The sequence below is a fragment of the Actinoplanes lutulentus genome, assembly GCF_003259845.1.
Taxonomy (GTDB): Bacteria; Actinomycetota; Actinomycetes; order Mycobacteriales; family Micromonosporaceae; genus Actinoplanes; species Actinoplanes lutulentus.
In genome coordinates this window covers 1-57,671 of sequence record NZ_QLMJ01000018.1, presented here as the reverse complement: position 1 = coordinate 57,671, position 57,671 = coordinate 1, and the positions used below count along the sequence as shown (strand labels likewise).

The 57,671-nt window shown below is 69.5% G+C and carries 53 protein-coding genes, 2 pseudogenes and 1 riboswitch (1 of these 56 running past the window's edge); of the genes and pseudogenes, 27 read left to right on the top strand and 28 right to left on the bottom strand.

The features are described 5' to 3' along the window. Positions 1–1,283 carry the 5' portion of a SpoIIE family protein phosphatase gene (locus B0I29_RS32555; protein ID WP_245972904.1) on the bottom strand. It extends 646 nt beyond the left edge of the window, so only the first 1,283 of its 1,929 coding nucleotides appear in the window; it begins with the start codon at positions 1,281–1,283; its stop codon lies beyond the left edge, outside the window. Between the two features lie 148 nt (positions 1,284–1,431). Next, positions 1,432–2,094 carry a GTP cyclohydrolase II gene (locus B0I29_RS32550; protein WP_111652963.1) on the bottom strand — a complete coding sequence of 221 codons (663 nt, stop codon included), beginning with the start codon at positions 2,092–2,094 and terminating at the stop codon, positions 1,432–1,434. 135 nt (positions 2,095–2,229) lie between these two features. Between B0I29_RS32550 and B0I29_RS32545 the strand changes: the two genes are divergently transcribed. Then, complete coding sequence (locus B0I29_RS32545) at positions 2,230–3,054, top strand: RibD family protein (RefSeq protein ID WP_245972943.1); 825 nt, start codon at positions 2,230–2,232, stop codon at positions 3,052–3,054. 1,067 nt (positions 3,055–4,121) lie between these two features. On the opposite strand, the pseudogene B0I29_RS47050 reads toward B0I29_RS32545, so the two are convergent. From B0I29_RS47050 to B0I29_RS32520, 5 genes and pseudogenes are all read right to left on the bottom strand, one after another. Then, positions 4,122–4,991 (bottom strand): annotated as a pseudogene (locus B0I29_RS47050) (lysylphosphatidylglycerol synthase transmembrane domain-containing protein); the annotation flags it as partial. A 119-nt stretch (positions 4,992–5,110) separates the two neighbouring features. Continuing rightward, the gene (locus B0I29_RS32535; protein ID WP_111652961.1) at positions 5,111–5,875 is read right to left on the bottom strand and encodes a class I SAM-dependent methyltransferase; all 765 of its coding nucleotides are present in this window, start codon (positions 5,873–5,875) and stop codon (positions 5,111–5,113) included. A gap of 267 nt (positions 5,876–6,142) precedes the next feature. Next, positions 6,143–7,207, bottom strand: coding sequence for a glycosyltransferase family 4 protein (locus B0I29_RS32530; RefSeq protein WP_245972942.1), 1,065 nt, complete (start codon positions 7,205–7,207; stop codon positions 6,143–6,145). A 479-nt stretch (positions 7,208–7,686) separates the two neighbouring features. Next, positions 7,687–8,085: a 6-pyruvoyl trahydropterin synthase family protein gene (locus B0I29_RS32525; protein WP_111652960.1), complete on the bottom strand. Its 399-nt coding sequence runs from the start codon at positions 8,083–8,085 to the stop codon at positions 7,687–7,689. Between the two features lie 58 nt (positions 8,086–8,143). Next, positions 8,144–9,127 carry a zinc-dependent alcohol dehydrogenase gene (locus B0I29_RS32520; protein WP_111652959.1) on the bottom strand — a complete coding sequence of 328 codons (984 nt, stop codon included), beginning with the start codon at positions 9,125–9,127 and terminating at the stop codon, positions 8,144–8,146. Positions 9,128–9,254: 127 nt separating this feature from the next. On the opposite strand from B0I29_RS32520, the gene B0I29_RS32515 reads away from it, so the two are divergent. Then, positions 9,255–10,007 (top strand): CDP-alcohol phosphatidyltransferase family protein, encoded by a 753-nt coding sequence (locus tag B0I29_RS32515; protein WP_111653118.1) that lies wholly within the window; start codon positions 9,255–9,257, stop codon positions 10,005–10,007. Between the two features lie 17 nt (positions 10,008–10,024). Here B0I29_RS32515 and B0I29_RS32510 read toward each other — a convergent pair whose 3' ends face one another. After that, positions 10,025–10,219: a hypothetical protein gene (locus tag B0I29_RS32510; protein WP_111652958.1), complete on the bottom strand. Its 195-nt coding sequence runs from the start codon at positions 10,217–10,219 to the stop codon at positions 10,025–10,027. Further along, the gene (locus B0I29_RS32505) at positions 10,209–11,093 is read right to left on the bottom strand and encodes an ABC transporter substrate-binding protein (RefSeq protein WP_111652957.1); all 885 of its coding nucleotides are present in this window, start codon (positions 11,091–11,093) and stop codon (positions 10,209–10,211) included. The genes B0I29_RS32510 and B0I29_RS32505 overlap by 11 nt, the downstream gene beginning before the upstream one ends. A 252-nt stretch (positions 11,094–11,345) precedes the next feature. Here B0I29_RS32505 and B0I29_RS32500 point away from each other — a divergent pair, with 252 nt between their 5' ends. After that, on the top strand, positions 11,346–12,254 hold the full coding sequence (locus B0I29_RS32500) for an endonuclease/exonuclease/phosphatase family protein (RefSeq protein ID WP_111652956.1): 909 nt from the start codon (positions 11,346–11,348) through the stop codon (positions 12,252–12,254). Here B0I29_RS32500 and B0I29_RS32495 read toward each other — a convergent pair. From B0I29_RS32495 to B0I29_RS32485, 3 genes are all read right to left on the bottom strand, one after another. Then, positions 12,242–12,835 carry an HAAS signaling domain-containing protein gene (locus tag B0I29_RS32495; protein WP_111652955.1) on the bottom strand — a complete coding sequence of 198 codons (594 nt, stop codon included), beginning with the start codon at positions 12,833–12,835 and terminating at the stop codon, positions 12,242–12,244. The genes B0I29_RS32500 and B0I29_RS32495 overlap by 13 nt on opposite strands. A 132-nt stretch (positions 12,836–12,967) precedes the next feature. Then, entirely contained in the window at positions 12,968–13,843 is an 876-nt protein-coding gene (locus B0I29_RS32490; protein ID WP_111652954.1) for an alpha/beta fold hydrolase, read from the bottom strand. A 143-nt stretch (positions 13,844–13,986) separates the two neighbouring features. Beyond that, on the bottom strand, positions 13,987–14,355 hold the full coding sequence (locus B0I29_RS32485; protein ID WP_111652953.1) for a hypothetical protein: 369 nt from the start codon (positions 14,353–14,355) through the stop codon (positions 13,987–13,989). A 185-nt stretch (positions 14,356–14,540) separates the two neighbouring features. Here B0I29_RS32485 and B0I29_RS32480 point away from each other — a divergent pair, with 185 nt between their 5' ends. The 3 genes from B0I29_RS32480 to htpG all read left to right on the top strand — a co-directional run bounded on the left by B0I29_RS32480 (position 14,541) and on the right by htpG (position 18,495). Beyond that, positions 14,541–14,810: a hypothetical protein gene (locus B0I29_RS32480; RefSeq protein ID WP_111652952.1), complete on the top strand. Its 270-nt coding sequence runs from the start codon at positions 14,541–14,543 to the stop codon at positions 14,808–14,810. 103 nt (positions 14,811–14,913) lie between these two features. Continuing rightward, positions 14,914–16,326 carry a nucleobase:cation symporter-2 family protein gene (locus B0I29_RS32475; RefSeq protein WP_111652951.1) on the top strand — a complete coding sequence of 471 codons (1,413 nt, stop codon included), beginning with the start codon at positions 14,914–14,916 and terminating at the stop codon, positions 16,324–16,326. A 246-nt stretch (positions 16,327–16,572) separates the two neighbouring features. Beyond that, complete coding sequence (gene htpG / locus B0I29_RS32470; protein WP_111652950.1) at positions 16,573–18,495, top strand: molecular chaperone HtpG; 1,923 nt, start codon at positions 16,573–16,575, stop codon at positions 18,493–18,495. Between the two features lie 10 nt (positions 18,496–18,505). Here the strand turns inward: htpG and B0I29_RS32465 are convergent, their stop codons facing one another. Genes B0I29_RS32465 through B0I29_RS32460 form a run of 3 tightly spaced genes read right to left on the bottom strand, consistent with a single transcriptional unit; the run spans position 18,506 to position 20,262 of the window. Then, the gene (locus B0I29_RS32465; protein ID WP_111652949.1) at positions 18,506–19,387 is read right to left on the bottom strand and encodes a PfkB family carbohydrate kinase; all 882 of its coding nucleotides are present in this window, start codon (positions 19,385–19,387) and stop codon (positions 18,506–18,508) included. Positions 19,388–19,405: 18 nt separating this feature from the next. Further along, positions 19,406–19,564 (bottom strand): hypothetical protein, encoded by a 159-nt coding sequence (locus B0I29_RS46020; protein WP_181558080.1) that lies wholly within the window; start codon positions 19,562–19,564, stop codon positions 19,406–19,408. Further along, on the bottom strand, positions 19,561–20,262 hold the full coding sequence (locus tag B0I29_RS32460) for a TetR/AcrR family transcriptional regulator (RefSeq protein ID WP_111652948.1): 702 nt from the start codon (positions 20,260–20,262) through the stop codon (positions 19,561–19,563). The genes B0I29_RS46020 and B0I29_RS32460 overlap by 4 nt, the downstream gene beginning before the upstream one ends. 72 nt (positions 20,263–20,334) lie before the next feature. Between B0I29_RS32460 and B0I29_RS32455 the strand changes: the two genes are divergently transcribed. Both B0I29_RS32455 and B0I29_RS32450 read left to right on the top strand, forming a co-directional pair. Next, positions 20,335–21,006, top strand: coding sequence for an SDR family oxidoreductase (locus B0I29_RS32455; RefSeq protein ID WP_111652947.1), 672 nt, complete (start codon positions 20,335–20,337; stop codon positions 21,004–21,006). A 59-nt stretch (positions 21,007–21,065) separates the two neighbouring features. Continuing rightward, complete coding sequence (locus B0I29_RS32450; protein ID WP_111652946.1) at positions 21,066–22,547, top strand: GntP family permease; 1,482 nt, start codon at positions 21,066–21,068, stop codon at positions 22,545–22,547. A 196-nt stretch (positions 22,548–22,743) separates the two neighbouring features. Here the strand turns inward: B0I29_RS32450 and B0I29_RS32445 are convergent, their stop codons facing one another. Together B0I29_RS32445 and B0I29_RS32440 are read right to left on the bottom strand one after the other, a co-directional pair. Next, positions 22,744–23,541, bottom strand: a complete 798-nt coding sequence (locus B0I29_RS32445) for an LLM class F420-dependent oxidoreductase (RefSeq protein WP_181558079.1) — start codon at positions 23,539–23,541, stop codon at positions 22,744–22,746. A gap of 9 nt (positions 23,542–23,550) precedes the next feature. Beyond that, positions 23,551–24,039: a hypothetical protein gene (locus B0I29_RS32440; RefSeq protein ID WP_245972902.1), complete on the bottom strand. Its 489-nt coding sequence runs from the start codon at positions 24,037–24,039 to the stop codon at positions 23,551–23,553. A gap of 134 nt (positions 24,040–24,173) precedes the next feature. Between B0I29_RS32440 and B0I29_RS32435 the strand changes: the two genes are divergently transcribed. Further along, positions 24,174–26,123, top strand: coding sequence for a LamG domain-containing protein (locus tag B0I29_RS32435; protein WP_245972901.1), 1,950 nt, complete (start codon positions 24,174–24,176; stop codon positions 26,121–26,123). 389 nt (positions 26,124–26,512) lie between these two features. On the opposite strand, the gene B0I29_RS32430 is transcribed toward B0I29_RS32435, so the two are convergent. Further along, a complete protein-coding gene (locus tag B0I29_RS32430) occupies positions 26,513–27,916 on the bottom strand; it encodes an MFS transporter (RefSeq protein ID WP_111652944.1) in 1,404 nt (467 codons plus the stop codon). Between the two features lie 101 nt (positions 27,917–28,017). Here B0I29_RS32430 and B0I29_RS32425 point away from each other — a divergent pair, with 101 nt between their 5' ends. Together B0I29_RS32425 and B0I29_RS47865 are read left to right on the top strand one after the other, a co-directional pair. Continuing rightward, positions 28,018–28,572, top strand: a complete 555-nt coding sequence (locus B0I29_RS32425; protein WP_111652943.1) for a TetR/AcrR family transcriptional regulator — start codon at positions 28,018–28,020, stop codon at positions 28,570–28,572. A 9-nt stretch (positions 28,573–28,581) separates the two neighbouring features. Then, entirely contained in the window at positions 28,582–28,761 is a 180-nt protein-coding gene (locus B0I29_RS47865) for a pentapeptide repeat-containing protein (protein ID WP_111653115.1), read from the top strand. On the opposite strand, the gene folP is transcribed toward B0I29_RS47865, so the two are convergent. After that, a complete protein-coding gene (gene folP, locus B0I29_RS32415) occupies positions 28,737–29,618 on the bottom strand; it encodes a dihydropteroate synthase (protein WP_111652942.1) in 882 nt (293 codons plus the stop codon). The genes B0I29_RS47865 and folP overlap by 25 nt on opposite strands. A gap of 466 nt (positions 29,619–30,084) precedes the next feature. Here folP and B0I29_RS32410 point away from each other — a divergent pair, with 466 nt between their 5' ends. Then, positions 30,085–31,032, top strand: coding sequence for a TIGR03557 family F420-dependent LLM class oxidoreductase (locus B0I29_RS32410; RefSeq protein WP_111652941.1), 948 nt, complete (start codon positions 30,085–30,087; stop codon positions 31,030–31,032). 16 nt (positions 31,033–31,048) lie between these two features. On the opposite strand, the gene B0I29_RS32405 is transcribed toward B0I29_RS32410, so the two are convergent. Further along, on the bottom strand, positions 31,049–32,335 hold the full coding sequence (locus B0I29_RS32405) for an HNH endonuclease signature motif containing protein (RefSeq protein WP_181558078.1): 1,287 nt from the start codon (positions 32,333–32,335) through the stop codon (positions 31,049–31,051). 417 nt (positions 32,336–32,752) lie between these two features. On the opposite strand from B0I29_RS32405, the gene B0I29_RS32400 reads away from it, so the two are divergent. Next, a complete protein-coding gene (locus tag B0I29_RS32400; RefSeq protein ID WP_245972899.1) occupies positions 32,753–33,292 on the top strand; it encodes a GNAT family N-acetyltransferase in 540 nt (179 codons plus the stop codon). On the opposite strand, the gene B0I29_RS32395 is transcribed toward B0I29_RS32400, so the two are convergent. Genes B0I29_RS32395 through B0I29_RS32380 form a run of 4 tightly spaced genes read right to left on the bottom strand, consistent with a single transcriptional unit; the run spans position 33,262 to position 40,148 of the window. Continuing rightward, entirely contained in the window at positions 33,262–33,840 is a 579-nt protein-coding gene (locus tag B0I29_RS32395; protein WP_111652938.1) for a TetR/AcrR family transcriptional regulator, read from the bottom strand. The genes B0I29_RS32400 and B0I29_RS32395 overlap by 31 nt on opposite strands. Positions 33,841–33,861: 21 nt before the next feature. Beyond that, on the bottom strand, positions 33,862–37,728 hold the full coding sequence (cydC, locus tag B0I29_RS32390) for a thiol reductant ABC exporter subunit CydC (RefSeq protein WP_375790605.1): 3,867 nt from the start codon (positions 37,726–37,728) through the stop codon (positions 33,862–33,864). After that, on the bottom strand, positions 37,725–38,705 hold the full coding sequence (cydB, locus tag B0I29_RS32385; protein WP_111652937.1) for a cytochrome d ubiquinol oxidase subunit II: 981 nt from the start codon (positions 38,703–38,705) through the stop codon (positions 37,725–37,727). Before cydB ends, cydC begins: the two co-directional genes overlap by 4 nt. Positions 38,706–38,717: 12 nt before the next feature. Next, the gene (locus tag B0I29_RS32380) at positions 38,718–40,148 is read right to left on the bottom strand and encodes a cytochrome ubiquinol oxidase subunit I (protein ID WP_111652936.1); all 1,431 of its coding nucleotides are present in this window, start codon (positions 40,146–40,148) and stop codon (positions 38,718–38,720) included. A gap of 91 nt (positions 40,149–40,239) precedes the next feature. Here B0I29_RS32380 and B0I29_RS32375 point away from each other — a divergent pair, with 91 nt between their 5' ends. The 6 genes from B0I29_RS32375 (at position 40,240) to B0I29_RS47045 (ending at position 46,846) form a co-directional block, all read left to right on the top strand. After that, positions 40,240–40,587, top strand: coding sequence for a BlaI/MecI/CopY family transcriptional regulator (locus B0I29_RS32375; RefSeq protein WP_111653113.1), 348 nt, complete (start codon positions 40,240–40,242; stop codon positions 40,585–40,587). Then, positions 40,584–41,474 carry a M56 family metallopeptidase gene (locus B0I29_RS32370; protein ID WP_111652935.1) on the top strand — a complete coding sequence of 297 codons (891 nt, stop codon included), beginning with the start codon at positions 40,584–40,586 and terminating at the stop codon, positions 41,472–41,474. Before B0I29_RS32375 ends, B0I29_RS32370 begins: the two co-directional genes overlap by 4 nt. 118 nt (positions 41,475–41,592) lie before the next feature. After that, a riboswitch (cyclic di-AMP (ydaO/yuaA leader) is annotated at positions 41,593–41,727 on the top strand. A 16-nt stretch (positions 41,728–41,743) separates the two neighbouring features. Continuing rightward, on the top strand, positions 41,744–42,718 hold the full coding sequence (locus B0I29_RS32365) for a C40 family peptidase (RefSeq protein WP_245972893.1): 975 nt from the start codon (positions 41,744–41,746) through the stop codon (positions 42,716–42,718). A gap of 186 nt (positions 42,719–42,904) precedes the next feature. Then, a complete protein-coding gene (locus B0I29_RS32360; RefSeq protein WP_111652934.1) occupies positions 42,905–44,203 on the top strand; it encodes an ATP-binding protein in 1,299 nt (432 codons plus the stop codon). Then, positions 44,200–45,327, top strand: coding sequence for a tetratricopeptide repeat protein (locus B0I29_RS32355; protein WP_111652933.1), 1,128 nt, complete (start codon positions 44,200–44,202; stop codon positions 45,325–45,327). The genes B0I29_RS32360 and B0I29_RS32355 overlap by 4 nt, the downstream gene beginning before the upstream one ends. A gap of 244 nt (positions 45,328–45,571) precedes the next feature. Further along, the gene (locus tag B0I29_RS47045; protein WP_245972892.1) at positions 45,572–46,846 is read left to right on the top strand and encodes a phosphatase PAP2 family protein; all 1,275 of its coding nucleotides are present in this window, start codon (positions 45,572–45,574) and stop codon (positions 46,844–46,846) included. Between the two features lie 660 nt (positions 46,847–47,506). Here B0I29_RS47045 and B0I29_RS32345 read toward each other — a convergent pair. After that, a pseudogene (locus tag B0I29_RS32345) lies at positions 47,507–47,898 on the bottom strand (SCO5389 family protein). Positions 47,899–48,001: 103 nt separating this feature from the next. Here B0I29_RS32345 and B0I29_RS32340 point away from each other — a divergent pair. Next, complete coding sequence (locus B0I29_RS32340; RefSeq protein WP_245972890.1) at positions 48,002–48,682, top strand: tyrosine-protein phosphatase; 681 nt, start codon at positions 48,002–48,004, stop codon at positions 48,680–48,682. A 33-nt stretch (positions 48,683–48,715) separates the two neighbouring features. Here B0I29_RS32340 and B0I29_RS32335 read toward each other — a convergent pair whose 3' ends face one another. Further along, positions 48,716–49,912: a LolA family protein gene (locus B0I29_RS32335; RefSeq protein WP_111653111.1), complete on the bottom strand. Its 1,197-nt coding sequence runs from the start codon at positions 49,910–49,912 to the stop codon at positions 48,716–48,718. Positions 49,913–50,056: 144 nt separating this feature from the next. Between B0I29_RS32335 and B0I29_RS32330 the strand changes: the two genes are divergently transcribed. The 4 genes from B0I29_RS32330 to B0I29_RS32315 all read left to right on the top strand — a co-directional run bounded on the left by B0I29_RS32330 (position 50,057) and on the right by B0I29_RS32315 (position 54,094). Further along, complete coding sequence (locus B0I29_RS32330) at positions 50,057–51,025, top strand: intradiol ring-cleavage dioxygenase (RefSeq protein WP_111652931.1); 969 nt, start codon at positions 50,057–50,059, stop codon at positions 51,023–51,025. Between the two features lie 178 nt (positions 51,026–51,203). Next, positions 51,204–51,950, top strand: a complete 747-nt coding sequence (locus B0I29_RS32325) for a response regulator transcription factor (RefSeq protein WP_375790604.1) — start codon at positions 51,204–51,206, stop codon at positions 51,948–51,950. Further along, positions 51,934–53,286: a sensor histidine kinase gene (locus B0I29_RS32320; RefSeq protein ID WP_111652930.1), complete on the top strand. Its 1,353-nt coding sequence runs from the start codon at positions 51,934–51,936 to the stop codon at positions 53,284–53,286. Before B0I29_RS32325 ends, B0I29_RS32320 begins: the two co-directional genes overlap by 17 nt. Before the next feature lie 82 nt (positions 53,287–53,368). After that, a complete protein-coding gene (locus tag B0I29_RS32315; RefSeq protein WP_111652929.1) occupies positions 53,369–54,094 on the top strand; it encodes a Pr6Pr family membrane protein in 726 nt (241 codons plus the stop codon). 237 nt (positions 54,095–54,331) lie between these two features. On the opposite strand, the gene B0I29_RS32310 is transcribed toward B0I29_RS32315, so the two are convergent. Beyond that, positions 54,332–54,730, bottom strand: coding sequence for an Imm10 family immunity protein (locus B0I29_RS32310; RefSeq protein ID WP_181558077.1), 399 nt, complete (start codon positions 54,728–54,730; stop codon positions 54,332–54,334). A 228-nt stretch (positions 54,731–54,958) separates the two neighbouring features. Here B0I29_RS32310 and B0I29_RS32305 point away from each other — a divergent pair, with 228 nt between their 5' ends. Beyond that, a complete protein-coding gene (locus tag B0I29_RS32305; protein WP_111652927.1) occupies positions 54,959–55,441 on the top strand; it encodes a hypothetical protein in 483 nt (160 codons plus the stop codon). Positions 55,442–55,539: 98 nt separating this feature from the next. Then, on the top strand, positions 55,540–56,079 hold the full coding sequence (locus B0I29_RS32300) for a hypothetical protein (RefSeq protein WP_111652926.1): 540 nt from the start codon (positions 55,540–55,542) through the stop codon (positions 56,077–56,079). A 116-nt stretch (positions 56,080–56,195) separates the two neighbouring features. Here the strand turns inward: B0I29_RS32300 and B0I29_RS32295 are convergent, their stop codons facing one another. Then, positions 56,196–56,777, bottom strand: a complete 582-nt coding sequence (locus tag B0I29_RS32295; protein WP_111652925.1) for a DUF4760 domain-containing protein — start codon at positions 56,775–56,777, stop codon at positions 56,196–56,198. A 224-nt stretch (positions 56,778–57,001) separates the two neighbouring features. Here B0I29_RS32295 and B0I29_RS32290 point away from each other — a divergent pair, with 224 nt between their 5' ends. Further along, on the top strand, positions 57,002–57,460 hold the full coding sequence (locus tag B0I29_RS32290) for a hypothetical protein (protein WP_146616953.1): 459 nt from the start codon (positions 57,002–57,004) through the stop codon (positions 57,458–57,460). Positions 57,461–57,671: the final 211 nt, after the last annotated feature.

Below are 57,671 nucleotides of genomic sequence, written 5' to 3'. Positions count from 1 at the left end.
GCCGCGCCCGCGGCAGCGAGCCACCCACCCAGCTGTGCGCGCGCTCCCCGCAACGCCGCCGGCTCGGCCGGCAGATCAACAACCAGATCGGGTACGGGTGGAACACGCTGCGCGGCGAGCAGAGTGATGTCGTCGGCGTGCCCGCCGGACCGGACCAGCAGCTCGACGGTCTGGGTGCAGACGCGTTCGGCGGCGGTCGCGTTCGGATCGTGCAGAGCTCGCCCGGCAGCCGTGTCCGAGGCGACCTGAGCGAGTTCCTCGGCGGCATCTCCCACGGTTCCCGGCCGTTCCAGTACCCCGTCGCTGTAGAGCAACAGCAGGTCACCGACGGCGAGCCGGGCGTTGCGGACCGGGAAGTTGCCGCCCTCGCGTGCTCCGACACCCAGCGGCATCCCACCGGTCCCGGGCAGGTAACGCGTCCCGCCGGTCGCCGAGATCAGCAGGGGCGGCGGGTGTCCTGCTGTGCAGTACGCCAGTTCGCCCGTACCCGGGTCGAGAAGAGCGAGACAGACGGTGGCCGCGTGAGCGGCCCGCACCCGCTGCGCGAGGCGGTCGGCCGCCGCGAGGGCCTCGACGATGCCGACGCCGGCATCGAGGCGTTCCTGCAGCACCGCGCGGAGCTGGCCCATCACCCCGGACGCGGTCACGCCGTGCCCGACCACGTCGCCGACGACCAGGGCGACCTGACCGTCCGGACGCGACACCGCGTCGAACCAGTCACCGCCGGCAGCGGTCTCGGCGTCCGCCAGCAGGTAACTCGCCGCCACCTGCAGGCCGGGCAGCACCGGCAGGCCGGACGGCAGCAGCTCCCGCTGCAACGCGGTGATCACGTCCCGGCTCTGCTCGAAGCGGCGGCGCAGCCGGTCCGCCTCGGCCTCGGCGGCCTGCCCGGACCGGGCCAGCTCGGTGACGTCGAACGCGGCCCCGATCACGCCCCGCAGGTCCCCGCCGGCGTCGAGCCACGGCACGATCGTGAACGTCGCGAACATCTCGTGCACGGAACCGTCCGGCTGCTTGATGTGCGCCCGCCACTGCCGGCCGGTGATCGGCACGCCGGTCCGGTAGACCTCGTAGTACGCGTCCACGAACTGCTGTCCCGAGAGATCGCTGATCACGTCGCGGATCGGCCGGCCCAGCACGTCACGTCCGGGCAGGACCGCGCGGGTCGCGGCGTTGCACGCGACCACCAGCAGCTCCGGTCCCTCGCACACGGCCACGATGAAGGGAAGCTGGTCGACGGCGCCGAGCATCGCGTCGAGATCGCCCGCACCCGGAAGGTTCACGCCCGTCACCCTCCCATCGTGACGGAGGACGCGCCAGAAGGCTCCGGGGGTCACTCGGCCCAGCTACCCCTTGTTGTCGCTCCGGTTCTGGCTGTCATTCCTGTTCTGGTCGTCACTCTTGTTCTGGTCGTCACTCTTGTTCTGGTCGTCACTCGGCCAGTGGGAGCTCGATCGTGTGGGCGGTGTGTGACGCCTTGACGCTGAGGTACCGCACGTTCGCGGCGGACAGGTGCACCCCGGTCGGGATCCGCTGCGTCACGTCGATACCCAGGCCTTCGAGCTGCGTCGCCTTGTCCGGGTTGTTGCTGAGCAGCCGGAGCCGGTCCACACCGAGCGCGAGCAGCATCTGCGCGGCGGCGGTGTAGTCCCGCTCGTCCTCACCGCGGCCCAGAGCCACGTTCGCCTGGTAGGTGTCGAGGCCGTCGTCCTGCAGTGCGTAGGCGTCCAGCTTCGCGTACAGCCCGATGCCACGGCCCTCCTGCCGCAGGTAGAGCAGGAACCCGCCCTGCTCGGCGATCCGCTCGACGGCCTCCCGCAGCTGCGGGCCGCAGTCGCAGCGCTGGCTGCCGAAGACGTCGCCGGTGAGGCACTCGCTGTGCGGGCGTACCAGCGGGGCCCGGCCGCCGGCCGCCGACTTGGTCAGGGCCCGTTGCCAGTCACCCAGGCCGAGCGCGAGATGCTCCTTCCCGTCGGCCAGCCCGTCGAAGGTCATCACCCGTGCGCTGGTGGCGTAGCCGTCGGGGAAGCGCAACGGCACGCTCACCTGCCGCCGGATGGTCGCCTTCGCCAGAGCTGCCGGGGCTTCGAACATCAGTCCTCCTCGTTGGTTCCCGCCGTGCCGTCCTGCTCAGTTCCATCGATGCCGGGGTCTCTACGTTGCCCGGAGATCGGCCACGTCATGCAGCGGATTATCGTGGGGAACATCTTCCGATCCGGGGTGGCAATGGTGGTAGAGCGTCCGTACATCCTGCTGAGCTGTGGCATGTCGATCGACGGCTATCTGGACGACGCCTCCGCCGAGCGGCTGATGCTGTCGAACGACGCCGACTTCGACCGGGTCGACGAGGTCCGCGCCGGCTGCGACGCGATCCTGGTCGGCGCCTCGACGATCCGCCAGGACAACCCGCGGCTGCTGGTGCGCTCGGCAGAACGCCGGGCCGCCCGGGTAGCCCGTGGCGAGCACCCGAACCCGGTCAAGGTCACCGTAACCAGCACCTGCCACCTCGACCCGCAGGCCTCGTTCTTCACCGCGGGCGACGCGGAAAAACTGGTCTACTGCGCGACCCCGGCGGTGAACGAGGCCCGCACCCTGCTGAACGCCACCGCCCCGGCCTCTCGTGCTGACGTGGTGTCCGGCGAGGCAAGGGCTGCAGGTGCTGCGGCCGCGGCTGGTGCCACTGCCACTGCCACTGCCACTGTCGGTGTTGACGCCACTGCCGGTGCTGGCGGGTCGCTGATCACCGTTGTGGACGGTGGCGACCCGGTGGACGTGCGCCGCGTCGCGGACGACCTCGGCGAGCGCGGGATCCGCCGGCTCATGGTCGAGGGCGGCGGCCGGATGCACACCCAGTTCCTCACCGCGGGCCTCGCCGACGAGCTCCAGCTGGTGATCGCCCCGTTCTTCGTCGGCGACGCACGAGCCCCGCGCTTCGTCCACGACGGCGCCTTCCCCTGGGGCCCCGCCAACCGAGCAGGCCTCGCCGAGGTCCGCCAGATCGGCGACGTGGTCCTGCTCCGCTACGCCCTCTCCGACCGCTTCGACAAACCCTGAAGCAAGGGGCCGCCGCCAAGTGACGGCCCCGGACGAGCCAGAGCCCACCCGAGCGGTCCCCGATGAGGCGGCCCAGCCGAGCCCAGCCCGACGTTGCGCCGACCCGGGCTGCGCTGACCCACGCTGCGCTGACTCGGATTGCGCTGGCCCGGATTGCGGTGACCCGGATTGCGCTGGCCCGGATTGCGCTGGCCCAGGCTGCACGGGTCCGGGCTGCGCTGACCCAGGCTGCGCTGACCCACGCTGCGCTGACCCACGCTGCGCGGGTCCGGGCTGCACGGACTCGCGCTGCGCGGGTCCTGACCGTGCGGGTCCCGGCACGGGGATCCCCGATCGCGCGTTCTCGGATCGCGCAAGCCGCGATCGCACGAACTCGGATCGATCAAACCGTGATCGCACGAAGCCCCATCGACCGCGCATCGGCGATCCGAATCCCGGCCGTGCAGGCTTTGACTGTGCGGGTTCCGGCCGTGCGGGTTCCGGCTGTGCGGGCAGCGGTGAAACGGACATTGACGGGTGGATCAAGCGGCGACACCGCCGGAGTATGCGGGCTGCCTAACCAGGGACCGGCGACGACCCTGCCGTGTATTCGCAGGCAGAGCCGCAGCAGCCGACAGGGCGCCAACGGGCACAAGATCGGCGGACCCAAGGTCAGCGGCGACGAGATCGGCGTGCCCAAGGTTGGCGGGGACGAGATCGGCGGGGACAAGATCCGCGGGCAGAAGAGCAGCCGGGCGGACGACCGCTGACAGGGAGCGAACCGGGATCGGCGCCGGGACGATGATCGGACGGGCGGCCATCACTGGTGCCGGCGAAACCGGCGCGATGAGGTGGGCCGAGGCGGTCTGCAGAGCCGGGGCGATGAGGTGGGCCGAAGCGATCTGCAGAGCCGAGGCGATGGAGCTGGCCGAAGCGGTCTGCAGAGCCGGGGCGGTCAGGCGTACCGAAGTCTGCGAAGTGGGTGCGGTGTGACGTGCCGAGACGGTTCGCGGAACCGGGACGGTGTGGCGTACCGAAGTGGTCTGCGGAGCAGTGACCACCGGCTGTGCCGTGCGGCGCGCCAGCAGCCGGACCACCACGATGGCCGCGCCGGGGGCCGCAGCCACGAAGGCCAGGATGCCGTAGGCGACCGCGATCGTCAGGCCCTGCGCCGCACTCAGGCCGGCCGCGCCGAACGCCCAGGCCATCACGCCCTCACGCGGCCCCCAACCGCCGACGTTGACCGGCAGCCCCATCGCGATCAGCGCGAGCAGCAGCAGCGGCGCGAGCTGCAGCAGCGAGGCCGCACTTCCGGCGGCGCGCGCCGCGATCACGAACGTCGCGAGGTGCCCGGCGAGCACCGCAGCCGACGCGAACAGCACGCCGGGACCGTTGCGACGAGAGAGCAGCCCCACCCGGATCTCGGAGATCCCGGTGCGGGCGGCCTTCGCCGCGCGGCCCTTCTTCGCCGAGTCGTGAGACTTCTTCGCCGACAGGCGCCGCAGCCCGAAGAGCGCAAGGCCGCCGGCCAGGAGAACCCCCGCGCTCACCGCGGCGGTCGCGGCAGCGTGCTCCTTCAGCAGAGTCAAAACCGGCGAGGGTACGAGGAGAAGCACGAGCGCTCCGACGAACAGCAGAACAAACTGTCCCGCCGTCCGCTCCAGCACCACGGCCCGGACACCCCGGCCCACGTCGCCCTCCTCACGACCGTGCTGGACGGCGCGCCCGACGTCGCCGAGCACACCACCCGGCAGCGCCGCGTTGAGGAAGAGCGCCTGGTAGTAGTCGGCAGTCGCGGCCCGCAGCGAGAGCTTCAAACCGAGACTCCGGGCGACCAGGCACCAGCGCCATGCGCTGAGCACCGTGGTCGCCGCGCCGATGCCGAGCGCCACGGCGAGGGCGCCTGCGTCGAGCACCCGCAGCCCGTCCAGGAACGCGCCGGTGCCCAGCCGCCACATCACCAGAGCCAGAATGCCGGCCCCACCCAACAGGCGGGCCCAGGCCCAGATCGATCGCGTCACGTTCTCGTCCCCTCGTTGCTCTCGAGGACTAGTACGCCCGATTCACAGGATCTGGTTCAGATGAAGATCGCTAAAACATCTTGATGCCCGACCGAGATGTTCGGAACGGCCGCGATTCGGCGATCCAGATAGGGGCTGACAGGCAGGGCGGAGTGCTGCTCGGCGGCCGCTGAGGTCCAGCCGCGCAGCCACTCGGCGGTCAGCGCGGACCGGGCCGCCCCGAGCCGCCAGGGACTCGCGCCGGTCACCACCTGGGCACCCGCTTTCTCAAAGGCGGCCGCCGCGAACGCAGGCGCATCGGGTCCGAGCAGCCGCCGGCCGCCGGTCTCCCGCCGCTGATGCTCGTTGAACGCCGCCTCCACCTCCCGGTCCAGTGGATCCTCGGGAGCCATCCGCACCTCGCCGGTCACCGAGAGAGTGAACAGCGCGCTCACCCGGGCCTCTGCCAAGGTCGCGACGAGGGTCTCGACCTCGGCGGCGGTGAGAACGTCGAGCAGCGCCGAACAGGTGACCAGGTCGACACCGTCCAGGTCGGCCGGCGTCAGCTCGGTGACGTCGCGCAGATGGGTGCTGACCGTGACCTGGGGTGGCATGCCGTCGGCGGCGAGCGTCAGCAGCGCCGGATCGCGGTCCGTCATGATCCAGTGCTGGGGCATCGGCAGGCGGGGGGCCAGCCAACGGCCCATCGAGCCGGTGCCGCAGCCGAGGTCACGGATCACCCTTATCCCGGCGGGTAGCTCGCGCAGCAGGCCGGCATCGCGGGCCTCGGCGTCGGCAGGCTCGCGCAGGGCGAGCCAGTCGGGGCTGAACTCTCCGGTCATGGGTTTCTCCGTCCGTCGTGGTGCCGTGCTGATGTCGCATGTCAGGTCTACCGGAGGCGGCCTAACCGGGGCGTGTCAGGTCTTGTTAGGCCGGTGTCATGCCGGGCTCGGTAGCTTTCTCGTTGTCAGGGCTCGCTTGCCGGGCCATTCGTCAGGGCTCGCTTGCCGGGTCACTCGTCAGGGCTCGCTTGCCGGGCCATTCCTCAGGGATCGCTCATCAGGCGTTCGTCAGGGATCGCTCGTCGGGCCTGCTTGTAAGGGGTGCTTTCAGGGCTGGTCGGCGTGCTGCACGGGCCGATCGGCTTCACCGGTGTCCGGCTCGCTGAGGATGGCGGCGAGACGCTGGGCGGTTTCGTCCCAGCCGGTGAGGGTGTCGCGGCGGGCGCGGGCGGCGGCGCGCCAGCGGTCGCGTAAGCCGGGGTCGGTCAGCCAGTCACGCAGGGCGCGGGCCAGGGCATCCGGGTCATCCGGCGGGATCAGGAGGCCAGGCACCAGATGGTCTGGTGCTGAGTGGCTGGGCACCGGATGGCCAGGTGCTGGGTGGCTGGGCATCAGGAGGCTTGGTCCTGGGTGGACAGGGCTCGGTTGGCCGGGCTGTTGGTGGCCGGGTGCTGGGGCGGTTCCGAGCGCCTCGGGGACGCCGCCGACGGCCGTTGCTAGCACCGGGAGGCCCCGGGCCAGGGCTTCTGTGACGACCATGCCGTACGTCTCGGCACGGGAGGGGAGGACGAACAGGTCGGCTTCGGCATAAGCGGCGTCGAGTGCCGCTCCGGTCAGCGGGCCGGGCAGGTGGACGTTGGGGATGAGCTCGGGGACGGCCGGGCCTGCTCCGACGAGTGTGCAAGTCCATTCGAGGTCCGTGAGCTGCTTCAGGGCGGCTACCAGGACGTCCTGCCCCTTGCGGTGGGTCAGTGACGCCACGGTGAGCAGACGTCCGCCGGCCGGAGACGGCTCGGCAAGGGGGGAGGGGTCGACGCCGGGTGGGGCCACGTGCACATCGGGGAGGTCGTGCATTCGCTCGATGCGGTGGGCTGCCTCGGTGCTGGTGGCGATCACGAGCGAGGCCAGATGCAGGGAGCGTCTCTCCAGGGCGGCCAGCGTCGCGGCTTCCTCGGCAGAAAGCGCGGTCTCGTCGGACAGGGGGAGGTGCACCAGGATCGCCAGGCGGAGGCGGTCGGAGTGTGGTTCGAGGATCTCCGGGATTCCGCAGGCCACGAGACCGTCGAGCAGGACGGTCCCGCCGTCGGGAACGGCACGGAGGATTTCGGCCACGGCATGCCGGGCGGCGGCTTCGGGGCGGGGCCAGTCGCCGGGGACGGCGGATTCACGCACCGAGATGGGCGCGGGGCCCGCCGCGCGGGGCTTTGCCGCCGTGGGCTTTGCCGCCGCGCTGAGTTCCGCTGCCGCGCCGAGGTCTGTTGCCGCCGTGGGCTCTGCTGCCTCGCTGAGTTTTGCTGCGGCGCTTAGTTTTGCTGCCGCGCTGGGTTCTGTTGCCGTGCTGGGTTCTGGCGCCGCGCTTAGTTTTGCTGTCGCCGTGGGCTCTGTTGCCGCGCGGAGGTCTGTTGCGGCGCTGGGTTTTGCTGTCGCCGTGGGTTCTGTTGCCGCGCTGAGGTCTGTTGCCGCGCTCGGATCTGCCGCGGCGTTGGGTTCTGTTGCCGTGTTGAGCCGGGCTGGGCCGCAGCGGGCCGCTGCGTTGGGTTGTGGTGGAGCGAGCACTGTCGACAGGCGGCGGAGTACCTCGCGGTCGTAGCGGTTGCCGCCACTCGGGGCTGCCGGGTCGTCGATACCACCCGGCAGCACCGCGTGGAGAATCACAGCTCGCGCTCGTAGCTTGCCCAGGCGATGTGTGACTCGTGGAGGGTGATCGTGATGCCCGTCAGGCCGGATGCGCCGGCGCCGAGTTCGCCGGCGTGGGCGCGGACTGCCAGGCGGTCGGCGATGACCTTCGCCAGGAACTCGGTGGAGGTGTTGATGCCGGTGAACTCCGGGTCGTCGTCGAGGTTGCGGTAGCTGAGACCGGAACAGATGGTGTGCAGCTGCTCGCTGGCACGCCCGATGTCCACCACGATGTTGTCGTCGTCCAGCTCGGGGCGGCGGAACGTCGCGTCCACCACGAAGGTGGCTCCGTGCAGGCGCTGCGCCGGTCCGAAGACCTCGCCGGAAAAGCTGTGCGCGATCATGATGTGGTCGCGGACGGTGACGCTGAACAAGTGAATGTCTCCTCGGGTCGCTCGGTTCTGAGTTTTACGGGTACCCACCGTAGAAAGATCAATTCCCGCTGGGGTAGTCGATCACCTGGCAGAGGGCGGGCAGGGAGCCGTCGGCCAGGCGGGGCAGGGTCGTCGGCAGGTCGTCGAAGTTCGACCGGCCGGTGATCAGGGTTTCGAAGCGTGAGTCCTGGAGCAGGTTCAGGGCCAGTTCGAGGCGGTCGGCGTACGTCCGGTGCCGGTCCGGCCGGATCGCGCCCACCTGGCTGCTGCGGATCGTCAGACGGCGGGAGTGGAAGAACTCGCCGAGCGGGACGTTGACCGGGCGGTCGCCGTGCCAGCTCAGCTCGACCACGGTTCCCTCCGGGCGCAGCAGTTCGAGGGACCGGGTCAGGCCGGCCGAGGTCGCGCTCGCGTGGATGACCAGGTCACGGCCTTCGGCAGCCGCGGCCGGCGTCGCGAACCCGATCTTCAGGGACTTCGCGGTCGCCTCGCGGGTGGTGTCGGTGTCGACCAGCTGGACGTCCGTGCCGGGGAAACCGGCCAGGACCGCCGCCACCGACAGGCCGACCATGCCGCCGCCGACCACGGTGATCCGGTCACCGACCTGCGGGTGCGCGTCCCAGACCGCGTTCACCGCGGTCTCTACGGTTCCGGCCAGCACCGCGCGGTCCGCCGGCACGCTGTCCGGGACCACGGTCACGCTCGTGGCCGGCACCACGTACCGGGTCTGGTGCGGGAAGAGGCAGAAGACGATCTTGCCAACGAGTTCCGGGACGCCGGCCTCGACCACGCCGACGTTGAGGTAGCCGTACTTCACCGGTGCTGGGAAGTCGCCCGCCTGGAACGGCGCCCGCATCGTCGCCCACTGGCTCTCCGGCACCCGGCCCTGGAAGACCAGCGTCTCGGTGCCGCGGCTCACACCGGAGTGGAGGGTTCGCACGAGCACCTCACCCGGACCGGGATCGGGATCGGGCACATCCTCGGCGCGTATCTCCCCGGATCCAGGGCAAACCAGCCAGAAGGCGCGAGCCGATTTCGACAAGGGGCCACCTCTCCACGAGAACGATCAGGCACTTCCACGAGAAACGATCAGCCATCCCGTGAACCGAACCACCCCGGAGAGCGTGTCAATCGGGGACAGCGGCTAAACCCTACGTCCAGGAGGAATGGTGACCATCAGTACCGCCACGACCACGACGAGTCCTTCCCGGGCTCCGCTGGCGGGTTTCGCCGCCCAGCTCCTCCTCCTTGCCACCCTCGCGATTTTCGCCGGGCTGAGCAGCTGGGGATGGCTTTCGGGCATCGTGTTCGGCGCGGTTCTGTGCGGCCTGCTGCACCGGGCGGCGCTGCCGGCCCTCGGCTGGGCCAACCTGATCACTTTCGGACGCGCGATCCTGACCGGTGGCGTGACCGCCCTGGTCTTCTCGGCCGCGTCGGGTGTCGACGTCTCCGCCATGCTGCTGGTGACCATCGCGGCGATCGCGCTGGCGATGGACGGTGTGGACGGGCAGGTGGCCCGGCGGACCGGAACCACCACGGAGTTCGGGGCACGGTTCGACATGGAGGTCGACGCGTTCCTGATCCTGGTGCTGAGCGTGTCCGCGGCCCTCGAACACGGCTGGTGGGCCCTCGCGATCGGCGCGTTCCGGTACGCCTTCGTCGCCGCGTCCTGGGCGCTGCCCTGGCTGAACGCCGCGCTCCCGCCCCGGTTCGGCCGCAAGGTCGTCGCGGCGCAGCAGGGGATCATGCTGGCTGTCGTGGTGAGCGGACTGCTGCCGAGCTGGCTCGCGGTCGCGGCGCTCGTGGTGGCGCTCGGGTCGCTGACCTGGTCGTTCGGCCGGGACATCGGCTGGCTCTACCAGGCGTCGCGGGTGCGCCAGACGGCCCGCAAGCGCTGGTCCGCCACCCTCGTCACGCAGTAGAACCCGCAGCCGGCGGCTTATCCCGCGTCGGCGACGGCGGCCCATCCCGCGTCGGCGACCGCCCATCCCGCGACGTCCCATTCCGAGGTGGTCTGGCTCGCGGTGGCCTGGCTCGCGGTGGCGCGGCTCGCGGTGGCCCGACCCGCGTTGGCCCGACCCGCGGTGGCGCGGCTTGCGGGGTTCGGCTCGTGGTGGTTCGGCTCAGGCGACACGCTGGATCGCGCCGGGTGGGGCCTGCGGGACCGCGTCCGGGTGCAGGATCGCGGCGATCGCCTCTACCCCGTCGACCAGGCGCGGGCCCGGGCGGACGACCAGGCCGTCACCGTCGATCGCCCAGATCGCCGCGCCGGGGAAGTGCGGCTTCACCGACTCGGCCTGTCGCACGGCACCCTCCAGGTGGTACCCGCACGGCGTGACCAGCACAACGTCCGGCCCGGGCGCGGACAATTCGGCCCACGTCACCTGCACCGATCGCTGCCCCGGACGGCCCGCCACCGGCTCACCGCCCGCCGCCGTGATCAGGTCCGGCACCCAGTGCCCCGCCCCGAACGGCGGATCCACCCACTCCACCACCGCCACTTTCGGACGCGGGCGGCCTTCGACCGCCGCGGCCACCCGCGCGAGGCGTTCCTCCAGCCGGGCGGTCAGCTCCCGCCCTTTCTCGGGTACGCCCACCGCGCGCGCCACCTCGGCGAAAGAGGCGAGCACGTCGTCGAGGGTGTGCGGGTCCAGTGACAACACGTCGGCCCGGCAGCCCAGATGCGCCAGCGCGTCATCGACGTGGCCGGAGGGCAGCGCGCACACCCGGCACAGGTCCTGCGTGAGAATGAGGTCCGGCGCCAGGCCGGCGAGCGCGTCCGCGTGCAGGGTGTAGAGGTCCCCGCCGACCGCCATCTGCGCTCGTACGTAGTCGTCGATCTCGGCCGGAGTCATGGCTTTCGTGTCGCGCCCACCGACGACGACGGTCTTCGTGGACCGGGCCGCCGCCGGCTCGTCACACTCGAACGTCACACCGACCAGATCCTCCCCGAGCCCCAGGGCGTAGACGATCTCGGTAGCGGACGGCAACAGAGATACGAGGCGCATGCGGCCCATCCTGCTCCTCGTTCGGACTTCCTGCTTGGTGCCCGGCTCAGCGCTGGTCATCCACGCTCGGTGTCGCGCCATCCACGCAGCGTGCTGGACGGGCGTGCTGGACGGGCGTGCTGGACGGGCGTGCAGGGTGGGCGGGTCGGGTGGGCGTGCTGGGCAGACGGGCGGGCGGGTCGGGTGGGCGGGTCGGCTGGGCGGGCGGGTCGGGTGGGCGTGCGGGGTGCGCGTGCCTGGCACCATGGCCCGGTGCCGATCGTCGTCGCTGCCCTGCTTCTCTTTCACCGGGTGGTGCCGAACGCCGGGCTGCTGGAGAACTTCCTTCCGTGGCTGGGGTTGACGATCCCCTTTCTGCTGGCCCGCGCCTGGTTCCGGTCGCTGCGGGCTCTGATCACGGCGCTCCTGCCGCTGGTCGTCTGGTTCGGGGTCTTCGGTGAGCGGGTTCTGCCCGCGCCGGACCACCCGCACCAGCTGGTGGCTGTCCAGCACAACGTCAGCGACGAGAACCCGGACCCGGCCGGGACTGTCCGCACCCTGCTGGAATCCCGCCCCGACTTCATCGGTCTTGAGGAGGTCACGCCGGAGGCGCTGCCCGCGTACCGGGCGGCGTTCGGTGCGGGATATCCGTACTTCGGCGTGCGTGGGACGGTCGCGCTCTGGTCACGGCACCCGCTCGTCGAGGCGCGGCTGCTCGACATCCGCCCGGATTCGCTGGGTTCGGACTGGAACCGGGGGCTGCGGGCGGTTGCGGAGACCCCGTTCGGGGAGATCGCGGTCTACGTTGTCCACCTTCCTTCCGTACGGCCTGATCCGGTCGGCCTCAGTCCGGTGAGGCTCAACCCCGTCGCTCTGGACTCGGCTCGGCGGGACGACAGTGCCCGCAAGCTCACCGCGGCTCTGGACGCCGAACCGCGTGATCGGGTGCTGCTGCTCGGCGATCTGAACAGCACCGTTGACGACCGGGTGCTCGCGCCTGTCCTGTCGCGGGTGCGCACCGCTGCGTCCGGGTTCGCCTTCAGCTGGCCGGCGCGGATGCCTCTGGCGCGGGTCGATCATGTGATGGCCGGCGGGATGACCGTGACCGAGGTCCGGACGTTGCCGCGGACGGGCAGCGACCACCTCCCGGTCGAAGCCCGCTTACGGCTTCAGGCGCCGTAGCGTTTCAGGCCGGCCAGCAGGGTCAGGCCTGCGATCACCGAGCCCGCGCAGGCTCCCAGGTAGAGCACCAGCAGGCCCAGCTGGCTGCTGAAACCGGCCACCACCAGGGCGGTCAGCAGGGCGCCGGCCACCGAGCCGGTGGTGAGGACCCAGCCCGCGGCTTTCTGTGCCGGGGACCAGCTCGGTGAGCCGGTGGCGATCAGCATGCCGGCGCCGGGGCCGACGACGGGCAGCACGAAGGCACCGGCCAGCAGCAGCGCGATCGCCGTGTGCTCGGCGCCGCCGCCGGCGGGTCTGGCCGGGGCGGTGAGGGACTGCGGCATCGGGCCGGGTGCGGGCAGCCGCAGGTGAGTGGGCATGCCACCGCGGCGGACCGCGTCGGCCAGCTGCTCCGGCGGCCCCAGCCGGACGATCACCCGGGCCGGGTCGTCGGCCAGGTCGCGGCGCAGGGCGATGTAGCCGGTGACCGTGCTCATCAGCTCGTCGCGGGCCTCGGGGGAGAGATCGTCGCCGGCGGCCCAGAGCGCGGCGAGGTAGTCGAGGACGAGGGTGTCGGCGTGGGCGAGCGGGGCCGTGGTCATCGTTTCCTCCTGCGTCGGCTTTGCCCGTCAGCATCCCGCTGACCGGCACCGCCGCGCATCGGACCAGAGTCGTATCCGCCGGCACCGATGTAGAACTTTCGGCCTACGACCGAAGGCCGCCCGGAGCGGCACCTATGGCAGAAGGATTTCGCGGAGGACGTTGTCCCAGAGAGCCCTTGGGGGGAGTTCGTGGCCGACTCCTTCGAGCCAGACCAGCCGGGCGCCGGGGATCGTGTCGGCGAGCTCGGTCGGGTGCTGAGCGGGGAATCGCTGGTCCAGGGTGCCGTGCAGGATCACCGTGGGGGCCACGATCTCTGCCAGGCGGTCGCGGACCGGGGGGCCGTAGCCCGCCAAGCGGTGATGGAGGCGGCCCGCTGCCAGGTCGGCGCTGCGGTCGAAAATGCGTTCGGCGAGCCGGCGCAGGTGCGGTTCGGCAGCGGTGAACGGGCCGCCGCGGTCGCGGATCTCCTCGATCAGATGGGTGATCGCGGCTTTGCGGTCCGACCAGTCGATGTCGGCTGCCGGCAGCGTTCGAGTGACAACGGAGACCGTCCCGCCCGCAACCCCACCCGCACCCGCAGCGGTGTCCGGGCGTGATGGGTCGGCGTCGCCGGAGCCCGCGCTGGTCGACATCAGGGTCAGGCTCAGCACCCGGTCCGGGTGTTCGACCGCGATGCGCTGCGCGATGCCGCCGCCGAGGGAGAACCCGACCAGGTGGGCGGCCGGCACTCCGAGGACGTCGAGCACGCCGAGGGCGTCGTTCATGAGGTCGAGCCCGGAGTACCCGGGCGACCCGATCGGGAAGCACGTGGAACGCCCGGTGTCGCGGTGGTCGTAACGCACCACGTACCGGTCGCCGGCTGCGAGGCGCCGGCAGAACTCGTCATCCCACCAGTCCATCGAACTGGCGTCCCCGGCCAGAAGCAGCAGCGGGGGATCGGTAGCCTCGCCGAACGTCTCGATACACACCTGAATGCCGTTGACCGGCATCATCGTCTCGGTCACCACGGAAACAGTGTGGTGATCCTCACTTGCGTCCACGTTAAATGGACATCACATCGCGGGTCGAATCGCAGAGTGTTTCCTGTGAAGACCGGGAAACACGCAGCGGACGGCCAGGTCGCGGGCGGGCGACCTGGCCGTCCGGTCGCCTAGCGGCGACTGGGTGCGGGTACGGCAGTAGACCGTGCCTGGCTACGGACCACCCGCAGGCTCACGGCGGTGAGGCCGAGGGCGACGGCGAACAGGGTCAGATGAAGGTACGGGTTGACGATCGGCACGAACCCGATGATCGCGACGGGCACCTGCACCACGGCGATGAGCGCGGCCAGCAGCCAGCGGCGGCCGCCGGTCCAGAGCAGGGCGGTCCACACCGGCGCCGAGGCGACCAGCAGGGTCAGCCCGTCGAGCAGGGCATGTAGGGCTGGACTGTGCACTCTGTTGTGCGCGAACGCTTGCGCGGGCGCGGCGATCCAGAGGCCGGCCAGAACGAGGGTGAGAACGACAGCGGCACGACGCATGGGATCCTCCAGCGTTACTAGACCGTTGCTCCGAGTAATCAAGGTACCGAGGCTGCCGGTGCGGGTAAAGGCTCACGTGGATTCACTCGCCTCGGCGCATCATCACTCTCCGTGGCACTGGAGGCTGATGATCTCGGCCGAACGGACGGTTGGACACTCTCCGTGATGGTGGCTAGCCTGCTGACGTGCGTTTAGTGGAGATGGCGATGACGGCAGCGCTTACCGTGAGTATTTCCGGCGTTTCTTACGCTGTGTTCAACCCGGAGAAACTGAAGGGCGACGTGCAGGTGGTTGCGGACCGTGCGACCTGCCGGACCGTGGACACGGCGATCGTCGGGTACGAGGCGGTCACCGGGGTGCAGCCGACGACGATCGGCGAGCTGCGCGAGTGGGTCCGGGGTGATATTTCGGCATATTCCATTAAGAATGGGATGGCGTTCGGGCCGGGCTGCTGAACATCTCGTTCGCGCCTTAATCGACAGGTAACACTGCATCGATCGTTGTAAACAAAGCGGACCGAGAATCGCGGGACTTTACTTCCACGTGGAAGGATTCCCGATGTCCGAAGCGGTCGCGACCCCCACTCCGCACCCGCCAGCCCAGCACCCGGTCGACCAGCGTTTACCGTACGGCCGCCTGGCAGTGCTCGGCTTTCAGCACGTCCTCGTCATGTACGCCGGCTGCGTGGCCGTCCCGCTGATCGTCGGCGGTGCCCTGAAGCTCGACGCGAGCACCATCGCGATTCTGGTCAACGCCGACCTGTTCGTCGCCGGTCTGATCACGATCGTGCAGAGCCTGGGAGTCGGCAGGATTCTCGGCGTGCGCCTGCCGGTCGTCGCCGGCGCCACCTTCGCCGCGCTCAACCCGATGATCCTCATCGGCGGTAAGTACGGCATGCCGGCCATCTACGGCGCGTTTCTGGTCTCCGGCGTCTTCGGCCTGCTCATCGCCAAGCCGTTCGCGAAGATCATCCACCTGTTCCCGCCGATCGTCACCGGCACGGTCATCACCGTCATCGGTCTCTCGCTGATCGACGCGGGAGCCGGCCTGATCGCCGGCAACAACGAGGAGGCGCCGGGTTACGGCGACCTCGGCAACCTGGCGCTGGCCGGTGCCATCATTTTGATGATCGTGCTGATCAACCGGTTCGCGCGCGGGTTCCTGGTCTCGCTGAGCGTGCTGATCGGCCTGATCTTCGGCGTGATCGTGGCGAGCTTCATGGGGCTTGTCGACTTCGCCGGCGTCGGCGAGGCCAGCTGGTTCGGTCTGGCCCAGCCGTTCTATTTCGGCCCGCCCGAGTTCCAGGCCGCCGCGATCATCTCGATGTGCATCGTCATGCTGATCATCTACGTCGAGTCGACGGCCGACATGATCGCTGTCGGGCAGGCGGTCGGCAAGAACCCCACCGAGAACGACATCGCCCGCGGTCTCGCCGCCGACGGCCTTTCCGGTGTGCTCGCCGGTGTCTTCAACTCGTTCCTCGACACGGCGTTCGCGCAGAACGTCGGCCTCGTCCAGGTGACCCGGGTGCGCAGCCGGTACGTGGTCACCGCGGCCGGCATCATCCTGGTCCTGCTCGGCCTGATCCCGAAGCTCGGCGAGATCATCGCGGCGGTGCCCGGTCCGGTCATCGGTGCTGCCGCGCTGGTCATGTTCGCCACGGTCACCGCTGTCGGTATCCGGAGCCTGCGCAAGGTCGAGTTCGAGGGCAACAACAACCTGCTGATCATCGCGATCTCGATCGGCGCCGGCATGGTTCCGGTCGTCGCGCCGAACTTCTACGGCAAGATGCCGGACGAGCTTCAGATCATCTTCGGTAGCTCGATCACCACGACGGTCATCGTCGTCTTCCTGCTGAACCTGTTGTTCAACGGTGTCACGAGGCCGGAGCCGGCCGTGGCGCCCGTGGAAGATGCCGAGACGCCGGCCGAGAAGGCTCCCGAACCGGCTGAATCGCCGGACAAAGTCTGAGTCCGGCTCCCGGTTTTTTGGGGTTGGGCGCAACCATTTACGCAGGTCGCCCTGGGTGGGGAGTGGTTTGGACGCGTAGCGGCCAGCTCACCACCCGGGGCCCTCGGCGGGAGCAGCGGTCGGTACCCACCACCTGGCTGCGACATGAATGTGATCTGTCTGTGGGTTGTAGCGAGCCTCCTGAGAGGCTCCGGAGAGGGGACGTCATACGATCGAGGCTTGAAGCACCGGACATGACGGAAACGGGTGACGATGGAGACGTTGGAGTTCCAAGCAGAGGCGCGCCAGCTGTTGCAGCTGATGGTCCACTCGATCTACTCGAACAAGGACATCTTCCTGCGTGAGCTGATCTCCAATGCGTCTGATGCGCTGGACAAGCTTCGCCTCGCCAAGCTGCAGGACGGCCTGGAAGCGGACACCTCCGACCTGCACATCGAGATCGAGGTGGACGCCGAGAAGCGGACGCTGACGATCCGTGACAACGGCATCGGGATGACCCGCGAGGAGGTCGTCGACCTGATCGGCACGATCGCCAAGTCGGGAACCGCGGACCTGCTCGCCAAGCTCAAGGAGGCGAAGGAGAGCCCCGAGCTGATCGGCCAGTTCGGCGTCGGTTTCTACTCGACCTTCATGGTCGCGGACACGGTCACCCTGGTCACGCACAAGGCCGGGACCGAAGGCCACGGTACGCGCTGGGAGTCGGCGGGCGAGGGCACGTTCACGATCGACGATGCCGAGGGCGCTCCGGTCGGTACGACGGTGACGCTGCAGCTGCGGCCGAAGGACGAGGACGACGCGCTTTACGACTACGCCGACGTCTGGAAGATCAAGGAGATCGTCAAGCGGTACTCCGACTTCATCGCGTTCCCGATCCGGATGGCCGCGGCTGTTTCGCCGGACGCTTCCTCGGAGGCCTCGTCGGAGGCTTCCTCGGAGGCTTCGTCGGACGCGGGCGCTGAGACGCCGGAGATGGAGACGCTCAACTCGATGAAGGCGCTGTGGGCTCGGCCGCGCAGCGAGGTCACCGACGAGGAGTACCACCAGTTCTACCGGCACATCAGCCACGACTGGACCGACCCGCTCGAGATCATCAACATGAAGGCGGAGGGCACGTTCGAGTACGAGGCGCTGCTCTTCATCCCGGCGCGGGCGCCGTTCGACCTGTTCCAGCGGGAGGCTCGGCGTGGGCTGCAGCTCTACGTCAAGCGCGTCTTCATCATGGACGACAGCAAGGAGCTGATCCCCGACTACCTGCGCTTCGTCAAGGGCGTGGTGGACGCGGCCGACCTGTCGCTGAACATCTCCCGGGAGATCCTGCAGCAGGACCGGCACATCCAGATGATCCGGCGCCGGCTCACCAAGAAGGTCCTCAGCACCATCAAGGATCTGATGACCAGCGACCCGGAGAAGTACGCGACGTTCTGGCGCGAGTTCGGCCGGGCGGTCAAGGAGGGCCTGCTCAGCGAGCCCGACAACCACCAGCCGATCCTCGGGATCGCCTCGTTCCTGACGACCACTGGCACCGAGCCGACGACGCTCGCCGCCTACGTGGAGCGGATGAAGGAAGGCCAGGAGGAGATCTACTTCCTGACCGGTGAGAGCCGCTCCCAGGTGGAGAACTCACCGCACATGGAGGCGTTCCGCGAGCAGGGTTACGAGGTGCTGATCCTCACCGACCCGGTCGACGAGATCTGGGTCGACGCGGTGCCCGAGTTCGACGGCAAGAAGCTGCGGTCGATCGCGCGGGGCTCGGTCGACCTGAAGAAGGACGAGCCGGAGCCGGAGCCCGAGGGTGACTTCGGCCCGTTGCTCGGCTTCCTCAAGGAGAAGCTGGACGAGCAGGTGAAAGAGGTTCGTCTGTCGCACCGGCTGACGACGTCGGCGGCGTGCCTGGTCAGTGACGCGAACGATGTCACGCCGGCGCTGGAGAAGATGTACCGGGCGATGGGCCAGGAAGGGCCGCGGGTCAAGCGGATCCTTGAGCTCAACCCGAACCATCCACTGGTCGCTGGGCTTCGGGCGGCGCATGAGCGCGGCGCGGACGACGCGAATCTGCCGGATACCGCGGAGCTTCTGTACGGGACCGCGCTGCTTGCTGAGGGCGGCGATCTGGAGGATCCGGCGCGGTTCGCCAAGTTGCTGGCTGATCGGTTGGCTCGGACGGTCTGAGGGTTTTTTTTTACAGGAACGACAGCCAGGTGCGGGGGCCGGCGTGCGTGACGCGGACGCCGGCCACTCGTATCGCGTAGGTGATGGCGGCTGGGAGATCCTGGTTCTGGGCGAGTGCCACCGCCAGGGCGCCGTGGAATGCGTCGCCGGCTCCTGCGGTGTCCACGGCCGGGACCGGTGGTACGAGGATCTCGCCGTGCGCCGGTGGGTGCGTGGTGAACCAGCGGACCGGGGCGGCGCCGTGGGTTACCACTACGGACGGTGCGCCGACGGCCTCGGCGAGCGCTGCGTCCCGGTCCGTTTCGCCGTCTGTAGGGGATGCGCTGGGGTGACGAAACGCGGCTGAGCAGGCCACCACCTCGGCGTGCGGGAGGATGTCGGCGAAGACCGGGCGCCAGCTGCCGGCGTCCACGAGCAGGCGGCGTGCCGTGCGGGCGGCGGCTGTGGACAGGATCGGGTGGTGGCCGTCCACCAGGGTCAGGTCGGCGTCGGGGAGGGCTGTTCCGGGGCCGGCTCCTTGGGGCACGCCCGCGGCACGGTTTCCGGCGTTGCGGCTGACGATGGTGCGTTCGCCGGTTCCGGACAGGACGGTTACGGCGGAGACCGGCGGCGGGTCGGTGCTCGTGGGAGTCGTGTCGATCAGTGTCACGCCGTGCGCGGCCAGGTCCGCGCGGATCAGGTCGCCCAGTGGGTGTGCGCCGACCGCGCTGACCAGGACCACCTCGATGCCGCATGGGGCGCCTAGCGTGGCCGCGGTGACGGCGGCGTTCGTCGCCGGGCCGCCGGCGGCTATTTCGACGGAGTCTGACTGGACCTTCTCGTCGACGCCGGGCAGCCGTTCCACGCGCTGAATGAGGTCGACCGTCGCCAGGCCAGCACAGAGAATCCGCACGTCAGGCTCGGGCTGGGGTCAGCCGTTTGCCAGCTCGACGAAGAACGTGCCGATGTTGCGGAAGATCTGGGCCACTCCGTCGCCGAGGCTGCGAGCCACCTCGGCGGCCGGGCCCGGGTTCGTGCCGATCCAGAAGACCAGCAGGAACAGCAGGATCCAGCCGAGGATCTTCTTCATCGTGAACTCCGCTCCCCGGGAATCGCCATCCAAGATCGTGACACACCCTCGCAACCGGGTGCGGGCGGCGCGCCGAGAGCGGCACGGGCGGCCGCGAGGATCTGGTCGGACAGGTCTGTGCCGGCTGTCGCGCGGGCCAGGATCAGGGCGCCGACCATGGTGCTCAAGGTGGCCAGATCGGGTTCGCCGGGCCGGCCCAGGTGGGTTGCGAACGCTTCTACGCCTTTCGCGTACGCCATCCGGGTTTCCTGGCCGCCGCCGGAGCGCGCGACGTCGCCCCCGAAACCCGCTGACGGGCATCCGCCGCCGGGGTGGTCGCGGTGCTCCGGGGAGAGGTAGGCGTCGAGGAGGGCCGCGATGTTGCTGGTGTCAGCGCTGCCGCCGAACTCATTGGGCTGGGCCTGGGTCGTCTGGGTGGTCTGGGTCGTCTGTGGCGGCTGGGTCGTCTGGGTCGTCTGGGTCGTCTGGGTCGTCTGGAGGGCGGCTGCCTGTTCGGCGAAGGCTTCGGTCACGGCCTCGGCCATCAGGGCGTCCTTGGAGGCGAACTGCTTGTAGAAGCCACCATGGGTCAGGCCTGCCTCGGCCATCACGTCGGCGACGCTCACGCCGGCGATGCCCCGCTCGCGGAACAGTTGTGCCGCGGTCGCGACGATGCGTTCCCGGTTTTCTCGTGCCTGTGCCTGCGATACCCGTCCCATGCCGGCAACTATAGATGAGATGTGTCATCTATTACCTTGCCGTATTTAGATGACACTCGTAATCTAAGTCGCATGGAACTCACCAACGCAGTCGCCGTCGTCACCGGAGCCAACCGCGGATTCGGCCGTCACATCGCCGCCCAGCTGCTCGAACGTGGCGCCAAGGTCTACGCCGCCGCCCGCAACCCGGAGAGCATCGACCTGCCGGGCGCGATCCCGCTGCGGCTCGACGTCACCGACCCGGAGTCCGTTGCTCAGGCCGCTTCCGTCGCCGCCGACGCCACCCTTGTCGTCAACAACGCCGGTGTCGCGGCCGGGCAGCCGCTCATCGGCGGCGAGCTCGACGGGGTACGGCTCGACATGGAGACCAACTACTTCGGCACGCTGCTGGTCACCCGCGCGTTCGCGCCGGTCCTCGAGGCCAACGGCGGGGGCGCGTTCCTCAACGTGCTCTCCGTGCTGTCGTGGTTCCACCCCGGCCCGTTCGGCGCGTACTCGGCGGCGAAGGCCGCAGCCTGGGCGCTGACCAACGCGACGCGGGACCAGCTGGCGCCGAGCGGGATCAGTGTCACCGGGCTGCACGTCGGATACATGGACACCGACATGGCCGCGTCCGTGCCTCCGGAGCAGAAGGTCGACCCGGCCATCGTCGCGAAACTCGCGCTGGACGCTGTTGAGCGCGGCGACCACGAGGTGCTCGGCGACGACCTGACCCGAGGGGTGAAGGCCCAGCTCGCGGGCTGAGAGTTCGCTGTCGCGTTCCTGGGAGATTGAAAAGTGTTTCACAGGGGTAACGGCGCTGCATGACACCGCTCGCTGCCGAAGCCATCACCGACGCAGGTACCGGTCAGCTCGTTCTCGCGGCGGTGCTCGGCATCGCTGTCGTCGTGCTGCTGATCGCCTGGGCGAAATGGCATCCGTTTCTCGCCCTGATCACCGGATCCGGGGTGCTCGGGCTGGTCGCGGGCGCCGCGCCCGGCGCCACCATCGACTCCTTCACCACCGGACTCGGCAACACGGTCGGCAGCGTAGGCGTGCTGATCGCGCTCGGCTCGATGATCGGCGCGATGCTGGCCGAGTCCGGTGGCGCTGACGGCATCGTGAACCGGATCGTCAACGGCGTGTCCGGTGCGGCGCTGCCCTGGGCGATGGCCGGTGTCGCCGCGCTGATCGGGCTGCCACTGTTCTTCGAGGTCGGCGTCGTGTTGCTGGTGCCGATCGTGCTGCTTGTCGCTCGGCGTACCGACGTGGGGTTGTTGCGGCTCGGTATCCCGGCTCTTGCCGGGCTGTCGGTGCTGCACGGCCTCGTGCCGCCGCACCCGGGGCCGCTCGTGGCGATCTCCAGTTTGAACGCGGATCTCGGCCTGACCCTGATGTTCGGCCTGGTGTGCGCGATCCCGACGGTGATCATCGCGGGCCCGGTGTTCGGGAACTTCATCGCGAAGCGGGTGCCGCTGCCGGTGCCGGCGCTGCTAGAGCGGGCGGGCGACCGTTCCGACTCTGGGGCGGATCGGCCCGCTTCCGGGCCGGCCGGTGGGCAGGACTTCGTCGACCGGTCTGATCTGTCCAACCCGAGTGAGCCCGGTGAGCTCGTCGACGAGCAGGTCCGCGGGCGGCGCAACCCCGGTTTCTGGGCGGCTGTGCTGACCATTCTGCTTCCGGTCGCGCTGATGATGGCGCGGGGCATCGCGGAGGTCGTTCTGCCCGAGGGCGACGCGGTGCGCACCGCCTTCGAGGTCATCGGTGAGCCGATCGTGGCGCTGCTCGCCGGCGTGTTCGTGGCGATGTGGGCACTCGGGTACCGCGCCGGATTCGACCGCAAGGAGACCTCGGCGGTTCTCGGCGGGGCGCTGCCGCCGATCGCCGGCATCCTGCTCATCGTCGCGGCCGGTGGCGGGTTCAAGCAGGTCCTCGTCGATGCCGGCGTGGGTAACGTGATCGCCGACGCGGCGCAGGACGCCAACATCAACGCGCTGCTGCTCGGGTGGCTCGTCGCGGTCGGCATCCGGGTCGCGACCGGATCGGCCACCGTCGCCACGATCACGGCGGCGGGCATCGTCGCGCCGCTGGCCACCACGCTGGACTCGCCTACCGTGGCGTTGCTGGCGCTGGCCATCGGATCCGGGTCGCTGTTCTTCTCGCACGTGAACGACGCGGGGTTCTGGCTGGTCAAGGAGTACTTCGGAATGACCGTGGGGCAGACCATCAAGACGTGGTCGGTGATGGAGACGATCATCTCGGTGGTCGGGTTCGCCTGCGTGATGCTGCTCAGCCTGGTCGTTTAGCACGGGGCGTGCATAAGCGGTTGGGCGTGCATATGCGGTTGGGCGTGCCCATGCGGTTGGGCGTACCCATGAAATGAGCGGGACAGACGGGCCTGGCGCAACCGGCGGCGGGTTGTGCGGCGGGCGCGGTGATGGGGTTGTGGTGGCGCCCGCCGTACTCCGGCTCTATCCGTTGGTGCTTGTCGGTGGCGTCCTGTTACTCGTTGGTGGCGTCGCGCCAGGCCAGCCATTCGCGGAGCGGGCCGAGGTCGGGGTCGGGGCCGCCGACGCCGACGGTGAAGAGCGATGCGCCGAGCTCGCGGAAGCGGTCGCCGTCCTTCGGGTCGGTGCTGCCGCCGATCTCGACGGAGACCTCGATCTCGGCAGGGTCGCGGCCGACGGTCTCGCAGTGGCCGTGCAGGACGCCGAGTTTGTGTTCCAGAACGTCGGCGTCGGCGAAGCTGTGCCAGATGTCGGCGTGCTTCGCGACCAGGCGCAACGTCTTCTTCTCGCCGCCGCCACCGATCAGGACCGGGATCTTGCGGGTCGGCGGCGGGTTGAGCTTGCCCCAGCGGGACTCGATGCGGGGGAGGGCGGTGGCCAGGTCGTCCAGCCGGCCACCTGCCGTGCCGAACTCGTAGCCGTATTCGGCGTAGTCGCGCTCGAACCAGCCGGAGCCGATGCCCAGAATGAGACGGCCGTCGCTGATGTGGTCGACGGTTCGCGCCATGTCGGCGAGCAGCTCCGGGTTGCGGTAGCTGTTACAGGTGACCAGGGCGCCGATCTCCACGCGGGAGGTCGATTCGGCCCAGGCGGCGAGCATGGTCCAGCACTCGAAGTGCAGACCGTCCTTCTCGCCGTAGAGCGGGTAGAAATGATCCCAGTTGAAGAGGATGTCGGCGCCCAGCTCCTCGGCCTTCGACGCGACGCGGCGAATGGTGGCGTAATCCATGTGTTGCGGCTGCAGTTGCAGCCCGATCCGAACCGGCCTCTTGGTCACATTCTGGTTGATCATGATCCGAGATTACGTGCAGGTGCCGTCCAGTTCCTGCCCGATGGTGGGGAACTCGCCGCTCAGATAGGCCTGCGGATCCGCTGCCTTCGCGCCTTGATCCAGTGAGGTGGCGAGCGCCATGATCTTCTCGCGTTGTGCTGGATCGGTGCTGGTCGCGCCGGCTTTCTCGATGTCCGCGGCCATGGCGGCGAACGTGTCGCGCAGCTCGTCCTGGTCGCCGCCGGTCGCGCTGCCGTCGCTGGATATGTGCCCGGCCAGCCGCACCGCGCCGTCGGTGAGAATCTTGTAGATGGCCGTGCAGACGTAGGCCGGCTGGCCGACCGAGGCCGACGGCACCGGAGCGACGCTGAACGGCACCGGGATCGAACCGGGCGATATCGAGCCGGGCGCGACGTCGAACTCGCATGCGCTGAGTGACATGGTCGCGGCTGCGGTCAGGGTCGCGGTCAGGGCCGCGATCATCGCGGTGGGCACGGCGGTGCGGCGACGTTGCGACACGACATTCCCCTTCGTCGATTGACGGTACGCGCGGAGCATAACCGCTGTCGGTCGCCGGACGTCCGGTCCGACACCTTTGGCGGGGTCGGGAGTTAGCCCCCAACGTGGCCTATAAGCTGAAAAAAGGTAAATCGGTGGTCCGGCGGGGGTTGATCTTCCAGCGGGGGCAGATCGCCCAGCGGTTGCAGATTTCGCGGCGGCTGCTGACCGTCGGGGTGGCGACCGTGCTGGTGGCGGTCGGTGGCACCGCGTTCGCCGAGATCGTCTCCTCCGAACCGGTGACCTCACCGTCCTTCAACGGCTCCGTCTACGCGGTCGCCTACCGCGGCGACACCGTGTACGTCGGCGGCAACTTCACCAGCGCCGTCGTGAACGGCAAGAGCACGCCTCGGACCCGGCTCGCCGCGTTCAACGCGCGTACCGGTGCCCTGCTGGACTGGAAGCCCGCCGCCGACGCCAACGTCCGGGCGCTCGCCGTCGACGGCGAGACCGTCTACGCCGCCGGCGACTTCGACAACGTCAACGGCGTGAGCCGCGACGCCGTCGCCGGGATCGGGGCGGTCAGCGGCGTGCTGACCACGCTCAAGCACACCGTGCTCGGCCAGCCCAACGCCCTGGCAGCCGGGAACGGGCGCCTCTACGTCGGAGGCCGGATCACCTCGGTCGACGGCGCGACGCGCGGTAACCTCGCCGCGTTCACCCTCGCCACCGGTGCCCTCGACGCATGGGCACCGACCACCGACGACATGGTCAACGCGCTCGCCGTGACGGGCGACCGGGTCTACGTCGGCGGACGGTTCCACCGGACCAACAACGTGAGTACGACGCTGCGGCTCAGCGCGGTCGACCCGGCCACGGGGTCGCTGGATCGGGCGTTCCGGGCCAAGCCGGTGTCGCAGGTGTTCGCGCTCGCCGCGCACCCGGACGGGGTGTTCGCGGCGCTGGGCGGGCAGGGTGGACGGGCGGTGTCGTACACCCGGACCGGGGAGACCCGCTGGACCCGGGTCTTCGACGGCGACGCGCAGGCGATCACACTGCTGGACGGGGTCGTCTACGTCGGAGGGCATTTCGACAAGGCGTGCACCACCACGAACAACGGGGTCAAGGGAATCTGCACCGACGGGTCCGTGGTGCGGGGCAAACTGGCTGCCGCGGACCACGAGGGCAACCTGCTCGACTGGTCGCCGCAGGCCAACGGCGTCGCCGGAACCCGGCAGTTGGCGGCCAGCGAGCCACTCGGCGCGGTCAGCGCGGTCGGGGACTTCACCGTGGTCGGCGGGGCGACCCGCAAGCGGTACGCGGAGTTCACCGGGACGTCGCCGGCGTCGTTCGTCGAGTCCACGCCGGTGCCGTCGCCGTCCCTGCCGTCGCCGTTGGCTTCGGCGGCGGGGTCTTCGGCGGCGGGGTCTATGCCGGCGGCGTCCTTGCCGGCGGCGTCTTCTCCTCCCGGGGATGTCGCCTCCTACAACTTCGACACCACGATCGCCGACGGTACGTTCGACGACGGCTCCGGGCACGGGCACCTGTTGCGCGCGGTCAGCCGTAACGGCGGTGCGGTGAAGCTGGTGGCGCACGGCAACGGGCAGGCATTGAACTTCCCGGCCAAGTGCGGCGGCGAGACCTGCCCGCGGCTCATCCTCCAGGCCGGCGAGACCAGTGACCTCAACCCGGGTACGCGGCCGCTGCGGTACGGCGCCGGCGTGCTGCTCTCCCCGGCGGAGACGGGCCGCGGCGAGAACATCCTCCAGAAGGGATATTCGACGGGCGGCGGGCAGTACAAGCTCCAGGTCGACGGACTCTCCGGCAAACCCAGCTGCGGAATCGGCGACGTGGTGGGCACGACCGTCCACGTGGCGCGGAGCCGGACCTCGGTCTCCGACGGCAAGTGGCATTCACTGGAATGCCGGCGCACCGGGCCGACCCTGTCCATCCTCGTCGACGACCGGCTCGAGTCGAGCGTCGCGGTGCCGGCCGGGTTGTCCGTCGATACCGACCACCCGTTCACCGTCGGAGGCAAGGGCGTCGGTGCCAACAACGACCAGTTCCACGGCACCCTCGACGACGTCTGGGTGCGCGTCGGCTGAGCGAGGTGTGAAAACTGGAATGGAGGCCCCGGCAGCCGGTGCGGACGGCTGCAGGCCGCCGGGGCGGAATGTGTGTGCCGGTCGGAGGTCCGGCACACACAGCTTCTCGCACCGCCGGTGGGCCGGCGGCCGGATTCCAGGGCCGTGGGGAACGGAGCCACAGCGAGGCAGGATCGGACCGGTGAGGACGGTAGCCGGTTTCCTCGCGGTGACCCGAACGGCTTGGAATTGAAGGTCATCGTTGCAGTCATGTTGCCGAAGTGCAACAGCTCGAACGCATTCTGTTCATCGATGTTTCGCGCCGTCGACTCTTGATCTACGGCTCCGCCGGAATCCAGATCTACGGCTCCGCTGAAGTCCCTGATCCACAGCTCCGCTGAGATCGGGCCTCAGCTCCGGCGGGGAAGAAACGCCGCCACCACGGCCCCGGCCGCGATCACGGCGGCGCCGGTCAGGACGGCCGGAGTCAGTCCGTCCACGAAATTCTGGTGACTGGCGAACCCGCCGTACGTGCTGAAGATCGAGGACAACGCGGCCACGCCGGCCGCGACGCCGAACTCGCGGATCGTGTTGTTCGTACCGGATGCGACGCCGCGCTGCTGCTCGGTGACGCTGGCGAGGGTCATCGTGCTGATCGGTGCGAACGTCAGGCCCATCCCGATTCCGGCTAGGGCGAACGCGACGACCAGGCGTCCGTACGTGACGTCGGTCGTCGTGGCGAGCCCGATCCAGAGGAGGCCGGCGGCGAGGAAGAGCTGGCCGGCGACGATGAGGTTACGGACGCCGAGCCGTGCGCCGAAGATGCCGGCCAGCGGCGCGACGATCATCGGAGCGGCAGTCCACGGCAGGGTGCGCAGGCCGGACTCCAGCGGGCTGAGCCCCTGCACCACCTGGAAGAACTGGGCGAGCAGGAAGACCGCGCCGAACGCGCCGGCCGAGAACGTCAGGGTGACGACGTTGACCAGGCTGAACCCGCGTGACCGGAAGAGGGAGAGCGGCAGCATCGGCGTACGGTTGCGGGTCTGCCAGAAGAGGAAGCCGGCAGTGAGCGCGACGCCCGCGCCCAGCATGAGCGGCACCCGGCCGGTGGTCCATCCCCGGTCCGGCCCGTCGACGACGCCCCAGATCAGCAGCAGCATGCCGCTCGCCGACAGGACCAGGCCGAGCGGATCGAGCCGCCGTGCCCCACCGCGGGACTCGCCGAGAACCGTGGCCGCGAGCACCAGCGCGACGACGCCGATCGGCACGTTGACCCAGAAGATCCAGTTCCAGGTGAGGCCGTCGACCACGGCGCCGCCGACGACCGGGCCGAGGGCTACGCCGAGGCCGGTGATGCCGCCCCAGATGCCGACCGCGACGTTACGTAGCCGATCCGGGACGGCCTGGGCGAGCAGTGTCAGTGACAGCGGTGCGATGGCCGCGCCGCCGAGGCCCTGCAAGGCACGGGTGGCGGTGAGCTGCCACGGCTCGGAGGCGAGGGCTGCCCCGGCGGACGCGGCGGTGAACACGACGATGCCGGCCAGGAACATCCGCCGGCGACCGAGCCGGTCGCCGAGCGCGGCCGCGGTGAGCAGGAAGGCCGCGAACGGAAGTGTGTACGCGTTGACGAACCACTGCAGGTCCGTGATCGAGGCGCCCAGTTCGGTACGGATGACCGGCAGCGCCGTGCTGACGACCAGGTTGTCGAGCGAAACCATGAACGTCGGGATGCCGACGGCGGCGAGCACCAGGCCGAGCGGCCGGGGCCGGGTGCGGGGCTGGGCTTCCGGCGAAGTGGGTGCAAGCGTGGTCACGGTTTTCCCCCTTGAAGGCGCTATCCAGTGACGTGCTGTCAGGCGTGGTTGTTATTCGCTGATAACTAATCACAGTATGCATTGACTGATAACATGTCAACGTGACTCGGACCCGCTTCACCGCACAGGAACGCCACGGCCAGCTCGTGACGGCCGCACTGCAGGCCTTCGCTCTCGGCGGCTACGCGGGCACGACCACCGACCAGGTGGCACGACTCGCGGGCGTCTCCCAGCCGTACGTGATCCGCCTCTTCGGGTCGAAGCAGGAGCTCTTCCTCGCCACCGTGCGGCACGCCGGCGACCAGATCGAGATGAAGTGGCGGGCAGCCGCCGCGGAGGAGCCGACGCTGCGCGGGCTCGGCCACGCATACAAGGAACTTCTTGCTGAGCGAGAGCTGTTGATCGTGCTGCTGCACGGCTTCGGCGCGGCTGAGGATCCGGCGATCGGCGAGGCGGTGCGGTCCTGTTACGGCAATCTGTACACCGTCGTGCGGGAGTTGACCGGCGCGACTGCCGAGGAGGCCCGCGACTTTTTCGCGATGGGCATGTTGATCACCGTGCTTGGTGCGATGCGGGTCCTCGGACCGGACGCGGTCGAACCGCAGCCGTGGATGGCGGACATCCTCGGAACCCTGCCGCGCCCCGACACGGACTGAGTAGACGGGATCAAACAAACCGGGACTGAGCTGACCGGGACTGAGCTGACCGGGACTGAGCTGACCGGGACTGAGCTGACCGGGACTGAGCTGACCGGGACTGAGTCGACCGGGACTGAGTCGACCGGGACTGAGTCGACCGAGACCGCTGCCGGGGCTGGACCTCAGTCCATGTTGTGGCGCAGGTAGACCGGTTCGCGCCAGCCCAGCATCGCCTCGGTCATGCGTACCGCGTCGGTTGCCGCCCGGACGTCGTGCACCCGCATGATCCGGGCGCCGCGCAGGATACAGAAGACCACCGTGGCCAGGGTTCCGGCCAGCCGGTCCTGCTGCGGCCGGTCCAGGGTCTCGCCGATGAAGTCCTTGTTGCTCAGCGCCGCCAGAGTCGGGTAGCCGATCGAGGTGATCTCCTCGAGGCGGCGAGTGATCTCCAGCGTGTGCAGGGTGTTCTTGTTCAGGTCATGGCCCGGGTCGATGATGATCTGGTCCGGGCGTACCCCGCGGGACAGCGCCAGCCCGACCCGTTCTCGCAGGAAACCGGCCACTTCGGCGGTGACGTCGCCGTACTGCGGCCGAGGGTGGAGGGTACGCGGCGCGGCAAGGCTGTGCGTAATCACCAGTTGGGCGTCGGTTCCGGCGACGGCGTCGGCCATCGCAGGGTCCCGCAGACCAGAGGTATCGTTGATGACCCCGGCACCGGCCTTGATCACTTCGCGGGCGACCTCCGGGCGGAACGTGTCGACCGAGACCACGGCCAGGTCTCGGGCCGCTTCGACGACCGGGAGCACCCGGTCCAGTTCCTCCGCGGCGGTGACCTCCGGGCCCGGTGCGAACGGGACGCCGCCGATGTCGATCCAGTCGGCACCGTCATCGGCCGCTGCTTTGACCGCCTCGGTCGCCTTCTCCAGCGCGAACGTGCGGCCCCGGTCGTGGAACGAGTCCGGCGTACGGTTCACGATCGCCATCACGACGACGCGGCGGGAGAAGTCGTAGGTCCGGCCGCCGATGACGCGGGTTCCGGTGGCTGGGCCGCTGGTTTCGCTCACGGTTGGGGACCCTAACAAGCATGAGCGGGGCCGGTTCCCGTACCCCTGATCTGGGAATTTGACCGCCCTGAGTCCGACGCGGCACTTCGCGGGGCTGATGCCGCGCTTCCTGTGGGCCGGGGTCGCAGTTCCCGGGTCCGGCGCCGCATGGTGCTTGACTTCGACGCTGGATTGGCATGCGGCCGGTGCCGGCTGGACTTGCGCCTAGCGTTACGCAGTGTCACGCCCTGACCCTGGCCTCTGCCCCCGGACCCGGCCCCGGCGCCTGACGCCCGGCGCCTGACGCCCGGCGCCTGACGCCCGGCGCCTGACGCCCGGCGCCCGGCGCCTGACGCCCGGCGCCTGACGCCCGGCGCCTGACGCCCGGCGCCCGGCGCCTGACGCCCGGCGCCTGACGCCCGGCCCCGACGCCCGACCCGAGCAGGACGAACGTTTGTGGCGACGGACCCGGGGAATCGCCAGCAGCATGAAACTCGGGTACAAGCTCGCGGCCGAGGCCTTCGGCCCCAAGGAACTCATCCGGCAGGCGATCCGGGCGGAGCAGGCCGGCTTCGACTTCGTCGAGATCAGCGACCATTACCACCCGTGGCTGGACGTGCAGGGTCACTCGCCGTTCGCCTGGAACGTGCTGAGCGCGATCGCCGTCCAGACCCGCACTCTCGGGCTAGCGACCGGCGTGACCTGTCCGTCGGTGCGCTATCACCCCGCGATCATCGCGCAGGCGGCAGCAACCCTGGCGATCATCTCGGACGGCCGGTTCACGCTCGGTGTCGGCTCGGGGGAGCGGCTCAACGAGCACGTGGTGGGCCAGGGATTCGGCAGCGTCCGGGAACGGCACGAGCGGCTCGCCGAGGCGCTCGACATCATCAACCTGCTCTGGCAGGGCGGATACCAGTCCTACCAGGGAAAATACCTGCAACTTGAGGACGCCCGGGTGTTCGACCTGCCGGACGTGCTCCCGGTGATCGCGGTAGCGGCCGGCGGCAAGTCAGCGGCAGAACTCGCGGCCACCCACGGCGGTGGACTGTTCGCGACCGAGCCGCGCGCCGACCTTGTGGAGACGTTCACCGCGGCGGGCGGTCGAGGCCCGGCATATGCCGAGGTCGCGGTCGCGTGGGCACCCACCGAGGAGGAAGCGGTCACGGAGGCTCACCGGACCACCCGCTGGGCGGTCACCGGCTGGAAGGTGATGTCCGAGCTACCGAACCCGGTCAACTTCGAGGCGGCTTCCGCGACGGTCACCGAGGACGACGTGCGCCAGCAATTCGTCACCGGACCCGACCCGGCACGCTACGTGGAGTCGGTCCAGCAGTACCGCGACGCGGGATACGACCACATCGTCCTGATGAACGCGGGGCCGGACCCGGACGGCTTCCTCGACTTCTTCACCAAGGAGCTGCGCGACAAACTGTGACGAAGTCTGCCGCGTCCTACGTTCGCAACCGCACCTCAGGCCGGCGCAGAACATTCCGCTGAGGCTGCCGAAGCGGATCGACGAACGGCGGTGGAACGAATTCCGGCAGCCCGTCCGGGCCCTTTCGCGCAGCCCAGCCTCCTCCATGGACGAGGCGGTGGTGGGGGCGGCACAGGAGAACCCCCTGTGACACGTCGGTCGGCCCGCCTTGATCCCAGGGAAGCATGTGGTGGGACTCGCACCATCGAGGCGGCCGATCGCAGTCCGGGAACGCGCATCCACCGTCGCGAACGTTGAGCGCCTGCCGCTGCGCCGGCGTGAACAGCCGCCGGGCGCGACCCAGATCGAGGGGCTCGCCGGCCCCACCGAGAACGACCGGCAGGATCCGTGCGTCGCACGCCATCCGGCGGGCCGTCTCGGCGTTCAGCCGGGCGCCGCTGTCGACAGACGCGGCCCCGACTCCGCTGAGCAACGCCTCGTAGTCGATCGTGACGGAGAGCTGCGGCGGCAGCCCGCCGTGGTCCGGCAGGGTCCCGGATCGCAGGGCTAGCCGGCAGACCTCGACCAGCGCGTCGGCACGACGCCGGCGCGGCGAGGAACTGTCATCCTCGGAGTCGCCGGCACGGTCTCGCTGAGAGGCCGGCGCGCAGAGCGGCTCGAGCGCTGCCTGCACGATGGCCGCATCCTCGACGGTCAGGCATCCGGTGATGCGGACGCTGCCGCTGACCGGGGCACAGAGCGTGAGCCCACGACGCCACCAGGCGCGTTGCTCGGCCCGGCGCAGCGACTCACCCTCGAGCCGCGTCGCCTCCCCAGGCGCGACATGCTCCAGGATCCGGTCGCCGAGCTTGCGGAGCCGGGCAGGCTCGAAGCGCCCCGCGTGCTCGATCAGAGCGAGCTCCGCGGCGGAGACCGTTTCCGGCCCGACCTCCTCCGGCAGGAACCGGAGCGCCTCGCCGATCACCCGCACCTGGGCGCCGGAGACCTCACCGGCGCTGAGTGCGTCGTCGAGCGCGGGCCGCTGATCGAGAAGAGTGGCCTGCTCCACCATCGTCCGGGCGACGTGCCAGTCCACCCGGAGCCGGTCGCGCAGCCACGCCGCAGTGCCACGAGAGGACGTCGCCTTTGCGAAACCGTTGCGATCAAGCTGCCTGACCAGCCGTAACTGAACCGCCGTCAGCGCCTGGATCGCCTCGTGAAGCTCGGCGACGCAGTCAGCAGCGACCTCGTCGGCGGCCACGGCCGGGTGCGCGGTGGCAAACGCCACCACGTCCTCCCGCAACTTCCCGACCGCCTCACGCACACCCCCATTCTCGAACACCCGTACGACACTTTTCTCTACCGACACCCTGTCGCGAATCCGGCTTGTCGCCCACCCAAGATCCGGCTAGCGGACCCGAGCAGGGTCTCAACGCCGGCGATTCGAGCGGTTGCGCCGATAGTTGACGACACCCGCGACCACCAGCAGCACAGGCAGAACCAGTCCCCACATGAGCCAACCGTTCATCCCCCGAGCCTGCGCCGCCCGAGCCGCCCGCACCTCACCCCTGCCGAGTGAGACCTCCGAGTGAGACCCCCGAGTGAGACCTCCGGACCCACCTCACCCTTCAAAGACAGGGACATGGGTACGCGTAACCGAGCACTTCGCGGACGAAAAGGTGGCCGCAGCCGAGAAGGAGGCGCTGGACCTGCTGACCGGCGACTCTGCTTGACTCCTCCCGTGGGTTACTCCGAGGTACGCCTGATCGGCGCGGACGGCATCACCGACGACGAAGCGGCACAGACCGCCACCCTGCTGCACGACCTGGTGTCCGCCGGCGCGGCCCTCGGCTGGGTGGAACCACCATCACCCCCGGAGGTCCACCGGCTGCTGGAGTCAGTGGCATCCGGCATACCTTCCGGCGACGCCGCCCTGGCCCTGGCGACGACCGCGACCGGCGAGGTGACGGGTGTGGGCTACTGGCGCCGTTACGACCGCCCCACCCACCGGGTCAACGCGGACCTGGAGAAACTGGCCGTCTCCCCGGCAGCGCAGGGCGAGGGCCTGGGCCGCACCCTGCTGACCACACTGGTGGCCGCCGCCCTGCACCAGAATATCGAGACACTGACCCTGGACCTACGAGGCGACAACACCCGAGCGGCAGCCCTCTACGAGTCAGCGGGCTTCACTCGATACGGCACGCTGAACGCCTTCGTAGCGGTGGGCGACGAACGCTACGACAAGCTCCTCTACTCGCTGGATCTCCGAGCGGCAGGCTGACCCGACGCCACCAGTTCGGTGACCCAGTCGACGGCTGTCGGGGCCTGCTCCGGGCTGCTGGCGTACAGCCCGTTCACGACCAGCCACACCCGGTCGGCGAAGACGTCGGGTGACGTCGTCGCGAGCTGCCCCACCAGCCGATCCACCTCGGCGCGCGTGTCGGCGAGATACCCCTTGGCGACCCGCGCCGGCTCGTCGTCGTCGCCCGGGAACTCGGTCAGATAATTGCGGAACGCGCATCCCCGGTACCCCGGCCTCCGTACCCAATCAGCGATCTCGGCGACCAGCGCGATCAGCCGTTCACCCGGAGTCCCGGCCCAGCGCAGCGCCTCGCCGGCGGATTGGGCGCGTTCGCGGCGGACCAGGTCGAGGTACGCGGCAGCCAGGTCGGCCTTGCTGGGGAAGTGCCGGTAGAGCAGGTTCTTGCCGCACCCGGCCACCTCGACGACCTGTGCCATGCCGACGGCCCGGACGCCGTGCTCGTAGAAGAGCCCGGCGGCGGCGGTCAGGATCGTGTCGCGGGTGCCCGGGGTGGGCGTTCGTGCCATGACGCCCACTTTACGGACCGATCAGTCCATCCTGGCGTAAGTAGCCTGATATGGGATGGATTGCAGATCGATCACCCGGTCCACCAGATCAAGACCTTCCGCGCGATGCGCGAAGATCAGCACGGTACGCCCGGACGCCGCACCCAACAGGTCCGCCATCAACTCCTGCGCGCCGGCTTCGTCGATCCCCTCCGTCGGCTCGTCCAGAATCAGCAGGTCAGGCTCCGCCAGCAGCGCCCGCGCGGTCGCCAGCCGCCGCCGCTGCCCGCCCGAGATCGTGCTTCCGCCGGTGCCGAGCCAGGTGTCCAGGCCGTCCGGCAGCGCCGCCACCCACGCACCGAGCCCCACCCGCGTCAGCGTGGCCACAAGCTGCGCATCGGTCGCGCTCGGCGCCGCGAGACGCAGATTCTCCCGTACGGTCGACGCGAACACATGTCCCGTCTCGTCCCCGACCAGCACGGTCTTCCCGTCGAACGCGACCGTTCCGGCCCACGGATCGATGAGCCGGCCGAGCACCGCGGCCAGCGTCGACTTCCCGGAGCCGGACCGCCCGGTCACCGCGGTCCGTGATCCGGCGGGCAGTTCGAGGTCGAACCCGTCCAGAACCGGCGGCAGGTCGCGATCCCATCCGGCGGTCAGATTCCGTACCCGGAGATCGGGACCTGAAGAGGGACTGGCCTCACTCAGGGTGACCATCGCGGAGGCCGGCGGTTGCGCCGTCAGCGTGCCCACCCGCCGCGCCGCGCCCGCCGCCTGCCGCCGCGCGATCGCTGCCTCCGGCAGCGCCACCACCGTCTCACCCAGGGTGATCATGCCGAGCAGCACCACCGCGCTCCACTCGGCGGACAGACCGGACCGGGCGAGCACGAGGGCGGTCCCGGCCGCTGCTGCCCCCCACCCGAGGTGGGCGAGCGCCGCAGCCAGGCCTGACTCACGCGCCGCGCGCGCCTCCAGCTCAGCGAGGGTCCGGCTCCGATCCATGGGTACGCTCGAACGAGCCGAACCGGAACCGACCTCCTCGATGCCGTCCACGGTCTCGACGACAGCGTCCCGGAGCGAGGCCCGTGCGGCGCCGGTGGCAGCGTCGAGCCGGCCGGCCTGCCAGGCGGCCACAGCCGGCGCGAGCACTCCGGCGATCAGCACACCGACGGCGAGCGGCACCACAACAGCGGGTGCCGTCCCGAGCGCGGCCAGTCCCGCGACCACGACGGTAGCCGCCGTCGCATAGGCCGGGAGCCGCCCGCGCAGCAGCCCGTCAACCTGGGCGTCCACGTCGTCGACGAGCTTCGTGAGCAGGTCACCCCGCCGATGCGCGCGCCGCCCCGGCACCCGCGGGATCAGATCGGCGTAGACCCGCGCGCGCCGCCGCCCCAGCCGCGCGAAGGCGAGGTCGTGCGAGACGAGCCGTTCGAGGTAACGCAGCAGCGGCCGCGCGACGGCACTTCCGCGTACCAGGACGACAGCCCCTGACAGCGTCAGCACCGGCGGCAGCGACGACGCCCGTACGAGCAGCCACGCGGCAGCCCCGGTGAGCAGCACCCCGGCAAGCGAGGCCCCGGCCCCGAGCCCCACCGCAACCCAGGGCCGCCGCAACCGCTCCCACCGCTGACCGCTTCCCACCGACCCGCGCACGCTCCCCACAGCCACACTGCCACCCCCACCCCGGCTGTCACCCAGGGCTGCCGGCTGTACGTCAGGGCGACCGCCCTGTTCAGCCGTTCCGGTCTGGCTGTCGCTCAGGGCTGCCGGCTGCACATCACGGCGACCGCCCTGTTCGGCCGGTCTGGATTGGCTGTCGCGTGCAGCCCGGCTGTCACTCAGGGCTGCCGGCTGCACATCATGGCGGCCGTGCTGTTCGGCCGGTCCGGTTTGGCTGTCGCGTGCGGACCGGCTGTCGCTCAGGGCTGCCGGCTGTACGTCACGGCGACCGCCCTGTTCAGCCGCGTCCGGGGGGTTGAGGGTCACCACTCGGTCGGCGGCGGACAGCAGGGCCGGGCGGTGGGCTACGACCAGGAGGGCGCAGCCCTGGCCGGCCAGGTCGCGAAGGCGGGCAATCACCAGCTTCTCGGCGGCGGCGTCGAGGTGGGCGGTCGGCTCGTCGAGCAGCAGCGTCACCACCGGCCGCGCCCGCAAACCGCTGGAACTGACCGCCCCGTCGGCCCCGCGGGAACCGGCGGCGCCGTCCGTCCCGTTGGAACCGGCCGCCCCGGCCGCCCCGAGGGACGCGAGCGCGGTGGAGGCTCGGTGCAGCAGAGCGGCCAGGGCGAGGCGCTGGCGCTGGCCGGAGGAGATGCCAGCGCCGTGTTCGCTCAGGGGAGTGGAGGCGGTCACCTCGCCGTTCAGGCCGACGGTTCGCAGCGCATCGGCGATCTCGGCGGGGGAGGAGTCCGGGGGGAAGACCTCCGCGACGGTACGGGCGTGCGGAAGCGACGGCCGCTGCGGCAGATAGAAGGCGCACCCCACGGCAAGAGCACCCGTTTCGGCGGGGTGAAGCCCGGCGAGTACCCGCAGCACCGTCGTCTTGCCGGCGCCGGACGGGCCGCGCAGCGCCACCGCCTCACCGGCCCGGACCGTGAGCTCCGGCAGGAACACCGCGTCCCGCACCGAACCGGGGTACCGCGCGCGCAGGCCGCTCACCCGCACCCCCCAGCGCCCCGAGCCACCCCAGAAAGCCGCGCCGCCCAGCGCCCGATCTCCCAGCGCCCGATCTCCCAGTGCATGATCTCCCAGTGCTTGATCTCCCTGCGCCCGGTCCTCCGGTGCTCGATCTCCCCGCGCCTGATACTCCAACGCCTGATCCTCCAGCGCCCGGCCTGCGGGAACATCCCCAGGCGACGAAGCGGTGAGGATCTCATCCACGTCGGCGATCACGGCCGTGGCATCGGTGGCCGCGTGATAACGGGCCGCCATCTCGCGCAGCGGGCGATACGCCTCCGGGGCCAGCAGGATCACCAGCAGCGCGGGCGCCAGCTCCATCGAACCGGCCGCCACCCGCAATCCCGCCTGGACCGCGATCAGGCCGACCGAGAGCGTGCCCACCAGATCCAGCGCCGTGGACGACAGGAACGCGACCCGCAGCACCCGCATCGTCGCGCGCCGGTGCTGGTCGGTGAGGTCGGCGATCACTGCGGTCTGGCGTTCGGCGCGGCCGAACACCTTCAGCGTCGCCAGGCCGCGGACCACGTCGAGGAAGTGGCCGGCCAGCCGCGCGTCGGCTACCCAGCGCTGCCGGGCACGGGCCTGTGTCGCCCAGCCGATCAGCGCGCCGAGCAGCGGGATCAGCGGCAGCGTGAGCAGTGCGATGATCGCCGAAGCCGGGTCGACGACGAACATGACCAGGATGACCAGCGGCGGCAGGATCACGCCGAGGGCCACCGCCGGGAGATATCCGGAGAACCACGGCTTCAGCGCGTCGAGGCCGGTTCCGAGAACCGTGGCGAGCCGCCCCGAACCGTAGTCCGCCACCCACGCCGGCCCGCGCCGGACGACCGCGTCCAGCATGGAGCGGCGGAGTTCGTCGGTGACCCGGGCGGCGGTGCGCCGGGCGACCACCTGCTCGGCCCAGGCGAGCACGGCCCGCGCCACGAACGCCCCGGCCAGCAGTAGAACCCCAGCCGAAACAGCCCCGCGCCCGGAGCCGTCAGCAGAGCCACCGACAAAGCCACCGCCCACAAAGCCGCCACCGACAAAGCCACCAAAGCCAGCGCCACCAAAGCCAGCGCCGCCAAAGCCAGAGCCACCTGCCCCCGCGACGATCCAGCACAGAGCGACCGCGAGCGCGAGCGTCGCAGCAGCCTGACCAGCCCCGATCAGCGTGAGAAGCGCTACCCCGGCCCGGCTGCTCCGAGCATGCCGCAACAGCCGCGGATCAACAGGACCACGACTCACGACGCGACCCGCTCGCTCGAGACCCGACGGCGGAAAACCCAATAAGACCAGATTTGGTACGCCATAACGCCCGGCAACACGATCACCCCGGCCACCGTGATCAGCCGCAACGCCTCCGGCCCGGCTGCCGCGCCATCCCTGGTCAGCGACCATGCTCCCGACAGCGTGCTGCGCAGCACTACGTCGCCGTGCACCAGGAAGACAGCGACCACCGACGCGGCCACGCCCGCCGCGACCGCCACGAACGCCGCTGCCTCACGGGCTCGGCGGGCCAGCACCCCGGCCCCGAAACACAGGACCGCTGCCAGGAGGGCGATGCGGGATCCCGTACCGATGCCAATGATCAAAAGGGCGACCGCGCCGCCGATGCCGGTGTGGCGTGCCAGGTCGCGTGCCCGGCGGCGCACCGGGCCGGTCGTGCGCAGCGAGAGGAACGTCGCACCCAGCAGGATTGCGGCGAGGAGCGCGCCCAGCGCGCCGAGCCCGGCGGCGGGGGTGAGCAGCGGGCTGAGGCTGCGGGAGACGCCGACGCCGGTGACCTCGCCGTCGGCGCCGAGCGCGAGGCCGTGCACGAAGATGCCGAGGACGGCGCCCCAGAGCAGCACGATGCCGCCGGAGGAGAGAGCGAGCAGCGCGTCGCAGCGCCGGCGCCAGCGCGACGACGAGTGTTTGCCGCGGAACTCCAGCGCCACGCCGCGGATCGCGAGCAGCAGCAGGATCAGGACCATCGGCAGATAGAGGCCGGAGAGCAGGGCGGCGTACCAGTCGGGGAAGGCGGCGAAGGTGACGCCGATCGCGGCGACCAGCCAGACCTCGTTGCCGTCCCAGAAAGGCCCGACGGTACGGATGACGGCACCTCGCTCGTGTTCGTCGCGCCCGAGGACGGGGGTGAGCATGCCGACGCCGAAGTCGAATCCTTCGAGGACGAAGTAGAGCACCCAGGCGAGGACCAGGATCGCGAACCAGAAAGTGACCATGAGTACGCGCTCCTAGTAGGCCGGGACGGGTTCCGGGGCCGATGCGACGGCTTGGTCGGGTTCCAGTGGCTGGCGGGACAGGTGCATGACCAGCCGGGTCCACACCACCGCCAGGATTCCGTAGACGAGCGTGAACCCGGCCAATGATGTGATCACCTCGGCGCTGGTGAGTCCCGGCGAGATCCCGTCGGCCACCTTGGAGATGCCGAAGGCGAGCCAGGGCTGGCGTGCCGTCTCGGTGAAGATCCAGCCGAAGGTGTTCGCGGCGGCGGGCAGGATCGGGGCGAGCCAGATGAGCCGGAGGAAAATCGTCGGCGTGCCGTTGCCGGGGCGCAGCATCGCCGGCAGGAACCGCAGCACCCGGAGCCGGAGCAGGGGGAACCTGCGAGGCGACGTCGACCAGAGGTGGAACGCGGCCACCGCCATGGCGAGGATCCCGGCGCCCATCATCAGCCGGAACGTCCAGAACGCCACCGGGATCATCGGCACGTAACTGCCGGGCCCGTACTGGGCGGCGTAGGCGGCCTGCAGGTCGTCGATGCCCTGCACGGTCCCGTTGAACGACCCGGTGCCGAGGAAGGACAGCAGCTTCGGTACCTCGATGCTGAAGAACGGCCGGTCGTGGCCGAGCTCGCCGATCGCGAAGACGGAGAACGGCGCGCCGGTGGTCGTCTCGTAGAGCGCCTCGGCGGCGGCCATCTTCATCGGCTGCACGGCCGTCATGACCTTGCCGATGTGGTCACCGCTGATGACGGTTCCGAGCCCGCCGACCAGCATGATCCACGCACCGAGCCGGGAGAGCGTCCGGAAGGCGGCATCCGCCGTGAAGCGCCACACGCCGATCGCCAGGAGCAGCCCGCCGCCGGCCATCGCCGCGCCGGCCATCGTGTGCGGGAACGCGGCGAGGACCACCTCGTTGGTCAGCAGCTCGGTGAAGCTCGTCAGGTGCGCCCGGCCGGTCTCCGGATCAAGGGCGTACGCGACCGGGTTCTGCATGAACGAGTTGGCCGCCAGGATGATGTACGCCGACAGCAGCGTCCCCACCGCGACGATGACGATCGTGGCGGCGTGCAGGCGGCGGGGCAGCCGGTCCCACCCGAAGTACCAGAGGGCGAGGAACGTCGCTTCGAGGAAGAACGCGAGCATCCCCTCGATGGCGAGGGTGGGTCCGAAGACGTCGCCGTAGAAGCGGGCGAACGCGCTCCACCCGAGCCCGAACTGGAACTCCTGGACGAGCCCGGTGACCACACCGACCGCGAACGTGACGATCAGCAGCTTGCCGACGAACTTCGTCAGATGCAGGTATTTCTCCTGACCCGTGCGCATCCACGCCAACTGGAGCCCGGCCGCGGCCGAGGCCAGGCAGATCGACAGCGGGACGAAAAGATAGTGATAGATCGTCACGACCGCGAACTGCAGCCGGGTCAAATCGAGCACGTCCACGAGGTTCCCCCAACGAAGTACGACGCTTCGTAGTAGATACTACGCCTTGTAGTACGACGCGATGACGTAGGAGCCCCGTAGGATGGGAACCATGGCGATGGGGGACCTCGAACGCGAGGTCATGACGAAACTCTGGGACGCGCGCGAGCCGCTCACGGTCCGGCAGGTTCACGAGTTGCTCAGCCGTGATCGCGACCTGGCGTACACGACGGTGATGACCGTGCTGGACCGGCTCGCCAAGAAGAAGCTGGTCACCCAGCAGAAAGCGGACCGCGCCTACAGGTACGCCCCGGTGCAGTCGCGCGAGGAGATGACCGCCGGCGTGATGCTCGACGCGCTCAGCGCCACGCCGGACCGGGATGCCGCGCTCGCGTACTTCATGGGGCAGTTGCCACCTGAGGCCTTGAAGGCAGCGATCGAAGCTTCGCGCCAGCAGTGACCGCCCTCCTGCTGGGCGCCCTCGGACTGACACTGTCGCTGATCGCGCCCGGCATCCTGGCGAACGCCCGCTGGCCCGACCGTGCCCCGGTCGCCGCCGTCGTCCTCTGGCAGGCGCTCACGCTGACCGCGGTGCTCTGCGCGCTCGGCGTGGTGCTGGCCGCCCCGGAGGAGCTGACCCGGGCGGCCGGTGCCCGGCATCCGGAGACAGTGGTCGCGCTGGTGCTGTCCCTGGCGGTGGCCGCGACGATCGTGATCCGGCTGCTCATCTCGCTGGCCCAGGTGACGTCGCGGGCCCGGGCCCGCCGCGACCGGCACCGGATGCTCGTCGACCTGCTGGACCACGTCGAGCAGCGCGGCGAGATCGGTGGTGAGGTACGGGTTCTCGACGGGGCGCTGCCGATGGCGTACTGCGTGCCCGGCCGGGATCCCCGGGTGGTGCTCAGCGACGCCGTCCTCAAGGTGCTCGACCGCGAACAGGTCGACGCCGTCCTCGCTCACGAGCGCGCCCACCTGCGGCACCGGCACGAGCTGGTGATGGAGTCGTTCACCGCGTTCTACCAGGCGGTGCCGAAGCTTCTGCGGAGCCGGGCGCCGCTTGATGCCGTACACCTGCTGTTGGAGATGGTGTCGGACGATGCCGCGCGGCGCCGCACCGGGCCTGAGCCGCTGCGGGCCGCGTTGTCGCGTCTCGCGGACGCGTTGCCGCTCGCTGAGGGAGCCGCCGGCGAGACCAGGCGGCGGCGGCTGGACCGGCTGGATCTTCCGGAGAGCCGGTCGCTCTCAGTGGCCGCGATCGTCGCCGCAGCGGGTCTGCTGGTGCTACCCACGGTGATCTTGGTAGTGCCCTGGTTGGGCCGGGCGCTCGATGCATGGCCATTTCAATAACCCTGGGTAATGGCAATGGTGCTCACGGTTCCAGCGTGCGGCCCTCCTTCATTTAGCCTTCTGATCCCGGTACGGTGGTCCCGGTTCGGTAGCCCCCCATCGCCCGACCGGTCGATCTGCCGAACCGCCGCCTAAACGCAGACGCGTGCCGGGGACCCAGGTGTTTCCGGGGTGAAGCCGCTCCCTGTGAGCGGCCGGGCAGCTTCCCGCCCGAACCCGTCAGCTAACCCGGTCGGTGGTCGAGTGGGAAGAAAGGACAACGCACCTAAGTGAAACGGAAAGGCGTTCTACGCGGTCTGCTCTGCGTAATTGCCGCGGCCGGAGTCGTTCTCACTGGTCCCGCTGTTGCCCACGCCGAGCCCACGCCGGCGAGCGTCGAGAAGCAGATCGACGAGCAGTGGAACAAGCTCGAGCCGGTCATCGAGGAGTACAACTCGGTGCACACAAAGCTGAAGAAACTGCGCAAGCAGCAGACTTCGCTGGCGAAGACCCTGACTCCATTGCAGGTGAAAGTGGACGTCGCCATGGCCCAGGTCCGGGGCATGGCGGTCGATGCCTACATGCAGGGCCCGCCGAACGCGTTCAACGCGATGCTGATGAGTGGCAGGCCGACGTCGCTGACCGAGAAGCTCTCGCTCCTCGACCAGCTCGCCGTCCACCAGACCGAGTCGATCGCGAACGTGGCCAAGCTCCGCGACAAGTACGCAGGTGACAAGGCCACCGTCGACCAGCTCGCCACCGAGATCGGCGCCCGGGACAAGGACCTGGCGTCGAAGAAGAAGGCGATCGAGAAAGAGATCAAGGACCTCCAGGATCTCCGGATCGCCGCCTACGGTTCGGCGAACGTCGATGACGGTGCGCTGCGCACCGGGCCCTGCCCGGTCACGTACACCAACGACAAGGGTGGTCGCGCGGCGCAGAAGGCGTGCGACCTGATCGGCAAGCCTTATGTCTTCGGCTCGAATGGCCCGAACAGTTATGACTGCTCGGGTCTGACGCAGAAGGCATGGGCGTCGGTCGGTGTGTCCCTCGAGCATTACACGAAGGACCAGTGGGGCTCGACCAAGTCAGTGAGCCGGAGCGAGTTGAAGCCGGGTGACCTCGTCTTCTACTACTCCGACATCCACCATGTCGCCATCTACATCGGCGGCGGCAAGGTGGTCCACGCACCGCACACGGGCGACTACGTGCGGATGGCGACGATCGACCGTGGCCCCATCGCGGGATATCGCCGGCCAGCCTGAGAAATGCCAAGAAGGGCCGTTTCTCGCATTCATCGCGAGGGGCGGCCTTTCTGCGTTTCGCACGCTATTTCTTTGGTACGCGTGAACACGGTCGGTGACGGTTCTCACAGTTCCGCCTCGTCCGCCGCCGGCCGGAGTCCCCGGTGCACAGCAGGTACTTACCCGGCAGGGGCATAATCGCGTGTCATGAGCGACGCCTTGATCGACAGCCTCACCGCGGCGGTGCGGGCCCGGCCGGACGACCTCCCGTTGCGCCTGCACCTGGCGGAACTGCTGGTGTCCGCGGGCCGTGGCGGCGAGGCGATCGGGCACGCTGCGCAGGTGCTGGCCAGTGAGCCGGGCAACGTCACCGCTCAGCAGCTGATGGCCCAGGCGCTGGCACCAGCGGCCCCGCCGGTTCCCGCGGCGCCGGCCGACCCCGCCTCGCCGCCCGCTTCTGCCGCGCCGCCTGGTCCGGCTGTGCCGCCCGCCTCTCAGCCCGCCGCGACCGGCCCGGCCGGCGTTGACTGGGGTGCTCTCGAAGAGCAGTTCGGCGACTCCGTGCCGCCCCGGTTCGCCCGCTCCTCCGCCGACGGCGAGCCGGACGCGGTACGCGGCCACCAGGACCGTGTCTTCGACGTGGAACGCGCCACGATCACTCTGGCCGACGTCGGGGGCATGGCCGACGTGAAGAAACGCCTCGAGGTCTCGTTCCTCGGACCGCTGCGCAACCCGAAACTGCGGTCCCTGTTCGGCAAGAGCCTGCGCGGCGGCCTGCTGCTGTACGGTCCGCCCGGCTGCGGCAAGACGTTCCTGGCCCGCGCGGTCGCCGGCGAGATGGGCGCCGCGTTCCTCTCGCTGAGCATCACCGACGTGCTGAACATGTGGGTCGGCAGCTCGGAGAAGAACCTGCACGACCTGTTCGAGTCGGCCCGCGGTCACGCCCCGTGCGTGCTGTTCCTCGACGAGATCGACGCGCTCGGGCACAAGCGCAGCCAGTTGCAGTCGTCCATGCGTACCGTGGTGAACCAGCTGCTCACCGAGCTCGACGGTGTCGAAGGCGGCAACGACGGGGTGTTCGTCCTGGCGGCCACGAACGCTCCCTGGGACGTCGACGCGGCCCTGCGGCGTCCGGGGCGCCTGGACCGTACCGTCCTGGTGCTGCCGCCGGACCGTGCCGCCCGCGCCGCGATCCTGGAGTTCCACCTGCGGGACCGCCCGGTTGCCGGCATCGACCTGGACCAGGTCGCGCAGGCCACCGAGCACTTCTCCGGCGCCGACCTGGCGCACCTGTGCGAGACCGCCGCCGAGTACGCGATGCGCGACTCGATCACCACCGGCGAGATCCGCATGATCGGCCAGGCGGACATGCTGGCCGCCGCCCGCGAGCTGCGCCCGTCGACGGACGCGTGGTTCGCCACGGCCCGCAACGTGGCGATGTTCGCGAACGAGAGCGGCGAATACGACGACCTGGCGGCGTACCTGAAGAAGCGCAAGGTGCGGTGACGCCGGCAACCCGTGCCCGAGCACTCGCCGACGTCGGCCGCCTCGCGGACGCCGAGTCCGAGGTGCGCCGCGCCCTGGCCGAAACCCCGGCCGACCCGGACCTGCTGACCCTCCTGGCCGGCCTGCTCCGCCTCCAGACCAGCGCCGCTCAGACCGGTGCCGCCCAGACCAGTGCCGGCCGGAACATTGCCGGTCAGAATCGTGCCGCCGAGGCGCTGGCCGTGGCCCAGGCAGCGGTGGCAGTGGCGCCGCACCTGCCCGGCACCCACATCGAGCTGGCCGAGTGCCTCCTGCTGGCCCCGGCACACGAAAAGTCCAGTCTCCAAAACCAAAAAGCCGCCACCCCAAACTCAGCCGGCACCTCGCATTCTGACGCCGCCCTCCGCGCCGCCGAGGAAGCCGTCCGCCTCGACCCCACGCACCCACCCGCCTACCGCGTCCTGGCCCGCGTCCACGACCAGCGACGTGACTTCCCCCGAGCCCGCGACGCCGCCCACCGCGCCCTCGCGCTCAACCCCCGCTCCATCCCCGACCTCCTCACCCTCGGTGAGATCGAACGCCACGCAGGCCGCCGCAAACCCGCCCGCGAAGCGATCGGAAAAGCCCTCGCCCAGGACCCCGACAACCCGGACGGCCGCTGGCTGATCGCGCTGCTCGACGCGGAACGGCTCCGGGTCCGATCGTCGATGCGCAGCCTGCGCGAACTCGCCGCCGATCATCCGGCCCGCCTCGACACCACCGCGCTGACCTGGCCGGTCCGTGGCCTGCTCAGCGGCTTCCGCCGGGGCCTCGGAGCGGGCGTCCCGCTGGTCGCGGTGCTGGCGCTTGGGGCGTACCCATGGCCCTCCTGGCAGATCGCCGCCCGCGCCGCAGCCGTAACGGTCGTGCTCGTGATGATCGGTTTCGGTCTGCGCGTACTGATCCCCGCAGGTCTTCTGCCATGGCGCTGCGTCACGCTGCTGCCGGCGCGCACGCGCCGCGCAGTGCGCACCGGATGGGTCGCGGCAGGCGCGACGGTCACGCTCCTGCTGGGGTACGCGCTAACCGCCCACTGGCCGCCGTTGATCGCCGCGTTCGCAGCACTTGCCCTGCTCATGGCCACCGGACGCAGTGACCGGACCTGATCCGAGGGCCGCGTCAATGTAACGGCGTTGTTACCAATGCGCGTTACATCACTATCTGCCGGTTAAATCTTGCCCAACATGCAAGATCGCCGGATGCTTCTCCTTGCGTCACCGACGGGGGAACAAGTTATGGCGAATTCAGGCTCACCTTGACCGGCCGTCACCCGCACGCCACCGGCGTCCGGGTGCCGAACGCCGATGTCTCGCAATTCCCGCCTTCATCGCATTCCCCGGGGAGCTTGCCGTGAGTGTGCCGTCCTCCTTGACGCTCCCGAAATGCCCGGACAAGCCGGGCGGCGAACCGTCGGACCCGGGAAGCGCCCGGCCCGGCTTCCTCGCGGCGCTGCGCTCCGCCCTGCGGGAGATCGCGCTGGTGGCGGTGCTGTTCGGCGTCTACAAGGTGGGCCGGCTTGCCGCCGACGGCCACGTCGACGAGGCGTTCCGCAACGCGCGCGTGGTCTGGGACGTCGAACGCTGGCTGCACCTGCCCAGCGAACTCGCGGTCCAGCACACCCTGCTCGACTGGCGAACCCTGGTGGAGATCGCCAACACCTATTACGCGTACGTGCACTTCCCGGCGACCGCGGCCTGCCTGATCTGGCTGTACCTCTACCGCCCGGCGCACTATCGCTGGACCCGCAACGTCCTGACGCTGCTCACCTCCGGCGCGCTGCTGGTGCACTTCGTGATCCCGCTGGCCCCGCCGAGGATGCTGACCGACACCGGAATGCTGGACCTGGGCCACCTCTTCGGCCCGGCCGTCTACGGCAACCCGGAGACCGACCACTTCTCCAACCAGTACGCCGCCATGCCGTCCCTGCACTTCGGCTGGGCCCTGGTCGTGGCGATAGCCCTGATCTCAGCGATTGGCGGCCGCCACCGAGCCCTCTGGCTCCTGCACCCGGCCATCACGCTGCTGGTCATCGTGGCGACGGGCAACCACTACTGGCTGGACGCGATAGCGGCAGCCGCCCTGACCGCGGCCGCCTACGCCCTGCTGCGCAACCACCACCCCAACCCACCAGCCCTCACCACCCCGACCCCAGCCCCCGCCCCAGCCACCGCGCCTCCACCGGCAAGGTCCGCAGCGGCGACGTCCGCAGCCCCCGCGCCTGCATCGGCAATGTCTGCAGCGGCGACGTCTGCAGCCCCCGCGCCTGCACCGGCAATGTCTGCAGGGGCAACGTCCGCAGCAGACACGCCTGCGTCGGCATCGTCTCCAGCGGCAACGTCCGCAGTAGCCACGTCTCCAGCGACGACGTCCGCAGCAGCCACGCCCTCTGCCGCTATGCCCTCTGCGGCGACGACAGCATCGGCGCCGCTTGCAAGGGCCGCGGGTCCATCGGCCGTAGCCCCGGCGAGCGCCGCAACGCTCGCCGTCGCGGCGCGAACCGGTTCGGTCTCGGTCACCCGGATCCGGTCCACCTCACCCGCGGAAGGCCCGACCTCCATCCCCGCGGCCCAGCTGGCAGCCACCCGGGCACCGAAACTCCCGGCCCAGCGCCGCACCTCCCTCTAGGCCTCCCGCCCGCGCCCCGGCGACACGATCAACTCTGGCTGCTCTCACCGCTGACCTAGCTGGTCAACTGAGGTGGCCGCTTTCCCGGGGGATGCGTGACGTCGAACGGTGGCCGGGCGCGCTCTGTCGCCGTAAGTCTCATGGCGGCGTGGGCGAGCCGTAGCTCAGATAGGTCATCAGCCCCGATGACCTATCTGAGCTACGGCTCGCGTCGAGCACCCGGGTCGTTCCAGCGGCTGTCTCGCCCAGCGGCTGTCTCGCCTAGCGGCCGGGTCGGGTCCGCTTGGCGGGGCCGACGGCATCACACCGCGAGCATTCCGCCCGGTGTGTCGAGTTGAGGCGCGTATCGCACCCGAAATCGACACACAGCAGGCGATCCGCGGGGTGCGTGTCGAGTTTGGGGGCGTAGCGAACCCGAAGTCGACACACCCGTCCTGGCCTGCGCGATCTTGGGCCGCCGATGCCGTCGGGGTGTGGTTCGGGGACCACGATCGCCACGGTAGGCCCGGGGCTGAAGGCGAGCACGACCGAAGCGTCCACTGCCAGCTGGATCTCCATTGACCAGCAGGGTCACTGCGGTCTCACCGCGGCGGAAACAGCCGTGAGAGCCAGCCGGCACCGTCGGGCGGTGACCCCCGGGGCCGCCGGCTGGCGCCCGGTTCAGCAGTTGCGGAGTTCGGGGGACTGGTTCAGCAGCTGGCCCTCGGCGACAGGAATGCCCGGTGACGCTCGCCGCCGACCTGGCCGAAGTCGAACGCGGCCACCCGGTGGCAGTTCTGGAACGCCAGCTTCGCGCCGAAGTGGCGCTCCAGCCCGCCTCGGATCGCATCGCTGGCGAGGGCGCGCAGCAGCTGCCCACGTTCGGTCTCCGAAGGCGGCGCAACCTCGTGGTCGGCGAACCCGCCGTCGCCGGACCGCAGCTCGGCCATCACCGTGCTGACCACGTCCCAGGCGTAGGGCAGCGATTCCCGTACGCACGCGACGAACTCGGCGTCCGAGACCTCGCCGCGTTCGGCGCTGGCGAGCAGGTCGGGAGAAACGTTGAGCGACATGGATTATTCCTTCCGTGGACAACGAACCGATGTCACGGACCATCTTGCTGGAAATGGTTTTCATTGTGAAGTAGCTGTCGCGGCGTGTTCTACGCTCACGGACGTGAAGCTCGACTGGCCCGACTGCCGCAACGTCCGCGATCTCGGCGGCACCCCGACGACCGGCGACGGCGAGATCCGTACCGGCGCGCTGATCCGCGCGGACAGCCTCGGCCTGCTGACCCCGACCACGCAGGCGACCCTCCGAGAGGCGACTCTCCGAGAGCCGGCGTCACAGGGGCAGAGGCAGACGCAGAGGCAGGGGATCGCTCTGATCCTCGATCTGCGCTGGCCGCACGAATGCGTCCAGGACCCGAACCCGTTCGCCGGTGAGGCCGTCTACCGGAACGTTCCGATGCTGGACTACCCGCTGGCCTACGAGCCGCCGGACGACACCTACGCGCCGATGCTCGACCATCACGGTGAGCGGATCGCCCGGGCGCTCCGGACCGTCGCGGCCGCTCCGCCGGGTGGGGTGGTGGTGCACTGCCACGGTGGGCGGGATCGGACAGGGCTACTGGTGGCGCTGCTCCTCACCGTCGCCGGAGTGGATCCGGACACGATCGCTGAGGACTTCGCGCGTACCCCAGGCTGTGAAGCGAGCGCGATGCGCGACACGCTGACGCACGCCGAGCGACGCCATGGTGGCGTCCTGGCCTACCTGCGCGAGGCCGGTGTGCCGGCCGGGGATCTCACCGCGATCCGGCAGCGGCTGTCGCAGGCGGCACGAAGCCCCGCCGCGTAGGGAACGCGACGGGGCTTCGTGGGGCGGAATCGGTCAGGCGACCGCGTAGAGAGCCTCCGGGGAGACCGCTCCGGCGAACACCCGGCCATCGTCCGTGATCAGCGCGCTGAACAGCGAACCGCTCAGCAGCCGGCCACTACCCCAGTCGCCGCTCACCTTCGGCAGCGTTTCGAGGAGGCCCTCGACCTGGAGATCGCCCAGGGGCGAGGACGAGGACGCGGACGGCGCGGGCTTGGCCGAGGATTCGGCGCCGGCAAGCGCGTCCTCCGGCAGCTTCGCCGAGATGATCGTCGTCCAGCCCTCACCGATGACCTTGAAAGCGTCGGACTCGGCGCCGGGCTTGCCCGCTTCGTGCTTGCCGGCCCCTTGGGTGTTGGCCTCCGGCTTGACCGCGTCCGGCTTCTCCGCGAGCTCCTTCTCCGTCGGCGGCTTGACCTCTTCGATCGAGGCGTTCGGCGGCGGGTTGAAGGCGAACTGCTGTGCGTCCGGGACCTCGAAGCTGACCTGCTCGAACGCCACCCGCACGGCGGGCTTCGAGGCGCTCTTCGCATAGACGTCGACGCGCAGCGGGATGTGCTCGACCGCGTCGATCGCGAGCCGGACCTGGCCGACCAGCGAGTTGGTGTCACGCGGGCTGAGCACGAGTTCGTACGCGTCCCGCCCGGCCACCTCGGCCGCACCGGTGGTGGCGACCGCAGTGGTCTCGTCGATCGCGGCGAGTGCAGCGTCGGCGGCGTCCTGCGGCGTTGACGGAACGCCGCTGGGAAGCGCCTCCTGTGCCTGCTTCTCGGTGGCGTCCTTGGGCAGCGTCACGTGCGTGCCGCTGTTCTCGCTGCTCTTCCAGATCCACACGTTGCTGTCGTTGCGGATCACGTCGGTCTCGCCGTCGGTGCCGAGCAGCGCGAGCCGTACCTTCTCCTCACCCGCGTACCAGACGCGGGCCGTGTTGCTCCCGGACACCAGGCTGGTGAGGCCGCCGCCTTCGACGTTCTTCAGCAGGCCGGCGATGCCGGGCAGTCCGAGGTCGGTGCTCTGTACGACGGTGCCGGAGAAGCCCTCCGGGTCGGCGCTCTGCAGGTCCACCAGAAGCTGCGCGGCGGAGCGCTCCGGCAGGGCCGGGTCGGCGCTCGCCACGATCGTTCCGGCCGCCGCGCCGCCCCCGATGACCGCCACTGCGGCGGCCGACGGAACGAGCCAGCGCAACGCCGGCCTTGACCTGAACACGGACACGATGTCCACCTCCCCTTTTCTGCTCACCATCGTGCGCTGCCGCCGCTGTGACCAGGCTGAGAAAGTCCCTTAAGGGGCACCACTGAAGGGTCGGTCAGATAGCTTGAAAGTCCTCATAAAAGACAAAAAAGACGAAAGGCTTTCATGGGTACGTATGAAGGGCGCCCGTTGCCCCGCCCGGAGGAAGACCTGTTCGACCAGGGCCTGGCCTTCGACATCGGGACGATTCAGCGGCGGCAGGTCCTGCGGGCGTTCGGGCTGGGTGCGGTAGCGCTCGGACTCGGCGCGTGCGGCGACAGCGACGGCGACACCCCGACCGTGGCCACCTCGGAGACGAACACGGTCAGCGAGATCCCGGACGAGACCGCCGGCCCGTACCCCGGTGACGGCTCCAACGGACCGAACGTCCTGACCGAGGACGGCATCGTCCGCAGCGACATCCGGTCCAGCTTCGGCGACAAGACCACCACCGCCGAGGGCGTGCCGATGACGCTCACGCTGACCATCAAGGACCTGGCGAACAGCGGCGTGGCCTTCGCCGGCGTCGCGGTCTACGTCTGGCACTGCAACCGGTCGGGGGAGTACTCGCTCTACTCCGACGGCATCACCGAGGAGAACTACCTGCGGGGTGTGCAGGTCGCCGACGACGCCGGCCAGGTGAAATTCACCAGCATCTACCCGGCGTGCTACTCGGGCCGGTGGCCGCACATCCACTTCGAGGTCTACCCGGACCAGGCGAGCATCAGCGCGTCCACCAACGCGATCGCGACGTCCCAGGTCGCGATGCCGAAGGACACCAGCGACCTCGTCTTCGCCACCACCGGGTACGAGGCCTCGGTCACGAACTTCGCCCAGGTCACCCTGGACAGCGACAACGTGTTCGGCGACGACTCCGGCGCCAGCCAGCTCGCCACCGTCAGCGGTGATGTGACCAGTGGGTACGCGGTCTCGCTGGAGGTCGGCGTGGACACCGGGACGACACCGACCGGCGGCCAGAACACCGGTGACGGCGCGCCGAGTGGTGCGCCGATGGGGTCCGGTGGTCCCGGTGGCGGTGGCCCGGGTGGGGCGCCGCCGAGTGGCCCGCGCCCGAGTGGAGCCCCGCCGAGCTAGTTCTGGCGGGGTTTGGCCCTGCCCCTGGGCCGGTCCTGCTCCTGGGCCGGTCCTGCTCCTGGGCTGGCGCTGCTCCCGTGCTGGCGCTGCTCCCGTGCTGGCGCTGCTCCCGTGCTGGCGCTGTGAGATCGCTGAGAGCCGCTCCCTGGCAATGGCATGAGCGTGCCAAGGTATGTGAGTGCGCTTGCTGGTGGTGGAGGACGAGGCTCGGCTTGCCGCCGCGCTGCGACGGGGCCTGCAGGCCGAGGGCTTCGCGGTCGACGTGGCCGGCGACGGCCAGGACGGCCTGGAGATGGCCCGCCACGGCGGATACGACGCGATGATCCTCGACGTGATGCTGCCGCGCCTCTCCGGTTACCGGGTGGTGCGGCAGCTGCGCGCCGAACGGCACTGGCTGCCCGTACTCATGCTGTCCGCGAAGGACGGCGAGTACGACCAGGCCGACGGCCTCGACTGCGGCGCCGACGACTACCTGACCAAGCCGTTCTCGTACGTCGTCCTGCTCGCCCGGCTGCGTGCCCTGCTGCGCCGTGGCGCGCAGGCACGCCCGGTGGTCCTCGCCTTCGGTGACGTCGAGCTGGACCCGGCGGAGCGCCGCGTGCTGGTGGCGGGCAGCGAGGTGACCCTGACGGCGCGCGAGTTCGCCCTCCTCGAATACCTGATGCGCCGCCCCGGCCAGGTGGTCTCCAAAACCGAGCTGCTCGACCACGTCTGGGACGCTGCTCTGGAGACCGCGCCGAACGCGGTCGAGGTCTACGTCGGCTACCTGCGCCGCAAGATCGGCCGGGACCGGCTGGAGACGGTCCGCGGCGCGGGCTACCGGCTGGCGATAGCGACCGGCGAGACGGCGACCGGCGAGACGGCGACCGGCGAGACAGCGACCGGCGAGACGGCGACCGAGGGAACTGATGCGTCGCCCGAGTGAGCTGAGCCTGCGGGCCCGGCTGCTCCTGGTCTCCGCCGCCGGCCTGATGCTCGGCCTTGCGGCGGGAGGTGTTCTGCTGGTCGCCGCCCTCGGGTTCGCGCAGGGCCGTGCCATCCACACCGAGGCCCTGGAAACGGCGAGTGGCGTGAAACGGCTGGTGGACCAGGGTTCGCTGACCGACCCGATTCCGGTCACCCCGGGCGTTCAGGTCCAGGTTGTGGACGACCAGGGCCGGGTGATCGCCAGATCCGCCACCGCCGACCGCCTGGTGCCGATCCTCTACACCGACGAGCTGCGTGACCTGGCCGACGGCAGCAGCGTGGAGATCCCCGGCAATCGCATCGGTTTCGACGGCGAGGCGCGCGTGGCGAAGGTCAGCGCCGGCCCGCCCACCGACCCTCTGACCGTGCTCGTCGCGCGGTCCACCGACGAGCTCCAGCAGAGTGTGCATCTACTCAAGATCACCCTGTTGGTGCTGTTCCCGCTGCTCGTGGCGCTGCTCGCGGCGGGTCTGTGGCGAGCGCTCGGCGCGGCGCTGCGCCCGGTCGACGCGCTGCGTGCCGGCGCCGAGGAGATCACCGGCGGCACCCGGGCCGGCCGCCTGCCGGTGCCGGACTCCCGTGACGAGGTACACCGGCTCGCGGTCACCCTCAACGACATGCTGCACCGGCTCGACGCCGGCCGGGCCCGGCAGCGGGCGTTCGTCGCGGACGCCGCGCACGAGCTGCGCAGCCCGCTGACGAACATGCGTACCGAACTGGAAGTGGCCCAGCACCTGCCGGACGACACCGACTGGCCGGCGCTCAGCGACGACCTGCTCGCCGACGTGCAGCGGCTCTCCCGGCTGGTCGACGACCTGCTGCTGCTCGCCCGCTCGGACGAGGGTGTACGGGCGACCGGCCGCGGCGTGGAGAGCCTGGACCTCGGCGACCTGGTGTCCCAGACGGCCGAGCGCTTCCCGGACGTCACGGTGATCGACGCGGAGGGCCCGCTCCCGTTCACCGGCGAGCCGGACGCCCTGGCCAGAGTGGTGGCGAACCTGCTCGACAACGCGGTCCGGCACCGCAAATCAGTCGTGACCGTCCGCGCCACCGCCGACGGGCCGTCGCTGCTCATCGTCGTGGACGACGACGGCCCGGGCATCCCGGGCGCCGACCGCGACCGGGTTTTCCACCGCTTCACCCGCCTCGACGACGGCCGGGCCCGCGACGCCGGCGGCTCCGGCCTGGGCCTCGCCATCGTCCGCGAATTGGTGCGGCGGCACGGCGGTACGGTCACCCTGGGCGACGCTCACCCTGGATTGCGGGTCACGGTACGCCTACCGTCCACGCCCTGAACCTGGCTAAGCTGCCCGCGCATCGAAGATCATCCGGCCGGGTTTTCTCCGGCCGGGTTTCACGGTTTCACGGGAGCGCGGCATGAAGTCACGGATCTGGCACGGCACCCTGGCCGGGATCGTCGCCATCTCGCTGATCATCCAGATCGTGCTGACCGCGACCGACACCGCGCCACACGCCGTACCGGCGGACCCCGAACCGGCCGTCACCCGCTTCGTCCGCCTGTTCAGCTTCTTCACGATCCAGAGCAACCTGCTCCTGCTGATCGCGACGATCGCCCTGGCCCTGAACCCGGACCGAGACGGCCGGCTCTGGCGGGTCATCCGCCTCGACGCCCTGCTGGGCATCGTGATCACCGGCATCGTCTACGCCACCATCCTGGCCGGCCAGGTGGAACTGCACGGCGCCGCCTGGCTGGCCGACTTCGGCTTCCACTACATCGCCCCGTGGGCGGCGTTGCTCGGCTGGCTCCTCTTCGGCCCCCGCCCCCGCATCGACGGGCGCACCCTGGCCTGGGCAGCGGTGTGGCCGGCGTTCTGGATCAGCTACACCCTGGCCCACGGCGCCGTCACCGACTGGTACCCGTACCCCTTCGCCGACGTGACGGTCCTCAAATATCCGACCGTGCTGATGAATCTCGGCGCGGTCGTGGTGCTGGCGGCGTTGATCGCCGCGGCGTTGCGCTGGCTCGACACCCGCATTCCGTTCGGGTCACCGGCGGCGCCGGCGGTTGAGGCTCCCGAGGTATCGCATCCCCGTGCTGGTGGGGAGACTGTCGTGGAACGGGAGAGTGGCGCGAGTCGGTAGATCCGAGCCCATGTTCCTTCCGCGCTGTAGTTCCGTGGTGCGAGCCGGCGGGCAGCTGCGGAAGTTGACTCGGGTTGTCCGCGGTAGTCCCGGCGGCGGGACCACAAGGATGGCTGCACGCCTTCGCGTGGCACGTGGCCTGTTGCGCCGGCCTCAACGCGGACGCACTCCTTTAGCCGATGAGAGTGCGACAGACGCGAAGGGCAGGAACTGGCTTAAGGTCCCCGTGATAACTGCCTAAAAGCCGTTAAGGGCAGGAATCTCTGAATCCCTGCCCCAGTTCACGACTTGGGGCAGTCCATCGCGGAAGGCCGCAAGAGAATCAGCGTCAACGTCGAGCTTGATGGTACTGATTTCAGGTAGTCCGATGGTTGCGGAGGCGTCTGGCGATATCGTCAAGGTCAGATCCGAGCCAGCCAACTTCGCTGAGCGGAGCCCACCGTAATGGGTTCGGCCATCGCCTGTGGTGAGGCAGTAGGTATCGAAACTAAGTCGCACGTCCTGCTCATCGGGCTCGTAGTCAGTGCGTTGAAACATCAGCGCGAAGCCCGACCCATCAGGCTCTTCGGCGAAACCCGCCTCGATCACTTCATCCGCGTCGTCAATCTCGAATCCTGCTACCCGAGCAACTATCACTCTGCGACTTTGCATCCGGGACTCCCGCTGAACCGTCACGCTGCCTTATGTCCGCGCCAACTGAACCAGAACATCATGACGCTGCTGATCTGGTGCTGCGCTCGCGAGAACGGGCTCCAGAACCCACTGATCTGCCGCGATCAGCGTCTTCCGGGTCGCGCCGGGGCTTCGCCGACCTGTGACTCGCCACGGTGATTCAGCGGATCAAACCAGAAGTAGCATCGTCTGATGACCTCATCCTCGCCGGTCACTCGGTCGTCGTTGCAGGAGCTGGTGCCCATGGAGGCCCCGCAATCGCTGACTGACCTGCCCACCCGTGTCTGGGATGACGACGAGTGGAAGCGGATCAAGCTGGGTTACGCAGCTCGCGGCATGGATGAGAAGTGGGACGTCCTCGTCGAGGGACAGGTGGCGTACCTGCATCGCAGTTGGACAGGCTTTGCCGTTTTCGAGGTGACGTTCTCTTCGGTCAAGGGCGGCTGGCGCATCTCGGAAGCGCTGGTGGAGTCGGCACAGTCCCGCCAGAGACGCGGCTCGCACCGGTATGCCAGAGTGCTACTCGAACTCGTCCTCAGCAATGTCGTGCTGGGCGAACCGGCTATCGACCTTCGAGATGAGATGGTCGCTCTGCTCACCTCGAAACCGGGAAACGCTGAGGTCCCGACGGCGGCGATCGAGCAAAGCGTAATCGGCCTCCGATCGTATTCTTGAGCAACATCCAACCTACTCACACCCGGTTGCCGGACTCGCTCCTGTTTGCCCGCCCCGCTGGCACAATGATCATGTCGAGCCCCACCTACACTTTGGCTGTGGCAGAGAACGGCGAACAGTGGTGTGACTGGGTACGGCATTGGGCCACCGACATCGATGCCGCCGTGAGCAGCATGATGGCGACCTTCGAGGCGGACTACGGCTACCCGGCCGGCGTCAATGAGGTGCGGTGGGCAACCGCCGGCGACCGTGTCGACGCCGAGCGCTACCGGAGCGACCCACTGGCATCAGGGCCGATGGCGGACTTCTACACAGTGGTCGCCGAGGTGAGCCTGCCGGATGTCGGTAATGGCATCTTCATCCACAGCGCAGCGAGTGCCCTCGCGCTCCGCGACGAGATCGGCTACGTGTTCTTACCCCGGGCGGATGATCCACATGGCCTGCTCATCGGATCTACCGGCGGCGGCATTCAATTCGTCATGGACTGGGCCGGCTGCGTGCATCGGTCGATCAGCGCATCCTTGGATGGAGATTTCGAGCAGGTAGCGTGCACGACCGAGCAATTTCTGACTCAACTGCGATACGCAGTATCTGAGTTCGTCACGGACAACCGAATCGTGGTTCTTGACAATTCGTGATGCCGCTCTTGGATTCCGCACCTTGCAGTGACTCAACACCCTCTTTTGCCGCAGATAACGCGCACGCAGAGTGTTTCGGCCTCCGCCGGGCGGCCCTCGTCCCCTCCTCCCGCCCTTTAGTTCGGCTCCTGCTCCGTGCGTGGTCGTGGCGTGGCAGAGGACTCGGGCGGCGCTGGACGGGACGTGTGCGTTGGTCCAGCGTACGGATGCAGGTTGAGTTTCTCGTGGATGGCGGCCGGCGGTGTCCGGGTACTGCGGTACGCCAGGTCTTCCAGGTAGATCCACAGGTTGCTGTTGCGCTTGTTGCGTTCGGCGCGCACGAAGGGCTCGATCGCCTCCCAGATGCGTCGGGCCTGTGAGCCGTTGGAGCCGATGATCAGCTCCTCCTTGACGATGCCGTGGGCGACGAGCTTGCCGAGGTCGTCGTAGAGGCCGCCCACCATGCGCAAGTGGGACCGGACCTCCAATGACAGGTCCGTATACGGTTGGACCGGTTGCCGGGGAAGTTCGTCGAAGACGAACTGTTGGGCGTCGAAGAACTCCTGGGTTCGGAACCGGCTGAAGACTTGGAGCACGACTGGCAGGGCGTAGCCGTCCATCGTGGTTCGCGTCTGCCGGAGCGCGAGCGTCCCGGAGACGATCAGCGAGACGACGGAGATGGCGATGGAGATGAGTGAGATCGCTGTTATGGCGTCCACGCATCCAAGGTAATCGATCAGACTGGGCTCCGCGAAAGCGAACTGCCGGCAGGCGGCGGGCCGACACCCCTGAAACGACGGCCGTTCGGCGTCCTCCTCTGCCGCACATCGGACGCTACTGAGAGTCACCGCAGCTACGGCCCGGTGGTGCTGACGAGAGTGCCTCGGGTCGCTCCGTCCGGGCGCCGTCGTATCGTGTCGCCGGGCGCAGGAAGGGTGATGCGGTGTTTCGACTGGAACGAGGAGTGACAGGGTTCTGCTCTGGCAAGGAGCTGAAACTCCCGGAGGTCCCGGTCCGCACGTTCCGCGACGGTTGCTACGCCGCCGCACGGGCAGCCGGTGGCGCCGTCGAACGGGTCTTCGAGAGCGCCTATCCGCGCAACTTTCACTCCGCTGCAATCGTCGCGCCGAATGACCGGATCGCGATCCTCTGCAACGCCGTATACCCGTGGATCGCCTTCGCGGGAGCGGGCGCCGGGGACCTTGAGTCGAAAGCCTTCGTTGACCCGCCGGCCTGGGCCGCCGCCTTCGCCGAGATCGGCTTCGTCGTGATGAGTCGTCAGGTGCTCGGCTCGCCGCTCGGCAGCGTGGATACCGCTGCGCTGGGAAAGGCGGAATGGCTGCAGATTGATTCGTGGCGACCGGCAAGCGTGGGCGAAGCGGTGTTCAATTTCTGGGACTGAGCTTTTGAAGAGTCGACGCGCTCATGCCGCGCGTAGGGCGTACCGCGCTGCGGGCGGACGTGTGCGGTTGCGGCTTTGCTGTAGCAACCAGGTCACGCGGGGTGGCGTGCGGCCGGCGTGACCACGCGGATGATGGAAGCGCCGCCGACAGTTTGTCCGCCCTGTTTCATTGCTGTGGTCAGGTTGTAGTACCCCGGCCCGGCATCGGAGC

Bases quoted from the DNA above. Each gene is read 5' to 3' on its own strand.
- B0I29_RS32320 (WP_111652930.1), top strand. From the start codon at position 51,934: ATGCGTCGCCCGAGTGAGCTGAGCCTGCGGGCCCGGCTGCTCCTGGTC.
- B0I29_RS32410 (WP_111652941.1), top strand. From the start codon at position 30,085: ATGAAACTCGGGTACAAGCTCGCGGCCGAGGCCTTCGGCCCCAAGGAA.
- B0I29_RS32450 (WP_111652946.1), top strand. From the start codon at position 21,066: ATGACACCGCTCGCTGCCGAAGCCATCACCGACGCAGGTACCGGTCAG.
- B0I29_RS32535 (WP_111652961.1), bottom strand. From the start codon at position 5,875: ATGACCGGAGAGTTCAGCCCCGACTGGCTCGCCCTGCGCGAGCCTGCC.
- B0I29_RS32395 (WP_111652938.1), bottom strand. From the start codon at position 33,840: ATGGCACGAACGCCCACCCCGGGCACCCGCGACACGATCCTGACCGCC.
- B0I29_RS32315 (WP_111652929.1), top strand. From the start codon at position 53,369: ATGAAGTCACGGATCTGGCACGGCACCCTGGCCGGGATCGTCGCCATC.
- B0I29_RS32330 (WP_111652931.1), top strand. From the start codon at position 50,057: ATGGGTACGTATGAAGGGCGCCCGTTGCCCCGCCCGGAGGAAGACCTG.
- B0I29_RS32460 (WP_111652948.1), bottom strand. From the start codon at position 20,262: ATGGGACGGGTATCGCAGGCACAGGCACGAGAAAACCGGGAACGCATC.
- B0I29_RS32550 (WP_111652963.1), bottom strand. From the start codon at position 2,094: ATGTTCGAAGCCCCGGCAGCTCTGGCGAAGGCGACCATCCGGCGGCAG.
- B0I29_RS32305 (WP_111652927.1), top strand. From the start codon at position 54,959: ATGACCTCATCCTCGCCGGTCACTCGGTCGTCGTTGCAGGAGCTGGTG.
- B0I29_RS32375 (WP_111653113.1), top strand. From the start codon at position 40,240: ATGGCGATGGGGGACCTCGAACGCGAGGTCATGACGAAACTCTGGGAC.
- B0I29_RS46020 (WP_181558080.1), bottom strand. From the start codon at position 19,564: ATGAAGAAGATCCTCGGCTGGATCCTGCTGTTCCTGCTGGTCTTCTGG.
- B0I29_RS32360 (WP_111652934.1), top strand. From the start codon at position 42,905: ATGAGCGACGCCTTGATCGACAGCCTCACCGCGGCGGTGCGGGCCCGG.
- cydB (WP_111652937.1), bottom strand. From the start codon at position 38,705: ATGGTCACTTTCTGGTTCGCGATCCTGGTCCTCGCCTGGGTGCTCTAC.
- B0I29_RS32495 (WP_111652955.1), bottom strand. From the start codon at position 12,835: ATGACCACGGCCCCGCTCGCCCACGCCGACACCCTCGTCCTCGACTAC.
- B0I29_RS32455 (WP_111652947.1), top strand. From the start codon at position 20,335: ATGGAACTCACCAACGCAGTCGCCGTCGTCACCGGAGCCAACCGCGGA.
- B0I29_RS32505 (WP_111652957.1), bottom strand. From the start codon at position 11,093: ATGCGCCTCGTATCTCTGTTGCCGTCCGCTACCGAGATCGTCTACGCC.
- B0I29_RS32445 (WP_181558079.1), bottom strand. From the start codon at position 23,541: ATGATCAACCAGAATGTGACCAAGAGGCCGGTTCGGATCGGGCTGCAA.
- B0I29_RS32475 (WP_111652951.1), top strand. From the start codon at position 14,914: ATGTCCGAAGCGGTCGCGACCCCCACTCCGCACCCGCCAGCCCAGCAC.
- B0I29_RS32485 (WP_111652953.1), bottom strand. From the start codon at position 14,355: ATGCGTCGTGCCGCTGTCGTTCTCACCCTCGTTCTGGCCGGCCTCTGG.